Here is a 55,757-nt window from a genome sequence, read left to right as displayed (position 1 = left end):
CTCTCCGGCCTCAACCCGCGCCAACGCAGCCAACTTCTCCTCTAAACTACGTCGCTTGCCCATCAGCCCTCTCCTCTCAAGAGAACTGTAGCTTTTCCAGATGTCCCAGTTTAGGGGGGCAGTCCAGGCGACTAAGGCGACGGAAGGCCGACGGGATGTCGCCTGATAGGGCCTTGTTTGTATTAGGACTTTTATCCTTAACGCGACAAAGGCGACATGAACCGGCGCTGGGGGCGCATGTCACCTTAAGAGACCTGTTTTACGTTGTCTTAACCTTGTCCAAGACCCACGCGCCCCACCTGGAGGGCATCGGCTCAGGGAAGCATGAAATAGGATTATTGTCCATTGATTGGCCGGGCACAGGCGCGGGCGGCCGCGGCGTCCCATGCCCCCCGCCGGGTCGCGTCCCGGCGCGGAAACGGCTGGACCAGGCGCCGTCAGTCGTTCTGGCGGTCGTAGATGTAGGGGCCGCCCTTGTCCAGGGCGCGTCGGTAGGCCGGACGGGTCTGCACCGCCTTCAGGAAGCGGGCGAGATTGGGGAAGTGTTCCAGCCCGCCGCGGCGGAAGGCCGCTTCCACCGGGAAACTCATCATGATGTCGGCGGCAGTGAAATCATCACCGGCGAACCAGTCATGGCCGGCGAGGCTGGTTTCCATATAGGCGAGATGGTCGGCGATCTGTCCATCCACCCGCGGTGCCAGCGGGGCCGCGGCATCGCCCAGCCGGCCAAGATAGAGCTTCAGCACCAGGATCAGCATGGCCGAGCCTTCGGCGAAATGCAGCCAGTGCAGATAGCGCACATGGTCGTCGGTACCGACCGGCGGCACCAGCCGGCCATAGCCATGATGTTGCAGCATGTATTCGACGATGGCACCCGATTCCGCCAGCAGCAGGTCCCCGTCGCGGATCACGGGGGACTTGCCCAGCGGATGGATCTTCTTCAGTTCGGGCGGAGCCAACTGCGTCTGTGGGTCCCGTTCGTAGCGCACCACCGTATAGGGCAGGCCAAGTTCCTCCAGCAGCCAGAGGATGCGGTGAGACCGCGAATTGGCGAGGTGATGGACTTCGATGGGCATGATGGGAACGGCTCCCGGCGAATGGGCCTATCCCTGTTTGCTCGCACGAAGCGGCAGGAAATACCAGCCCCTCGGCCCGGCGATTCCCGGGGGACGCCAATGTGCTAGGCGCTGAGCGCTTCCAGGATGCGACAATCGGCGGCGGTGCCGTGGCCGCATTCCGTGGTCAGGGCGCGCAGGCTGTCGCGCAGCCGTTCCAGGTCGGCCAGCTTGCGCTCGACCTCGGCCAGATGGCGGGCCGCCAGCGCATCGGCGGCGTGGCAGGGCTGGGTCGGATGATCGGCCAGATCCAGCAATGTGCGCACTGCCTCCAGGCTAAAACCCAGTTCCCGGGCCCGGCGGATGAAGACCAGCCGGCGCTGGTGCGCTGCGGTGTAGAGCCGGTAATTGCCGGAGGAGCGCTCCGCCGGCGGCAGCAGCCCTTCGCGTTCGTACCAGCGGATGGTTTCCACCTTGGTGCCGGCGCTCCTGGCCAGGTCGCCAATGGTGCAGCGTGCGGACATCGACCGCCTCCCGAACAGTGTCAGCGCTCCGGAAAGAAAGTGGAGCGCCCGATGGCCGGGGTCAATCCGCCTCCTGCCCCCGCTCGGGCAGGGCCTGGGCGCTGCGGTGGCCGCTGACCTCGTCGCCGGCATCGCGGGACAGGCGCAGGAACACCGGGACCGACAGCAGCGAAATCACCCCGACGGTGAGGAAGGCCGGCCAGAAATCGGCGGCGGTCAGCGTGTCCCGTTCCGCGGCCAGCCGGGCCAGATGCAAGGCCATGGCACCCACGACCACCCCCAGGCTGAGCGACATCTGCTGGGCCGTGGCCGAGAAGCTGGTGGCGGCGCTCATCAGCGCCCGCGGCATGTCGGCGAAGGCCAGCGTATTGACGGCGGTGAACTGCAGCGAGCGGAAGAAGCCGCTGACGAACAGCACGGCCAGGATGATGGCGTGCGGCGTGTCCGGCCGGAACAGGCCGAAGCCGATCAGGAACAGGCTGGCGATCAAGCCATTGACCACCAGCACCGGCCGGAAGCCGAAGCGGGCCAGCACCATCTGGGCCACCAGCTTCATCCCCATGGCCCCGGCGGCGCTGACGAAGGTCAGCAGACCGGAGCGGAGGGCCGACATGCCGAACCCCGCCTGCAGCATCAGGGGCAGCAGGAAGGGAATGGCACCGATGCCGATGCGGAACAGCGAACCGCCGATGATGGCAAGGCCGAAACTGCTGATGCGCATGGGCGCCCAGCCCAGCAGCGGATGCTCCACACGCCGGGCATGGCGGACATAGAGGGCCAGGGCCACCACGGCAAGGACCAGCAGCGCCGCCACGGCTGGAGGCGGCAGCACGTCGCGCCCCACCGTCTCCAGCCCGAACATGGCCCCGGACAGGCCGAGGGCCAGCCAGACGAACCCTGTGAGATCCAGCGGCGGCACGCTGTCCTCGCGGATCTCGGGGATGAAGCGGCCGGCCAGCAGCATGCCCAGCAGGCCGATGGGCACATTGACGAAGAAGATCCAGCGCCAGGAGACATGGGTGACGATGAAGCCGCCCACCGGTGGTCCCAGCACCGGCCCCAGCAGGGCCGGCACGGTGAACCAGGCCATGGCCCGCACCAGCTCGGCCTTGGGCGTGCTGCGCAGCAGGACCAGACGGCCCACGGGCGTCATCATGGCGCCGCCCATGCCCTGGAGGATGCGGGCGGCCACCAGCTCCGCCAGATTCTGCGACAGGCCGCAGCAGACCGACCCCAGGGTGAAGATCAGGATGGCGGTGCGGAACACCCGCCGTGCCCCGAAGCGGTCGGCCATCCAGCCGGACAGGGGGATGAACACGGCCAGACTGAGCAGATAGGCGGTGATGGCCATGCTGAGCCGCAGCGGGTCCTCCCCCAGGCTGCGGGCCATGGTCGGCAGCGCCGTGGCGATCACGGTGCTGTCGAGATTCTCCATGAACAGGGCGCAGGCGACGATCAGCGGAACGATGCGGCTGGTCGGTGCAGGCGAGGGTGAAGCGGGCGGTGCGGGGTCGGCAAGCATGATCCTGATATGCGCCGGTCGGTGCGGGCGGCAAAGATGGGTTGCCGCAGGGCGCGTCCGCGCCGGATGCAGGGCCAGGGCTGGCGGCAGAGGCGAAAGCCCCTATAGTGGCGGTTATGCGCCGTCTTCAGCCCCTGCCCATCGACCTGCCGGAACGGCCGGCCTGCGACCGCCGGTCGCTGGGGCCATGCCCGCTGTGCGGGCGCCCGATGCGCGCAGGTCCCAGCGTGGAGGACCATCATCTGGTGCCGAAGAGCCAGGGCGGTACGGTGACGGTGCCGCTGCACCGGGTCTGCCACCGCAAGATCCATGCGGAGCTGAACGAGCGGGAGCTGCGCGACCGCTATGCCACGGTGGAAGCGCTGCGCGCCCACCCGGCCATCGCCGATTTCATCCGCTGGGTCGCCAACAAGCCGCCGGAATTCACCACGGCCACCTTCCGCCGCCGCCGCCGGGCGTAGGGGCGGCGGGACGACAGGGGGGCGATGGGGCCCCCCGATCCGGGACTTGCATTTCCCGCGTCGTCCTCCGCGCAAGGCGGAGGATCCGGGCGGGGCGGGGCGTCGCGCCTGTGACCCTGGGTGCCCGCCTGCGCGGGCACGACGCGGTGGGGATGGGCGGTGGGGATGGGCGGTGGGGGCAAGGGAGCAGAGGGCGTGCGCACGGGCTGCGGTGCCCGGGCCTTGTGCCGGCCGGCCCTGCCGCTGCCTCCTGCCGCCGCCCCTGCCGCTGCCCCTTGCCGCCGCCCCCTGTCAGTGATGATCCTCCGGCACGGGGCGGTCGGAGAGATAGACCTGCCCGCCCTTTTCCTTGAAGGCGGCGGACATGGCCGCCATGCCGGCCTGGACCTCCGCCGCCTGCCGGGCGGCGTAGTCGCGCACCTCCTGCGTGATCTTCATCGAGCAGAATTTCGGCCCGCACATGGAGCAGAAATGGGCCAGCTTGGCACCGTCGGCCGGCAGGGTCTGGTCGTGGAAGCGCTCGGCCGTCTCCGGGTCGAGGGACAGGTTGAACTGGTCCTTCCAGCGGAACTCGAAGCGGGCGCGGGAGAGGGCATCGTCGCGTTCCCGCGCGGCCGGGTGGCCCTTGGCGAGATCGGCGGCATGGGCGGCGATCTTGTAGGTGACCACGCCGACCTTGACGTCGTCGCGGTCGGGCAGGCCCAGATGCTCCTTCGGCGTGACGTAGCAGAGCATGGCGGTGCCGTACCAGCCGATCATGGCGGCCCCGATGCCGCTGGTGATGTGGTCGTAGCCCGGCGCGATATCCGTCGTCAGCGGTCCCAGCGTGTAGAAGGGGGCCTCGCCGCATTCGCGCAGCTGCTTGTCCATGTTCTCCTTGATCAGGTGCATGGGCACATGGCCCGGCCCCTCGATGATGGTCTGGACATCGTGCCGCCAGGCGATCCTCGTCAGCTCGCCCAGGGTTTCCAGTTCACCGAACTGGGCGTCGTCGTTGGCGTCGGCGATGGAGCCGGGCCGCAGCCCGTCACCCAGCGAGAAGGCCACGTCATAGGCCTTCATGATCTCGCAGATCTCCTCGAAATGGGTGTAGAGGAAATTCTCGCGGTGATGGGCCAGGCACCATTTGGCCATGATCGAGCCGCCGCGGCTGACGATGCCGGTGACCCGGCGGGCCGTCAGCGGGATATAGGCCAGGCGCACGCCGGCATGGATGGTGAAATAGTCCACCCCCTGTTCGGCCTGCTCGATCAGCGTGTCGCGGAACAGGTCCCAGGTCAGCTCCTCGGCCTTGCCGCCCACCTTCTCCAGGGCCTGATAGATCGGCACGGTGCCGATGGGCACCGGGCTGTTGCGCAGGATCCATTCGCGGATCGTGTGGATGTTGCGGCCGGTGGACAGGTCCATCACCGTGTCGGCGCCCCAGCGGATGGCCCAGACCAGCTTGTCCACCTCGTCCGCCACGCTGGAGGTGACGGCGGAATTGCCGATATTGGCGTTGATCTTCACCAGGAAGTTCCGGCCGATGATCATCGGCTCGGACTCGGGATGGTTGATGTTGCTGGGGATGACAGCGCGGCCGCGGGCCACCTCGTCGCGCACGAATTCCGGTGTCACATGATCGGGGATGGCGGCCCCGAAGCTCTCGCCCGAGCGCCGGGCGGCCTCGCGCAGCCTCTCCCGGCCGAGAGTCTCGCGGATGGCGATGTATTCCATCTCCGGCGTGATGATGCCGGCCTTGGCATAATGCATCTGGCTGACATTGCGGCCCGGCCTGGCGCGCAGGGGCCGGCGGCCGGCCCGGTCGAACAGGGGCACCGGGCTGTCCTGGCCGGACTTCAATCCGTTGTCTTCCGGCCGCACGGCGCGGCCGTCATAGGTCTCCACATCGCCGCGGGACTCGATCCAGCGCCGGCGCAGGGCCGGCAGGCCGCCGCGGATGTCGATGCGGGCATCCGGATCGCTGTAGGGACCGGAGGTGTCGTAGACCCGCACCGGTGGCTCGTTGGCCGAGGGCGTCAGATCGATCTCGCGCATGGCCACGCGCAGGTCCGGGAACAGCCGGCCGGGCACATGGATCTTACGGCTGGCCGGCAGGGGGCCGGTGGTGACGCGGAAATCGCCCGCGGCGGCGGTGTCGGCGGGAAGGCTGTGATCTGGCATCGGGATCTCCTCGCGATCGGGGGAGATCCGGGCGCAACTGCGCGAGATGGGGGCGGTCTCCCCGGGCGGACCTGCCGAGTCGCCAGGAGGCGGTCGCCAGAAGGCCGGGGCGCCTGTTCCGTTCCCTACGCCGGTATGACCCGGATCAGGTTCGAAGGGTCCCCGCGCCGGGGATCACCCCCGCCAGCGGCATCTCAGCCCCTTGCCGGGGCCCCCCTTGGAACGGGGGCAGAGTGGAGAGGGGCGCCGGCCCTGTCAACGGGCCTGTCCGCGTCAACGGGCCTGTCAGCCGCTTTGCGGCGGGCCGTCACATCGGGCGCAAAGGTGCCACCCCGACTCCACAAAGACCAAAAGCCGCCCTGCATATCCGCGGGGCGGCTCTCAATCCCGTCAAGCCCGACAAACGCTGCCGGACAACAGTGCCAGGGCTTAGTAGCCCTCGCGCTCCAGACGCTTACGCAGAAGCTTGCGGGCACGGCGGATGGCCTCGGCCTTCTCGCGGGCGCGCTTCTCGGAGGGCTTCTCGTAATTGCGGCGCAGCTTCATCTCGCGGAAGATGCCCTCGCGCTGCATCTTCTTCTTCAGCGCGCGCAGGGCCTGATCGACGTTGTTGTCACGAACCAGAACTTGCACGGGTCGTCACCACTCCAATCGTGCGCGCACCGGCAGGCCGGCATCACGCGGGTTAAGTTACGAATGAACGAAGGGCAGGCGCGACCCGTAAAGGTCGTGCGGCTGCCCGATCCAGTCGCAGCGTGTATAACAGGCGAGGGCGGGCTTGTGAAGGCCCCGCGGAACAGGCTACCGATGGAAACGCCGTCATGGGCGTCATGCACAGGGGCGGCATGTCCGGCTGTGGCATGCCCGAAGCGGCACAGAACCGGGGAGGGGAGGACGCATGGCCATTCTCAAGATCGCGCGCATGGGACATCCGGTGCTGCGGCGGCGGGCCGAGCCGGTGCAACTGCCGGTGCCGGCCGTGGTGCGCCAGCTGGCGCTGGACATGATCGAGACCATGATCGATGCCCCCGGAATCGGGCTGGCGGCGCCCCAGGTGCATGTGGGCTGGCGCATCATCGTCTTCCGCGTGCCGCCGGAGCGCAGCAGCGGGGCCGCCGGCGACGGGCCGCTGGAGCCGCAGGTGCTGATCAATCCGGAGATCGAGGCCCTGTCCGACGAGATGGTGTCGGGCTGGGAGGGCTGCCTGTCGATTCCCGGTCTGCGCGGATTCGTGCCCCGCTACCGGCAGATCCGCTATCGCGGCCATGGCCTGGACGGCCAGCCGGTGGAAGCGGAGGCCAGCGGCACCCTGGCCCGAGTCATCCAGCACGAGCTGGATCATCTGGACGGCATCCTCTATCCCGACCGCATGCCCGACCTGACGCGGCTGACCTTCACCGAGGAGCTGAAATATTTCGGAGCCGAGGCCGGGGGCAGGCCGGGCCCCGCCCGCTGAAGCCTTCAAAACCCCCGCCGCCAGGGCTGGCCGAACCAAGCGGCCCGGCCCATGTTTCCATCTGATCCCGATCCGCAGCCCGGAGCCCCCCATGGCCGCCATCCCCGATCCCAACGCACCCACGCCTGGCGCACCCACGCCCGGCGCCCCCGTGCCCGCTGCCGATCCGGACGAGACCGCGGTGCTGCAGCCGGTCAGCGGTCCGGCCGTGGAGACGGACACCATGCCGTCCGACTCCGAGGCCCCGACGGGGGCGCCGGACCTCCAGGCGGATCCACAGGCGGCCCCGGAGGATGAGCTGACGGCGCGGCGCGATGCCATCCTGCTGGGCATGCTGCCCGACGTTGCCTTCGACGGCTGGACCCGGGCCGCCATGCTGCGCGGCGCCCAGATGGCCGGCTATGCGCGCGAGGAGGCCCTGGCCGCCTTCCCCGACGGGCCGGTGCAGGTGGTCGCCCATTTCAGCGGCTGGGCCGACCGCACGATGCTGGCGCAGCTGGCCGGACACGATCTGGCCGCCCTGCGCGTGCAGGACCGCATCACCCTGGCCGTGCGCACCCGGCTGGAGATCCTGACGCCCTACCGCGAGGCGGTGCGGCGGTCGGTGTCCTTCCTGACGCTGCCGCAGGCGGCCGGACTGGCGCCGCGCCTGCTCTATCGCACGGTCGATGCCATGTGGGTGGCGGCGGGCGACACCAGCACCGACTATAATTTCTACACCAAGCGCCTGCTGCTGTCGGGGGTGCTGACCTCCACCACCCTGGTCTGGCTCGATGACCGCAGCGAGGATAATGGCGACAGCTGGGCCTTCCTCGACCGGCGGATCCGCGATGTGCTGCGGGTGGGCAAGGGCATCGGCCGGATGAAGGAGATGGGCGGTCTGGCCGGACTGCTGCCGTCGCCGGCACGCTTCATGCGCCATTTCCGGCCCGGCCGGGAGTGAGGCCGGGGCGGACGGTCCCGCCCCGTCGCGGAAACACGAACGGCCGCCCCGGAGGGCGGCCGTTTTCGTGTGCGTACCGTATTCACTCGACCGGTCATTCACTGGACTGGCCCGCTGCCGGACCGATCCGGTCGTGTCCGGCGGAGCCGCTCCCCTTGCGTCGTTGCAGGAGGTGGCAAGGCGCCGGCCCGTCGGTGCGGGCCGGGGACGGCGGCGAATGCCGCCCCCGGCCGGCGGGAGATCAGCTGGCGCGCTTCAGCTTGCGGAAGCTCGCCCACATGTCGCTGGGGTTCTTGTCGAGGTCGAAGGCGCGGGTGCTCTTGGGGTCCCGGCCCTGACGGCGGCACTCCAGGTGGAAGATGTTGGTGTTCGCGGGGTCGAGACCCAGCTCGGCACAGGCGGAAGTGAACGCTTTCTCAAGGTCTGCCGGAAACATCTTTTCTCACCAGGTTTGTTTTTACCGGTTGTCACGGCCCAACCGGTTGGACACGCCATCCTGTTGGGCACTGCACCATTGCACTGCATCATGGCGGGATTGTGAACACCATGATTCGAAACGCGGGTGCTCGGATGTGAAGAACACAATTGACGTGTCTTTGTTGCAACTGCGAAGGACGTTCCGCCTGCCGTGACGCCGGGCCACCCCGGCCTGGATCACCGGGCGCGGGCACCGGAGTCGCCAGGGCGCGGCCCCGGAACCGGGGGCGGCGGCAGGGAGGGGGCACCTCGCCTACATCCCGCGTGCCAAGGTGTAGGGCCATTCGCCGGGTTTCACACCACCTATCCGAGAGATGCGTCCGCGTACCTTGCCGACCCTGGGAAATCGGGTCATGCTTTTTTCATGCTGCAGGGCAGCGGTTTGGCAGGGTCGCAACGATGCACGGGATCGAACTCGGCGACATCGATGCGCGGGCACCGGGATTGTCACGTCCCGTCAGCACCGCCGGATCGGGCGTCGGAATTTCATTCCGGGGCCGGGACGAAATGCGCATGTTCGTTTTAAGCTGGCATGCAGAATACTGTGACAAGTTGCCGGAGACTGGTCGGGCCGCCCCGGCGTCGCCATATTCCGTTAAGAGATTGTGGCGAGCATGGTCTTCACAGCACGGCGGAGGACATGCGGTGACAGGTCAGGCCAACTTCCGTTCCCCCCGACCCCGGCAGGACGGTCCGTCCCGCTGCGGGGGTGACGAATGCAGGGACGACCAACATGAGGGCAGCAGGCGCCACCGCCGTGCCATGCCGCTGCCCCTGGCTGTCCGGGAACCCGCCCGCCGCGGATCTGTCCGGGGCGGACCGGTTCCACCAAGGCTGCCGCTCGCGGGGGAGATGACCGCAGGCGCCGCAGAATTCCTTAGCCGCACCGGGACCCTGGAGCCCGGCAGCGGGTTCCTTTTCCAGGGATGCCTCCGTCGGGCCGCGGCCCGCTCTGTCCCCCGCCGCGACCTGCCGCCACTTGGAAAATGCCGGGCCGACCGCAAGCACCGGTCGCCGCCGGGTCCGCCTCAAGGAGATCGCTGATGAGTCCGGTCACCGACCTGTTCGCCAGCTACGCCCAGTCCTATGAAAGCCGCCGCGACACCGAGATGTCATTGTTGGAATATCTCGAAGGCTGCCGCGACGACCCGTCCATGTACGCCACCGCCGCCGAGCGCCTGCTGGAGGCCATCGGCGAGCCGGAGGTGGTGGATACCGCCCGCGATCCGCGCCTGTCGCGGATCTTCATGAACCGCACCATCAAGGTCTATCCCGCCTTCGCCGAGTTCTTCGGCATGGAGGAGACCATCGAGCGCATCGTCGGCTTCTTCCGCCATGCGGCGCAGGGGCTGGAGGAGCGCAAGCAGATCCTGTACCTGCTGGGCCCCGTGGGCGGCGGCAAGTCGTCCCTGGCCGAACGGCTGAAGGCGCTGATGGAGGACCGCCCCATCTATGTGCTGAAGGCCGGCGAGCAGGTCAGCCCTGTGTTCGAAAGCCCGCTGGGCCTGTTCGACCCGGAGAAGATGGGCGCCGTCATCGAGGACCGCTACGGCGTGCCGCGCCGCCGGCTGACCGGCCTGCTGAGCCCCTGGGCGCTGAAGCGGCTCGACGAGTTCGACGGTGACATCCGCAAGTTCAAGGTGGTGAAGCTGCGGCCGTCGCGCCTGCGCCAGGTGGCGGTGTCGAAGACCGAGCCCGGCGACGAGAACAACCAGGACATTTCGTCCCTGGTGGGCAAGGTCGATATCCGCAAGCTGGAACTGTACAGCCAGAACGATCCCGACGCCTACAGCTACTCCGGCGGCCTGAACCGGGCGAACCAGGGCATCCTGGAATTCGTCGAGATGTTCAAGGCGCCGATCAAGATGCTGCACCCGCTGCTGACGGCCACCCAGGAAGGCAACTATATCGGCACCGAGAATATCGGTGCCCTGCCGTTCCAGGGTGTCATCATGGCCCACAGCAACGAGGCGGAGTGGCAGAGCTTCAAGAACAACAAGAACAACGAAGCCTTCATCGACCGTATCTGCGTCATCAAGGTTCCGTACTGCCTGCGGGTCACCGAGGAGCAGAAGATCTATGAGAAGCTGATCCGCGGATCCGAACTGGCGGAGGCGCCCTGCGCCCCGGCCACGCTGGAGATGCTGGCCCGCTTCGCCGTGCTGTCGCGCCTGCGCGAGCATGGCAATTCCAACCTGTTCAGCAAGATGCGGGTCTATGACGGCGAAAGCCTGAAGGAGACCGACCCCAAGGCCAAGACGCTGCAGGAGTACAAGGACGCGGCCGGCGTGGACGAGGGCATGAACGGCATCTCCACCCGCTTCGCCTTCAAGGTGCTGGCCAGCACCTTCAACTATGACAACACCGAGGTCGGCGCCGATCCGGTGCATCTGATGTACATCCTGGAGCAGTCGATCAAGCGCGAGCAGTTCCCGGACGAGACGGAAAAGAAGTATCTGGAATTCATCAAGGCGGAGCTGGCGCCCCGCTATGCCGAGTTCATCGGCAACGAAATCCAGAAAGCCTATCTGGAATCCTACCATGATTACGGTCAGAACCTGTTCGACCGCTATGTGGATTATGCCGACGCCTGGATCGAGGATCAGGATTTCAAGGACCCGGATACGGGCCAGCTGCTGAACCGCGAGCTGCTGAACCAGGAGCTGACCAAGATCGAGAAGCCGGCGGGGATCGCCAATCCCAAGGACTTCCGCAATGAGGTGGTCAAGTTCTCCCTGCGCATGCGGGCGCAGAATGGCGGGCGCAACCCGTCCTGGACCAGCTACGAGAAGCTGCGCGACGTCATCGAGCGGCGGATGTTCAGCCAGGTCGAGGAATTGCTGCCGGTGATCAGCTTCGGCAGCAAGAAGGACAGCGACACCGAGAAGAAGCACAACGATTTCGTCAACCGCATGACCGAGCGCGGCTATACCGAGCGGCAGGTCCGGCGGCTGGTGGAGTGGTACATGCGGGTCAAGCAGGCCGGCTGATCTCCGGCGGTCCGGGGGGCGCCGCGCGGCGTCCCCCGGACCCAGGGGTGGCACGGAACGCCTACGGACGGCACGGAAAGGATGTGAAAGCTTGTTCACCATCATCGACCGACGCCTGAATCCCAAGGGAAAGAGCCTGGCCAACCGCCAGCGCTTCCTGCGCCGTGCCAAGGAGCAGGTGATGCGGGCCGTGCGCGATGCCAGCGGCCGGCGCAAGCTCAAGGACATCGATGTCGGCGGCGACATCGTGATTTCGCCGGACGGCATCCGTGAACCCACCTTCCACCGCTCCGCCTCCGGCGGGCTGCGCGACATCGTCGTGCCCGGCAACAAGGAGTTCATGACCGGCGACCGCATCGGCCGTCCGCCCCGGGGCGGCGGCGGCGGCGGCAACGAAGGCTCCGAAGATGGCGGCGGCGAGGATGAGTTCCGTTTCGCCCTGACGCGCGAGGAGTTCATCGACCTGTTCCTGGAGGACCTGGAACTGCCGGATCTGGCCAAGCGCAAGCTGAAGGTGACGGAATCCGTATCCTTCCAGCGCGCCGGCTATTCGGTCAGCGGCTCGCCCACCAACCTCAACCTCGTGCGCACCATGCGCAACAGTCTGGCCCGGCGCATCGCCCTGAACCGGCCCACCGGTGACGAGGTCAAGGCGCTGCGGGAGGAGATCGACCGGCTGGAGCGGGACAACAGCGATGCCGAGCGGCTGCGTGCGGCGCGGGCGGAGCTGGAGGTGCTGCTGCGCCGGACCCAGCGCATCCCCTATATCGATCCGGTCGATGTCCGCTATAACCGGTTCCAGGCCGTGCCCAAGCCCTCGGCCCAGGCGGTGATGTTCTGTCTGATGGACGTGTCGGGGTCCATGACCGAGCACATGAAGGATCTGGCCAAGCGCTTCTACATGCTGCTCTACCTGTTCCTGACCCGGCGCTACAAGCATGTGGACGTGGTCTTCATCCGCCACACCCACCGGGCGCAGGAGGTGGACGAGGAGACCTTCTTCTACAGCGCCGAAACCGGCGGCACCGTCGTCTCCACGGCGCTGGAGGAGATGCAGCGCGTGGTGATGGAGCGCTATCCCGTCGAGGAGTGGAACATCTACGCCGCCCAGGCCAGCGACGGCGACAACGCCCTGTCGGACAATGCCAAGACCTCGGCCCTGCTGTCCCAGGTGATCCTGCCCATGTGCCAGTACTACGCCTATATCGAGGTGGGGCAGGATGGTGTGCCCAGCGGCATCGGCTATGGCGGCGGCAGCCGCGAGACCGATCTGTGGCGGACCTACAAGACCATCCAGGGGCCGAGCCAGCCGCTGGCCATGAAGCGGGTCACCCACCGCCGCGACATCTATCCGGTGTTCCGTGAACTGTTCTCCCGCGAGGCGGCGCAGGACGCCATGGCCGAAGGGGTCGACGCATGACGCTGATGCTGACGTCCGACAGTGCGCCGCTCTATACCGGCGCCGACTGGGACTATGACAAGGTCCGCCGCACCTATGACGCCATCGAGCGCATCGCCGTGGGCGAGATGGGGCTGGACATCTATACCAACCAGATCGAGGTCATCACCTCCGAACAGATGCTGGACGCCTATTCCAGCATCGGCATGCCGCTTCTGTACAAGCACTGGTCGTTCGGCAAGCATTTCGCCCGCGACGAGGGGCTGTACCGCAAAGGCCTGCGCGGGCTGGCCTATGAGATCGTCATCAATTCCAACCCCTGCATCAGCTACATCATGGAAGAGAACACCATGACGATGCAGGCGCTGGTCATCGCCCACGCGGCCTTCGGCCACAACCATTTCTTCAAGAACAACTATCTGTTCAAGCAGTGGACCGATGCCGACGGCATCCTGGATTACCTGTCCTTCGCCAAGGAATATGTGGCCAAGTGCGAGGAGCGCTATGGTTTCACCCTGGTGGAGCGGGTGCTGGACGCCGCCCATGCCCTGATGAATCACGGGGTCCACCGCTATCCCCGCCGGCGCTCGCTGGATCTGCGGCTGGAGGCCAAGCGCGAACTGGAGCGGCAGGAGCATGCCGAGCGCACCTTCAACGATCTCTGGCGCACGGTGCCGAGCAAGACCGGCGGGCCGCATCCCCTGTCCGACCGCGACCGGCGCCGGGCGCTGCTGGAGCTGCCGGAAGAGAACCTGCTGTATTTCCTGGAGAAGAAGGCGCCCCGCCTGCAGGGCTGGCAGCGGGAGCTGCTGCGCGTCGTCCGCCACGTCGCCCAGTACTTCTATCCGCAGCGCCAGACCAAGGTGATGAACGAAGGCTGCGCCAGCTATTGCCATTACCGCATCCTGCACACGCTGCATGAGCGCGGGCTGATCACCGATGGCGCCTGGCTGGAGGCGCTGCACAGCCACACCAGCGTGGTGTTCCAGCCGGACTTCGATGATCCGCGCTATGGCGGCCTCAACCCCTATGCGCTGGGTTTCGCCATGATGCAGGACATCGAGCGCATCGCCACCACCCCCACGGACGAGGACCGGGCCTGGTTCCCCGATCTGGCCGGGCGCGGCGACGGCATGGCGGCACTGAAGGAGGCCTGGGCCAATTACCGCGACGAGAGCTTCCTGTTGCAGTACCTGTCGCCGGCGCTGATCCGCAAGTTCCGCCTGTTCCATGTGCGCGACGATGCCCGCGAACCGGAGATGCGGGTGCAGGCCATCCATGACGAGCGCGGCTACCGCGAAGTGCGCCAGGCCCTGGCCCGCCAGTATGACATCGCCTGGAACGAGGCCGACATCCAGATCGTCGATGTGGACCTGACCGGTGACCGCCGGCTGTTGCTGGAGCACCGGGTGATGAACCAGGTGGTGCTGGAGGAGGAGGAGGCGCGGGCCGTGCTGCAGCATCTGGCCGACCTCTGGGGCTATGAGGTCGTGCTGGAAGAGGTGGAGGCGGCCAGCGGCGCCCGGCTGAAGAAGCACACGGTCGGGCCGCGGACGGTGCTGGGCGGACGGAGCGAGTAGCGGCCGGTTGCCGCTGGTCGCTCCCCCCTCGGCGACTATCCGCGCACCTGCTCCCGCTCGTGCGGGGCGTCCAGGTCCAGCACCGGGCCCAGCGGCACCACGCCCGTGGGGTTGATCATGGTGTGGCTCTGGTAGTAGTGGCCCTTGATGTGCTGGAAGTTCACGGTCTCGCGCACGCCCGGCCATTGGTACAGCTCGCGCAGATAGCCCGACAGGGCGGGATAATCGGCGATGCGGCGCAGGTTGCATTTGAAGTGGCCGTGATAGACGGCGTCGAAGCGCAGCAGGGTGGTGAACAGCCGCCAGTCCGCCTCCGTCACCTGGTCGCCCAGCAGATAGCGCTGGCCCGACAGCCGCTGCTCCAGCCCGTTCAGGCTGTCGAACAGGGCAGTCACCGCCTCTTCGTAAGCCGGCTGGGTGGTGGCGAAGCCGGCCTTGTAGACGCCGTTGTTGATGGTGTCGTAGATGCGGGCGTTGATGGCGTCGATCTCCGCCCGCCGCGGTTCGGGGTAGTAGTCGCCCGGCGCGGCGCCCACGCCATCGAAGGCGCTGTTGAACATGCGGATGATCTCGGCGGATTCGTTGCTGACGATCTCGCCGGTCTGCTTGTCCCACAGCACCGGCACGGTGACACGGCCGCTATAGGACGGGTCGGCGGCGGTGTAGATCTGGTGCAGCACCTGGGCCTGATGCAGCGGGTCGGGAATGACGCCGGGGCCGTCATTGAAGGTCCAGCCCTGCTCCGCCATCAGCCAATGCACGACGGAGAGGCCGATCATCCCCTCCAGCCCCTTGAGGCGGCGGAAGATCAGGGTGCGATGGGCCCAGGGGCAGGCCAGCGAGACATAGAGGTGGTAACGGCCCGGCTCGGCCTTGAAGCCGCCATGCCCCGAGGGGCCGGGGGCACCATCCGCCGTGACCCAGTTGCGGAAAGCGCTGTCCTTGCGCACGAAGCGGCCGCCGGTGGCGGCGGTGTCGTACCACTGGTCATGCCAGCGCCCGTCGATCAGCAGTCCCATGACACATGCCCTTTCCTGTGCGGCCCATCGCAGGGGCAACAGAGGATGTAGGGCATTGCTGCGCCGGGCAACAGTGCTCCATTGGCGGATGCACTGTTGCAGCTTATGGAACTATTCCCAGTGTCAGTCGCGGTTCTGTACCCGCGCCTCCGACTGCCAGAAGGACCAGGTCAGGCCGGCACCGACGCCCACGGTCCAGCGGTCGCGGAACAGCGGGCTGTCCTCGTTGCTGCTGCCACCGAAATAGCCGATCTGGGTGCCGGCGAAGACCCGCACCCGCTCGGTCAGCGGATAGGCGGCGCCGATATTGACGCGGGTGCCGACATAGCCCTCGTCGGCCTTGTAGGCGGGACGGTCGGGCGTGGCGTAGGCCGGGGCCACATCGTAGAAATATTCGTTCATCCCATCATAGCCCCAGGTCGGGCCGATGGAGAGATAGAGAGTGGTGCCGCTGTCCGCCACATTGGCATAGTTGAAGATGATCTTGGGATTTACCGCGATGCCCTCATAGCCGAAGCTGACGAACTCGGCCGAGATCACGGCGCGGACTTCCAGCGACAGGTCGATCTGCAGCGGGTCGCGCTTGTCGCGCAGATGGTAGGTCACCGCCGGCCCGGCTTCCAGCAGCAGGTCCAGGTTGGGCATGCCGCGGCGGGCGTCGTTGTCGTTGCTGTCGCTGTCGAAGGAGCCGCTGAGGCCGATATCGAAGTCCAGCCGGTCGGACAGGCTCTTCTCCGCCCGGATCAGGCCGCCGTCGCCGATCTTCAGGATGTCCCCGCGGTAGATGACATAGGGCAGCGGCAAGGCGCGGAACTGGCCCTGGCTGGCGGCGGGATAATCGGGCAGATAGGCCGCCCCGACGAACAGCCCCGCCTCCCACAGCGGCTTGCTTCCCCCGTCGGGCTGCTGGGCCAGCACCATGCTGGACTGAGCCTGGGCGGCTGCGGGCACAAGCAAGACCCCGATCAGGGCGGCGGCGAGGGCGCGGGACATCGTCGATACGGATCCGGTTCAGTGCGTCAGGTCCGCAAGCTCTAACGGATCGGGCCGGGTCGTGCCAGTCCGATCGAAAGGGTGGGGCGATTGCGCGGTCCAACCATCTTGTGCGGGGCCGGAATGGGCGCGGCGGACAGGTGGGGACGCCGCGCCCGGCCGGCTTACTTCCTGCCCTTGTTGAGAAAAGCCTGGAAGGCGGCCACGGCTTCCGGCGAGCGCAGGCACTGGCTGAAGATCTCGCCCTCGCGCTGGATGGTGGCGATCAGGTCGGCCTGCGATGGCTTCATCAGGGCCTTGGTCTGGCGCATGGCGCCGGCCGGCTTGGCGGCGATGGTCCTGGCCTTCGCCTCCACCGTGGCGGCGAAGCCGTCGGCCGGCACGATGCCGGTGAGGATGCCGGCGGCCATGGCCTCCTCCGCGCCGATGGCTTCACCCAGCATTAGCAGACGGGCGGCGCGGGCATGGCCCATGGTGCGCGGGAACAGCAGGCTGCTGCCGGCCTCCGGCACCAGGCCGAGGTCGATGAAGGGCACATGGAAGCGGGCGTCCGGCGTGGCATAGACCAGATCGCAATGCAGCAGCATGGTGGTGCCGATGCCCACCGCCATGCCCTCCACCGCCGCCAGCAGCGGCAGCCTGGCCTCGGCCAGGGCATAGAGGAACTGGAAGACCGGGCTGTCCTCCCCCACCGGCGGGGTGGAGAGGAAGTCCATGATGTCATTGCCGCCGGTGAAGAAGCCGCCGGCCCCGCGGAACAGCACGGCACGGATGCCGTCATCCTCAGCCGAGCGCATGGCGGCGGTCATGCTGCTGTACATGGCCGGGGTCAGCGCGTTGCGCTTTTCCGGGCGGTTCATGGTGATGGTGCGGACGCCATCCTGGTCCTGGATCAGCACCGGCTCGCTGCTCATGGTCTCTCTCCCCTGTTGCACCGCCGCTGAGGGCGGCTGTTGTTGGTGTCCCTGTAAAGAACGGGCGGCCCGGAACCGGGCCGCCCGTCACCGGATCGAGGGAGCGGTCTGTCCCGGCCGCCCCCTGACCCGCATCAGCGCACGCCGGCGCGGCGCAGGCTGTCCGGCGAGAAGTCGGCCGCCGTCAGATTGGTGTCGAAATCGTAGGCCGGCTCCTGATTGTCGAAGCCCTGGGCGGTATAGCGGCCGGATTGCAGGTCGTAGATGCATTCCAGCGTCGTCCACAGGGCCGGGACGTCATAATAGTTGATCGGGTGCGCCTCGGCCACACGCCACATCTGGCCGCGGCCGTCATAATGGTCGGCCGCCAGGATCTGCCAGCTGTCCTCGTCGATGTAGAAGGTGCGCTTGGCGTAGACGTGGCTGGTACCCGGCTTCAGCGTGCCTTCGACCACATAGACGCGGTGCAGCTCATAGCGGGCCAGATCCTGGTTGATGTGGCGCGGCTTGATGATGTCGTCGTACTTCACGTCGCTGCTGTGCAGCGTGTAGGAATTGTACGGGACGTACATCTCCTTGCGGCCGACCAGCTTCCAGTCGTAGCGGTCGGGCGCGCCGTTGAAGATGTCCAACTGGTCGCTGGTGCGCAGCCCGTCGGACGCCGTGCCGGGATTGTCATAGGCCACATTGGGCGCGCGGCGGACACGGCGCTGGCCGGGATTGTAAGTCCAGGCGTTGCGCGGCTCGGCGATCTGGTTCAGGGAATCGTGGACCAGCAGGATTTCACCGGCCAGTCGGGCCGGCGCCACCACCTCCTGCACGAAGTAGGTGGAGATGTTGCCTTCCGGCCCCTGGGGCTGGTTGTAGAGGAACTTCCCCTTCTCCTCGATCATGATCATGGTGTAGCTGCCATCGGCCTGGGGATTGGCCTGACCGTAGCGGCGGGTCGAGTTGATGCCGCGCCAGCGCAGCAGATGGTTCCACACCGCCTTGATGCCGCTGTCGGCGACGGGGAAGGGGATGCCGTGCTTGGCGTTCTGGACGCCATTGCCGTCCGGGGTCAGCTGCGCCGTCTTGGCGTTGGCGATGCTGGCGTCATAGACCGACTGCGGGGCCGAGGCGCTGCGGTGCGACGGGTAGACCACCATCTTGTAGGTGGGATACTGGGTCAGCAGGGCCTTATGGCCCTCCGTCAGCTTGTCGGCGTACTTGCCCATGTTCTCCTTGGTGATGGTGAACAGCGGCTTGTCGCCGGCGAAGGGGTCGGGGTGGTGCATGCCCTTCTTGTAGCCGGCCGGCGGCGTGGTGATGCCCCCGGTCCAGGCCGGGATCGAGCCGTCGGCATTGCCCGCCTTGATGGCGCCGAAGGGGGTCAGGGTCTTGCCCAGCTCGTCCGCGGTATGGGTGGGGGCCGATTGGGCGGCCGCGGCCTGGACGAAGGCGGTGCCGGCCAGGGCAATGCTCAGGACGCCGCCCAGCACGGCGGCTTTGGTACGCAACATTCCGGGTCCTCCCATGATCGCGGTTCACTGACACGACCGCGCAAGACCCGCATTTTTCAACAGGGCGGAGTTGATGTCACCCCTCTTTCTGCATCAGCGCCGAGTGTGCGCCCCTGAAGAAAATGCCAAGAGGGGGATTCGCCGGGAACGGGGTCAGTCCGGGCAGAACCCTTCGACCGGTGCGCGGAGGTAGAGCGCATCTTCCTTGCCGGGCAACGGCGCGCGCCGCAGACGGGCCGACCCCAGATCGACGAAGTAGGGTCCCTGGAAACCGGCCTCGGTCAGGATCCGCCGACAGCCGTCCCGTTCACCGTTCTCGACCAGTATGGCGTCAATCCGGTCGAACAGACCCTCCATGCCAGCCAGGGCGGCGGGTTCGTGCCCTTCGATGTCCATTTTCACCAGCACCGGCAGTCCATCCGGTATCGGGAGGCCCAGCGACGGCAGACTCTGGTCCAGGCGGCGGCAGGGCACGGCGATGGTGGCGGCTTGCTGCCCGTCGGGGTCGGCCACAGGGTCGACAACCCGGTTGATCGAACTGGAGCCGTCATTGGTCATCTGGATGGTTCCAGCATGGTCGGACGCGGCCTCGTTCAGCAGATGGACATTGCGGCGCCGATTGCGCTCCACATTGAAGCAGAGCTTGCGGAACGCGGTGGGATTGGGTTCCAGCGCCACCACGGTCACGCCGGGCAATTCGGAGGCGATCAGGGTATAGGCGCCGATGTTGGCACCCACGTCGATGAACAGCCCACCTTGCCGCAGAAGATGCTGGACGAAGGACATGTTGTTGTAATCGTAGCAACCCAGGCTGTTGACCAGGGCAATGACGCCGCCCGGGACATCGTCACGGATGAGTGAACGGGACAGGCGCCGGTCAGCCGGAGCGAAACGCAACAGGGGTTTGCGGGCCTGCCAAAGCAGATGGCGGCCAAGGGCCGCGAGACGGTTGAGATGGCGCGCCTGCTGGATACGTTGCAAAGAGTTGATGAACTGCATGGCACGCCCCCATCTTCAGGCTTCGCCGCTCCTACCGTCCCTTGCCAAGGATCCCTGCCGGAGCCCGGGCGAGGTCGGCATGCCGCACGCGGCCCGGGTATCGGCGGTAATGGCTGACTGGCGACGCGCGGTGACGACTGGAATCGGACCGTTCCATTTTAGATTGCTATTGCAGTTGGCGAAACAATCTTCTGGTGGGTATGGGGATGCGGCCGGGAGGCGGGCTCCCGCAACCCGGCCGCCCGTTTCACGGTTTCGGCTGGCGCTGATGGCCCTGGCCCTGCTCATGCGGGTTCAAGGGCGTGTCGGCCAGATCGTTGGGCTGGTCATGGGCGCCGCCGGCCTTGGGCGGCTTGCCATGCGCTTCGGCCTTCAGCTGGTTCTTGACCGGATGGTCCTTCTTCGACACGGGGCTTCTCCCTGGTGGTGACGTTCCACTGGAACGATCCTGGGGCAACCGGTCCCGGGGGGCGAGGTTCCCGGAATGAGGGGAGCCGCGCGACGAAGCTGCCCGGCCCCTGTTGAGGAGACAGCGTTCACCAGCAGGGCGATGCGACATGACCGACAGGCAGAAATCCCAGGACAAGCCGCAGCACCCGACCGGCAAGCCCGGCGGCACATCCGACAGCCAATCCAAGGACGAGGTGATGGGGGATTCCCAGCTGACCGAGCAATCGGAAAAGGCGCACAGCGAGGGCGGCACGATCGACCGTTCGAAGACGCCGGGCGTGGATTACGACGTCTGACCGGCCGATGACCGGCGGCGGCGCGGCGGAGGGTGCAGAGGGCGGTGCCGCCGACAGGGCGGACCGCCTGGATGCGCTGATAATCGGCGGCGGCCCGGCAGGGTTGACCGCCGCCATCTATCTGGCCCGCTACAGGCGGCGCTTCGTGCTGGTGGATGCCGGCAATGCCCGTTGTGCCTGGATCCCGACCAGCCACAACCATCCCGGCTTCCCCGGCGGCATCGATGGGGCCGACCTGCTGCAGCGCATGCGGACGCAGGCGGAAACTTACGGCGCCCCCCTGCGCCATGGCCGCATCACGCAGCTCGACCGCGACGGGGCGGACTTCAGTGTCAGCGCCGAGGATGGCAGCCGCTGGACGGCATCGATGGTGCTGCTGGCCACGGGTGTGGTCGATCGGGAACCGGGCCTGCCCGACCACTATGACAGCGTGCGCAAGGGACTGGTGCGCTATTGCCCCATCTGCGACGGCTACGAGGTCAGCGGTGCCCGTGTCGGTGTCATCGGCCAGGGAGAGCATGGGGTGCGGGAAGCCGAGTTCATCCGCTTCTATGCCGATGATCTGACCCTGCTGACCCTGGGGCAGCCGCTGACCGAGGATCAGCACCGGCGGCTGGACCGGGCCGGCATCCGGGCCGTGGAACAGCCGGTGAAGCGGGTGGCCGTGGCCGGCGGCCGGCTGGAGGCCTTCCATCTGGCCGGTGGCGGCTGTGTCGCCTTCGACACCGTCTATTCCGCCCTGGGCATGGACCCGCGCACCGAGCTGGTCCGCCGTCTGGGCGCCGATCTGGCCGAGGATGGCCGGCTGCGGGTGGACGGTCACCAGACCACCAGCATCCCCGGCCTGTATGCGGCAGGGGATGTGGTGCCGGGCCTGAACCAGATCACCATCGCCCAGGCCCAGGGCGCCATCGCCGCGACGGCCATCCACAACCGGCTGCGGGGCTGTTGACCCCGCGGCCGGGCGGAAGGCACGGATCGGACCGCGCCGATCCGGAGGCGCAGGTCAGAACGGGGTGATGGCCACCTTCAGCACGCCGTCGCGCTGGTGCGCGAACAGCTCATACGCGGCTTCGATGTCGTCCAGCTTGTACCGGTGGGTGACCAGGGGCTTGAGATCGACCCGGCCCGAGGCGATGACATTCATCAGCCGGCGCATGCGCTCCTTGCCGCCGGGGCAGAGGGTGGTGATGATCTTGTGGTCGCCGAGGCCGGCCAGGAACGGTCCCAGCGGCAGCCTGAGGTCGTCGGAATAGACGCCGAGGGAGGACAGGGTCCCGCCCGGCCGCAGCACCCGCAGCGCCGCCTCGAAGGTGGCCTGCCGTCCCAGCGCCTCGATGGCGACATCGACCCCGCGCCCGTCGGTCAGGCGCATGATCTCGTCCACCGGGTCGAGCTTGTTGATGTTGATGACATGGTCGGCGCCCATCTGGCGCGACACCTCCAGCCGGGCGTCCAGCCCGTCCACGGCGATGATGCTGGTGGCGCCCTTCAGCTTGGCTCCCGCCGTGGCGCAGAGGCCGATGGGTCCCTGGGCGAAGACCACGACCGTGTCGCCGATGCGGATATTGCCGCTTTCGGCCCCGCCGAAGCCGGTGGACATGATGTCGGGGCACATCAGGACCTGCTCGTCGGTCAGGAAATCCGGCACCGGGGCCAGATTGGCCTGGGCATCGGGCACCAGCACATATTCGGCTTGGGTGCCGTCGATGGTGTTGCCGAAGCGCCAGCCGCCCAGGGGCTTGAAGCCGTGTTTGCAGTCGGGGCCGCACTGGCTGTGATAGCCGTCGAGATCGGCGTTGCTCTGGCCCGAGGGGCAGATGGCGCCAGCGATGACGCGCTGGCCCTCATGGTAGCCGCGCACGGCCGACCCCAGCTTCTCGATCACGCCCACCGGCTCGTGGCCGATGGTCAGGCCCCTGTCCACGGGGTATTCGCCCTTGAGGATATGGACATCGGTGCCGCAGATGGTGGTGGTGGTGATGCGGATCAGCGCATCGGTAGGGCCGACGTCGGGGATGGGCTTCTCATCCAGCACGATGCGGCCGGGTTCGACGAAGATGGCGGCCTTCATCCGGGCGGGCATGGCACGTTCCTCCTGCTGTTGGCGTCCGGGCTTTGTGCGCCGGATCGGGCGGGGTGGACCCCCGCACAGTGGCTGCGACGATGTGCCCGCCGCATGGTTCCCGCCTTGACCCAGGTCAAGCGTGGGACGTGACGACGGCCGGATCGGCCATCGGGGGTAATCGGGCAGCCCAGGCTTGTGGCCGGGGGGCCGGCCCGATCGGATCCGGTCTGCCGCCCCAGGAAATCCGGCCTGTCCTTGACGGAAGTTATCACAATAAGCGCGGGCGGCCGGATCAGCGCGCGCGGCCGGCGGGACCAATGGCATGCGGGGCGCTCCGGGCCAGCGCTTCCATCGGTGTGCGCCACCGCGATCCGCGTGGCCGGCGGTCCCTTTGGTGGGCACGACACGCCCCCACGAACGGCGCCACCAGACGGCATGCATTCATGCGGCTTATCCATACCCTCCGAGCTACGAATTTTACAGACCCCCGGCCTCTGGGCAGAATGTCCCTGTCATCCGACGATGGATCCATAGATATCTGCGCCATTGGGCAAGTAGGTCTTTCATAAAGGTGTGACTTTAATTTTAAAATACGCGCCTCTGCGAAAGGTTTTCTTGAAAAACTGGCGCAATAACTTTGAAATCAGGAGGATTTATATGCCCATTAAGCTTCTGGCCGCATCGCGGCGGCGGCCTGGCCTGACGCGCGCCGATTATCAGCGCTATCTCGAGTTCGTCCACGGCACGATTGCCCGTCGTGAACGCCTTAAGATCGCGTCATATGTACAGAACCATGTCATTGACGGTGCCTTCGGCGTGTTGGACGACGACACCCACCAGCAGTTGGCCGAACGCGACGCCGTTGTGGAACTGTCCTTTGACAGTTTCCGCGACATGCTGTCCACCCTTGAGCCGGCCGAACCGTCGGCGGCATCGGTCGACGGCAAGTTCTTCGCCGATGAACGCAATAACATCATCGTCATGGTCGAGGAGGAGGAGATCCCCGTTCCCACCCCTATGGCCACCTATAATCCGGGTCTTGGCCTCGTCGAGGGTGTGGGCGCGCTCAAGGTGCTACAATACATCATGCGCGATGAGAGCGTCTATCCGGAGGACTATCTGAAGTATTGGCGTGAAGCGCACGAGGAGGCACTGGAAAAAGTTCCCTACGCCCGTGAGCAGCTGCGCCGCTGCGTGCTGAACAAGCGTTGCCGCGCCAACGACAACGACGCTGCCGCACGCAAGCATTTCAAAATGGTGAATCCGCCTGTCTATGACGCGGTCGCATTCCATTGGTACGATACGATCGAACAGGCTGGTGCGTTCCGCCAGTACAATGAAGCTCTGAAGAGCTACTCGAAGAAGAAATTTGCCAACTGGTCAAAGTCGTTCTTCCTGTACACCAAGGAAATCGTCGTCGTGCGTGACACGCCGAAGGCCTGACCAGGCCAACTGCCAGAATAAAGGAGCGCAGCCATGACTGTGAACTCGACCGAATATACGGTGCAGAAAAACTATGGCGACTGGTACGCCTCGACAGCGATCAAAGCCGGCCAGCCGCCGCTGACGCCCGAGGAGGAAGCCCGGCCGTTCGCAAAATACTATTACGACGAGATTCCGCAGCCCGACCCGGCGCACATGGCCATGATGGACAAGCCCTGCGATCCGGCGAAGGCCCTCTACCCCGAACAGATGAATGATCTGCTCAATCCGGGGGATCTGGACACGGAAATCGGCTGGTGCAACCTGGCCAACGGTGCGGGCTTCATCGCCAACAAGATTGTCTACCCGGACGTTACCGCAGAAATGATCGACTGGTGGTTTGCCTGGCACCCGGTCGAAGATCTGCGCTACCGCATCTGGTACCCGCCCCAGCACGCTGGCATCATGCTCAGCCCGGAAGGCCGCGCGCGGTTGATGGACGAGACGATCCCCTGGTCTGAACGGAACTGGGGGGTGACGCATCACGTTACCGAGAACTGCAACTGCGGGATGGACAACGTCACCATCAGCTTCAAGTCGCCGAAGGATTTCGGCTTCGACATGAGCCGTTGGAAGCGTCCCAATGTGGCCACTTTTGCTGGTGGGCAGGGCTGGGCCGTCTCCGTCGACAAGACGGACGAGAGCATCACCGCCCCGGCGATGATGTGCCACATCTTCCGTGAGACCGAGGCCGGCCTGGAGCATCGTACCCGCTTCTGGATGGGCTATCGCCTCTCCAACGGCAAGCCGGAACTGACACTGCCGCCGGGTGTCGCCGTGCCGCCGGTGGCCGTTCAGGGGCTGGCGCGGCACAATGTGTGCGAGTTCACGCGCTTCAAGACATTCCTCCCGCGTATTTACAAGGAGTTCGGCGGCCGCATGGTCGTGTGAGCGCCGGGAGCTTGCCTGCCAGTGCTGGTGTGCACATCACAGGATGCAGGGCGCACCAGCACTGGGAGTTCGATGGACGGAAAACATCCATTGCCTAAAACGCATCAGATTTTTGATGTGATAATCAAATCCGGGAAAATCATCATGTCGAACGAATTCGAATCCACAAAACCGGAAGAAATTGTTCGGTTTGTCGGGCGTCACTTCATTTATACCTATGAGAATGGATGGCAATACGAGATCTACATCAAGAACTCCACGACGATCGACTATCGCATTCATAGCGGCATCGTCGGTGGAAGGTGGGTGCGTGATCAGAAGACCCACATCGTCCGCCTGTCCGACGATGTCTGCAAGCTGTCCTGGGATGAGCCGACAGGAACCGCAGTGAGCGTTGCCGTCAATTTTGCCGAACGCCGCATTCACGGCGTCATCTTCTTCCCGCGCTGGATTGCTGAAAACCCGAAGAAGACCGTGTGCTTCCAGAACGACCATCTGGACCTTATGCGGAAATACCGCGATGAGGGGCCGACCTATCCGAAAATGGTGGTCGACGAGTTTGCCCATATCTCGTTTTTGGAAGATTGCGGTCCTGATCGGGAGGACGTGATTGCCTGCGCCGCAGGCGAATTGCCCGACGGATATGCCGCTCGCCGGAACTAGGCGGCCAAGGCAGCAACAGTTCCGGCCGATGCGGGCGTGCATCAGTTCCGACGGAGGCTTCGCCTCTGCCGGCCCGCGGCTCCAGGTCTTTCACTGCGCTATGCACCGACGTCGATGCGACAACAATAAGCGCGCGTCCACGTCGGTGCACGAGAACGACAGGGCAGCGTCGGTCTGCTTGGCCTGGTTCCGTGCTCGATTGTGTCCGCCGCGCCGCGGCGCGCACAGGGGCGTGTTTTAACCGGACCTTTTACCTGGGGACCGGCCTTGAGCCGGCCAGGTCCCGACGGCCCCTCTATGACGCGCGCTGCAGCTCCGCGCGGCATCGGTTTCACGCCATCGCCGCCGCCGCCATTGTCCGGAAAAGCGAGAGTTCGAGGCAAGTGTGCTGGCGGCACCTAGGTCTTTATCAATAAAGAAGCCGATAACACGGTCATTAACACAGTAATTCTCGCGAAGAATGGTTGTGTGTAAATAAAATATCAGGCCATGACGGAATGTCAATGGCGTAATGAGGAGGTCCCAATGAAGTATCCATATATGAGGAGTCATTTTATCGGCGCATGTGCCGCGATCTCGATCGGCCTGCATTGCGCGCCCGGTGCTGCGACGGAAGGGGGCGGGTCATCCTACGCCGCAGGATCGTCGATGCATCTCTCCGGTGCCATGCCGCCCGATCCGGGGTTCTATGGGGTCGTGATTCCGAGTTACTTTTCAGCAACGCGGATGAATGACGGCGACGGCGATAAGGTCAAATTTCCTGGCGGTTTCAAGGTTGAAGCCGCATCGCTGGTCCACAGGTCGTTCTATGTCTGGGACACCAAAATTCTGGGTGCGAATCTGGCGTCACAGGCCGTTACGGCCCTTGTCAAATTGGACTCGGACATTGCTCACCATAAGGATAAGGACGCCGGATTGGCGGACATCACCATATCTCCTGCGATACTTGGCTGGCATTTCGGTCAGAATCTGACCATGGTGCTGGGTTATGATGTGGTCGTGCCGGTTGGCAAATATGATAGCAGCCGCAGCTTGAATGTTGGCCGAAATTACTGGTCACATAACATTGTGACCGGGTTGGCCTACATTGATAGGGATGGGTTAACTTTCCAGATATCTCCGCGCCTCCTTATAAACCAGAAAAACAATGATACGGATTATAAGTCCGGCACGGAGTTCGAGATGGACTTTATTGCCGGCTGGAGCTTTGGACCGCTCAATCTGGGCGTGGCGGGGTACTATTACAAGCAGTTGACTGATGATGAGGTGGGAGGATCCAAGATACGCGCCAATCCTCTCGCCGGAATCTTCGAGAATGGAAACCGTGGAGAGGCTTTCGCCATCGGTCCCAAGGCGAGTTACTTCTTCGGACCGGCAACCGGGACCATATCGTGGCAGCCGGATCTGTATTCCAAGAACAGGACGCAAGGAAATACGGTCTGGGCGCATCTGGCCTACAAGCTTTAAGAATTTTTGGCGCCGGACGATCGAATATTTTCTAAATAGAAGGAGTATGTCGCTATGACCGCATACCCTCACCAGCCAACCCGTCATGGCTTGCGGAATTTTCTGGTCAGAGAAACCTATGTCATGGGGGCTGTGACAGGAATATTGTGTGTCTTCTTTGCTTGGTTGTTTTTCTCCGGCCAAGCAGACGTACCGGTCTGGGGCGGTGAAGGCATCATGATGGACCAGGTGCCTGGGACCATCCTGCCCGTGCTGGCAATCTGCCTGATCACGCCGGCGGCCATACGGGTCCGCCGGCGTAAGGGCGAGATCCCTGATCTCAACTGGGAGGACGTGACAGGGATCGTGCGCTTGGTGCCGCGGAATCTGCTGGTGCGCACCGTGGTTCTCTGCGCCGTATGGTTCATCGTCTTTGTTGGCGGATCGTATCTCGCGTTGTGGGCCGGCGGGTGGATATCCGTACCCTTTCACGCCTTGCTGGGGGTGAAGGCGGCCTATGGCGTGCTGTTGGGAGCCAGCCTCTGCCCCTTCGTTCTGCTTCCCAGCATCGGCAGATAACGCGGAATGCCGGTGAGCGGACCCGCCGCCTCGTCTGTCGGGGCCGCTCCACCGCTATCCAAATTGCGCACCTGGAAAAGAGGGCGGTGGGGGGCGGATCCTGACCGTCGCAAGAACCGCCGCGTGCGCCGCCGTTCACTGCGCAAGGAGCGGCCCGGAGAATGGGCCGCTCCTTGCGTCGCGACAGCCTCCAGGCCTGCTATTTCCCAAACTGGATCTTCGTCACATCGATGATGACATCCTTCACCCATTTCAGCGCCTCGTCCTTATCGCGCGACAAGTGCCAGGTGAGGGTCTGTGTGATCGTGGGCATCGTGAACGCCGTTTCCACGATTTTAATGGGAAAGCATCTGGAAAATAATAGAGCCAAGCTCTTTGGTATGCAGCCGATCCGATCGGTTCCAACCAGGAAGCCAGGAATAGAACTGTGCAGCGCCGTGCGGATCGCGGCGGTCCTTATGATGCCACGCTGATGAAAGAACTGTTCATCGACGGATTTCTGAGTCGTTCCATACGGTGTCATGATCACGTGGTCATGTCGGGAGAAATCGTCAATTGTAATGGGCGCTTGTAAGTCTGTGTTGCCGGACCAGGCAATGCAGACAAATGGCTCTGTGGAAATTACGTGTCGATGGCAGTCCGACACATCTGGGAAATCCGTCGGAATAATTAAGAAATCTATATCCCCACGAACAAGGTCCGCGAGGACGGGTTGGGTAAAAAATGGGACCAATGAAACAGTAATGCCCGGTGCGGAGCGGCTAATATACTCTATTGAAGGGGTTATGATGCTCAGATTCGCATAATCAGATGCTGCAATCCTGAAATTCCGCTTCGACAGAGCTGGATCAAAACTGCTTGCGGAGCTGACCATATTGTCCACTCTGGCCAATATGTCGCGAACTTGCGGCAACAACTCATTTGCAATGGGCGTCGGGACCATCTTTTTGCCCGACAGAACAAGAAGTTCGTCATCGAATACATCTCTTAGGCGAGTCAGGGCATAGCTCGTTGCCGGCTGGCTCAAATGCAAACGCTCTGCCGCCGCCGTAACGCTCTGCGTTGTCAGGAGCGCATCCAGAGCCACCAGAAGGTTAAGGTCAAGCTTCTTGAACCGCACTATATTCTCTCCCTTGAGATAATATTTTTATTTCGAACTGAAATCGCCGAAGGATTTACGGGCAAGCGCACTATGAAGACATGATCTAATTTATCATACTTTTGTATATGTATATAAGAAATTCGAGGCCTGAGTTCGTATCGATATGGGGCGTTGCTGAAAGTCGCCCAGTATCGCTTTGTCGCCTGCTTTCCGTGCCCCTTTGGATCGCCGATGCGGAGATGTGCGGGCAGCGGCCGGACCAGGGCGGGGTGTCCGGACCGTGTATTGCCCGGGTCCCCGCGTGCCGCGCCGCATCCGTCGTGTCTGATCCGCGGCCGAGTCAGCCGCCATCGGCGTCCTCACCGTCCGGTTGGGGGCCGCCCACCGGGGCGCCGTGGGGCCGGGGCGGGGATTCGGTGTCCAGCAGGCGGCGGCAGAGGGCGGCGCGGGTTTCGTCCGGCAAGTCCAGCAGGGCGTTGGACAGCACGCGCACCCGCCGCCGCAGCGTGTGGATCTGGTCCAGCAGGGAGAGCACCACCGGCATCGACTCCGGCGCGATGCCCAGATCGCGCTCCAACTCGGCGATGAGGCGGGCACGGGCGGTATCGACCTCGGAAAAGTGCAATCCGTCCTCGTCGCGCAGCGGGCGCAGCCAGCGCTGTTCGACCCAGACACCGATCTCCCCCGGCGAGACACCACAGAGGATCGCCACTTCCGTTTGCCGTCTCATGGTTTCATCCCCGCCTTGCTGCGAACGTCATAGGTCCGGCCGGCCCAGCCTTCAACGAAACGGGCCAGATCGGCATCCTCCCCCTCCGGCAGCAGGACCTTCAGCCGCACATACTGGTCGCCGGCGGGGTCGGTCCCGCGGCCCGGCACACCCCTGCCGCGCAGGCGCAGCACGGTACCGGTGTTGGAGCCGCGGGGAATGGTCAGCATCACCTCGCCCGATATGGTGGGGACCGGAACCTTGCCGCCCAGCACCGCCTCGGTCAGCGAGACCGGCAAGTCCAGATGGATGTCGCTGTCCTTGCGGGTGAACCAGGCATGGGGCTGGACATGCACCTCCACATAGGCGTCGCCGGCCGGCCCACCGCCGAGTCCGGGCTGCCCCTGGCCTTTCAGGCGCAGGGTCTGCCGGTCCTGCGTGCCCGGCGGGATGGTGACCTCGAGCGCACGGCCGTCGGGCAGGGTCAGGCGACGGCGGGCGCCGTTGACGGCATCCAGGAAGTCGATGCGCAGACTGTAGGAGACGTCGGCCCCGCGCCGATGCCTGTGGCCGCCGGCCCCCCGTGGACCCGCGCCCAGGCCGCCGAACAGGTCGGCGAACAGATCCTCGTCGAAGACCGGCTGTTCGCTGCCATAGGCGGTGCCGCCCGGCCCCTCGGCAAAATCGCGGTAAAAGCCGCGGGGCGCCTGTTCCTGGCCGCTGGCGTCGATCTCCCCGCGGTCGAAGCGCGTCTTCTTCTCCGGATCGGACAGCAGATCGTAGGCGGCCGAGATCTGCTTGAAGCGCTCAGCCGCCGCCGCATCGCCGGGATTGAGGTCGGGATGCCAGCGCTTGGCCAGCTTGCGGTACGCGGTTTTGATGGCGGCGGCGTCCGCCGTGCGGGCCACCCCCAGGACATCATAGGGATCGGTGCTTTTCACGTCCCCGGAGTCATTCACACGCATGGAACCCCCGTTTCCGACCCGGCGCAGGCCGGGTCCCGATACACCTCCGGTCCCGACCGGCATCCGGCCGGACGGCCGGCGCTGGCGAACCCGTGTCGCCAGGGGTCGGGTCGGGAGGACAGAAACATGGGCGGCGCCGTCGCGGTTGCCGCCGTGACGGGGGGCCGGGACCGTGGCGCCGATGCCGGCGGATGGGGCCGGTCCGGTCACGGGGCAGGGCAACAGGCCGTCCCTTTGCAGATGGCGTTCCATCCCCGCCGCGTCAATAAGCCGGACCTCGCCCCCGGCGGCGCAGGTGTGCCGTGCTTTTGCCACCATTGCCGTGAATCAAGGGGAGGTATGTGCAAAGGACGTGACCTGTTCGATCCCGACCCGGCGACCCTTGCCCCCGGTCCGGGGCTTTGGCAGATAAGGCCCTCCCGTCTTTCAAGGATGATCCTCCGAAATGCTGCGGCGTGCCCTTCCCCTGGTCGCAATCCTGACACTGGCCGCTTGTGCCTCCAAGGCGCCCGAGGCACCTCCGCCCCCGCCGCCGGCCGCGCCGGCCGAGCCCACCACCATCACCCTGGAGGACAGCGACAAGGCCGCCATCCAGGGCGCGCTGCGCGAGATGGGGACAAAGCCCATCGATGTGCCCGTAGGGTGGGCCAATCCGGCCACCAGCCGCCGTGGCGCCGTGAAGGTGCTGCGCGATGGCTATGATGCCCAGAACCGCCCCTGCCGCGAGTTCCATTCCATTGTGGTGCAGGACCCGCTGTTCCAGCACTCCACCGGTTTCCTCTGCCGCCAGCCGGACGGGGCCTGGGAGGTGGTGCAGGTCCGCGAATATCCGATCCATAAAGTGCCGAAGGCCTGAGCCTCCGGCCGCCAACCGGACAGACCGCCATGCGCCGTGCCCTTCTCGCCGCCACCATCCTTGCCGCCGGAGCCCTGGCCGTCTGGTGGCTGATCCCCGGTGGAGCGGGGCCGGCGACGCCGGTCGCCGAGGCGCCGGTCGTGCCCGCCCCGCCGCCCCCGCTGCCACCCATCGGCATGGTCGAGGTGGGAGGCGGTGCCGGAACGGTGCTGCCGGTGGCGGCGCCGGACAGCCGCACCCTGTCCGACGACGGGGTGAAGGCGGTGACGGCGTTTGCCGAATCGACCGGGACCGAGGCGCTGCTGGTCTGGCATCTGGGCGCCTTGCAGGTGGAGTATTACGGCCCCGGCACCCGCCCCTTCGACCGGCTCGACGGGCAGGGGCTGGGCCAGGGGCTGATGGTGCTGCTGGCCGGCCACGCCCTGCAGGACGGCACCCTGACCGATATCGAGCGGCCGCTGTCGACCTGGCTGCCGGAATGGGCCGCCGATCCGCGCGGCCGCATCACCATCCGCCATCTGCTGGAAGGCACCTCCGGCCTGGACATGCCGCCGGGGCCGCCGGGGAGCGATGTCGCCGCCTGGACCCTGTCGGCGCCGTTGGCGGCCGAACCCGGCACCCGCTTCCAGCCTTCGGCCATGGAGACCCAGCTGCTGGGGCTGGCACTGACCCGGGCCGCGGGCAAGCCGCTGGCCCGCTATATGGCCGACGCCTTCTGGCAGCCGTTGGGTGCGCGGGCGGCGGAGATCCAGGCCGATGCCCAGGGGGTGCCGCAGCTGACCTGCTGCGTGCGGGCCACGGCCCGCGACTGGCTGCGCCTGGGGCTGCTGGTGCTGGATGGCGGCACGGTGGACAACGCCGCCCTGGTGCCGACGCGCTGGCTGGACGAGATGCTGCGGCCGACCCTGTTCTCCCGCAATGAGGGCTGGCGCATGCGCTTTGCCTGGCCCTTTGACCGCAACGGGCCGGTCAAGGCCAAGGAACCCTTCACCGAAGGCGACATGGCCTTCCTGGCCGGCGAGGGTGGTCAGCGGCTCTACGTGTCGAAGGGACGGGAGCTGGTGATCCTGCGTCTGGGCGCGCCTGTGGCCGACTGGGACGAGTCACGTCTGCCCAATCTGGTGGCGAAGTCGCTGGCACCGCCCCCGCCGGCCAAGCGGGCCCTGATCTCCCGCCAGGCCGGGGCGGAGCTTCCGCCCATCACCAAGCCCCCGCCGGTGCCGGCGGTGGAAACGGTCCCGCTGGCACCGGCGGACGAGCGGACCGGCGAGACCGGCATCGCCCCGGCCCCGGCCCCGGACAGCGGGAACCGCTGATCCGGTCCGGAGCCGCCGGGAGCCGGATCCTATTTCGACTTGAAGGCCTTCAGCTGCTTGTTGAAGTCGGAGGCCAGCTTCTCCATGCGCTCCGATGCCTCGTTGTAGCGGCGGGTCCAGTCACCGCCGGTGCGGCCCTTGCCCTCATACTCCAGGCACTGCAGGTACTCCTGCGTTTCCGCCACGAAGGATTTGATGGCCTGCTGGGCCGCGACCATGTCGGCCTCTGCCGCCGTCTTGCCGTCCGGCACCGCCGGCGGGTCCTTTAGCGTGCACTCCGCCTGAGCGGTGCCGGCGAACGCGATGATGGACAAGGCAATGGCCAGCGTGGTCAGCGTCTTCATCGGATCTCATTCCCCTTCGATAAGGTCCCTTCGGCACATCCCCGGCGGCTTATCCCCACGATGACCCGTCATGGCGACGGGCTTCTTTTTCCTCCGACCCGGAGCGGGCACCCCTGCAAGTTGAGTGGGGCCTACTCCAGCCGAGGTTCATTCGGCCCATTATAAAAGCGAAATGTCGCTACAAAAAAGCTACGAGTAACGATATACCTATGCGAAAGTATGGGTGAGAGCAAGCCGGGTCGCAGCATACGGGGTCATCCAGATTGATAGAATTTTAGTCATCGTCTGATGAGGCCGCGTCGATCTTGCCTGCAAATCAGTCATAATAAGAATGGTTTACGATCTTTGAGCCCAGGATGAGACGTCGGCGCGTATGAAATGCGGATCTGCGCGCGCATGGACAGGAGAGGTTGACAGAGATGACTTATGCCAATCCGCGAAGCGGTCTCCGCCCGCAGGCCAGCAGCGGCGGCGGCTTCAGGATTTTCGGCCGTTGGCCGATCAGCCGCACCATCGCCGTGGCGATTTCGATCTTCATCCTGTTGGGCTTCGGTCTGATCATCGGCATCAGCGCGTCAGCGATGCGCGGCAGCATGCTGGACCTGTCCTCCAGCTCTCAGGCCCAGATGACGGAGATGCTGGCGGCCCAGATGCCGGCCGCTGTGAAATCCGGCTTCCAGGACGCGGTGGCGGAGAAGTACCAGCAGCTGACCAAGGCCGAAGGCACGTCCCTGGCCAATGTCCGCGTCGTCAACGCCGACGGCGAATCCGTGGACGAGTTCAAGTCCACAACCGTTCCTGCCTATGATTTCGGCAAGAACAAGATCCCCGACACGGTGACCAAGAAGACGGTGATCGACAAGGGCAGCCACCTGATCGTGCAGGCGCCCATCATCAACGCCACCGGCGGCCAGGTTGGCACCCTGACCGTGGCCTGGAGCCGGTCGGCCCTGCAGGGCACCATCTCCGACACCGTCATGGGCAACACGCTGGTGGCCCTGGTGGTGCTGGCCGTGCTGATCGGTATCCTGGTGTTCCTGCTGCACAAGATCGTCGGTGCGCCGCTGAACACCATGCAGACCGCCATGAGCAAGCTGGCCGGCGGCGACCTGCGGGTGGAGATCACCGGCACCGACCGCGGTGACGAGATCGGCGCCATGGCCAAGTCGGTCCAGGTGTTCAAGGACAACGCCCTGGAGGTTGACCGCCTGAAGAAGCAGCAGGAGGAGGCCGAGCGTCTGGCGTCCGAGGAGAAGAAGCGGGCCATGCACCAGCTGGCCGCCGACTTCGAAGCCTCGGTCAAGGGCGTGGTGGCCGAACTGTCCGGTGCCGCAACCGGCGTGCAGTCCACCGCCGAGAACCTGTCGGCCAGCGCCGAGGAAAGCCGGGCCCAGACCAGCGCCGTGGCCGCGGCCACCCAGCAGGCCAGCGCCAACGTGCAGTCGGTGGCCAGCGCCACCGAGCAGCTGGCCGGATCGCTGGCCGAGATCAGCACCCAGGTCGGCACCTCGGCCCGCATCGCCCGCGAGGCGGCCAAGACCGCGGAGAAGACCAACGACACCGTGCAGTCCCTGGCCCAGCGGGCGCAGAGCATCGGCGACGTGGTCAAGCTGATCAGCGACATCGCCAGCCAGACCAATCTGCTGGCGCTGAACGCCACCATCGAGGCGGCCCGCGCCGGCGAGGCCGGCAAGGGCTTCGCCGTCGTTGCCTCGGAAGTGAAGTCCCTGGCCAATCAGACGGCCAAGGCCACCGAGGAGATCTCCAGCCAGATCAGCACCATGCAGGACGCCACCAAGGAGGCGGTCGACGCCATTCTGGTGATCAGCCGCACCATCGCCGAGATCAACGGCATCTCCGAGATGGTGGCCGGTGCGGTCGAGGAGCAGGACAACGCCACCAAGGAGATCGCCCGCAACGTGCAGCAGGCCTCGGTGGGCACCATGGAGGTGACCCGCAACATCGAAAGCCTGGAGCAGGTGGCGCACGAGACCGGCGCGTCGGCCAACAGCATGCTGGGCGCCGCGCGCAACCTGTCCCGCCAGGCCGATGCGCTGGGCATGCAGGTGGAGCGGTTCCTGGAGCAGGTGCGCACCGCCTGATCCCGGAGTTCCCCTTTCCTCATGCAAAACCCCCGCACCGAGAGGTGCGGGGGTTTTGTTTTGGTCAGCCGGCGCCGTGACCTTCGGCGCCCGCCCCGCGCCGGCATGACGCGGGGCGGCGTGGACGGGACGATGCTCAGGCCTTGACCTCGGTGCCGCCATTGGCACGGGACCAGCCTTCCGGGTCGCGCAGGAACTTCTCCACCTCGTCCAGGGTGCGCGCGTCAAGACCGCCATCCTCGCGGGCCACGCGCAGCACGTCCCACCAGGTGGCCAGGGCGTGCAGCGTCACACCCAGGGAGTCCATGGTCTCCTTGCTCTTGGGGAAGATGCCGTAGTGGAAGACCACGAAGGCATGCTCAACCACGGCACCGGCCTGGCGCAGGGCGTTGATGAAGTTGACCTTGGAGCCGGCATCGGTGGTCAGATCCTCCACCAGCAGCACACGCTGGCCCTCGGTCAGGTGCCCCTCGATCTGGGCGTTGCGGCCGAAGCCCTTGGGCTTCTTGCGCACATAGAGCATGGGCAGGTCCAGCGCCTCCGACAGCCAGGCGGCGTAGGAGATGCCGGCCGTCTCACCGCCGGCCACGGCGTCGAACGCCTCGAACCCGGCATCGCGGAACAGCAGGTCGCGGGCCGCCTGGATCAGGAAACGGCGGGCGCGGGGGAAGCTGATGAGCTTGCGGCAGTCGATATAGGTCGGGCTGGCGCGGCCGGAGGTCAGGATGAAGGGCTTGTCGGCATTGAAGTGGACGGCCTTGGTCTCCAGCAGGATGCGGGCGGTCTGGGTGGCGGCGGTCTGGGCGTCGATCATGGCTGTCCCGGTGCGTCGGAAGGGGCTCGGTTGCCGGAAGGCAGGGGCCGGCCGTCTTGGGGGAGGGAAGGCGCCGGGCCCGGGGCGGGGCGGCGGCCCAGGATGTTGGCTTTACTCCGCCAGCAGGCGCCAGTCCAGCCGCTCGCCCGAGCGGAAGGGCAGAACTGCGTTGCGGCCGTCCACGTCCAGCACGTCCGGCACCACGCAGCCGCCGCGCTCCAGGATGATGCTGTCCGCGTTCGGCGGCAGGCCGTAGAAGGCCGGGCCGTTGAGGCTGGCGAAGGCTTCCAGCCGGTCCAGCGCCCCCTCCTCGTCGAAGACCTGCGCATAAAGCTCGATGGCCGTGGCGGCGGTGAAGATGCCGGCGCAGCCGCAGGCGCTTTCCTTGGCGCCGATGGGATGCGGAGCGCTGTCGGTGCCCAGGAAGAACCAGGGTTCGCCCGAGGTCGCGGCCCGGCGCAGGGCCAGCCGGTGGCTTTCCCGCTTGGCGATGGGCAGGCAATAGAGATGGGGCCGGATGCCGCCGGCGAAGAGGCTGGAGCGGTTGATCATCAGATGGTGGACGGTGATGGTGGCCGCCAGCCGGCCCGAGGGGCCGTGGCGCCGCACCAGATCCACGCCCTCAGCCGTGGTGATGTGCTCCAGCACGATCTTCAGCCGCGGGAACCGGGCCAGCAGCGGCGTCAGCACCGTTTCCAGGAACACGGCCTCGCGGTCGAAGATATCGACGTCGGCGTGCGTGACCTCGCCATGCACCAGCAGCGGCATGCCGATGGCCTGCATCCGTTCCAGCACCGGCACCACATGGGCGATGCTGGTGACGCCATGGGCCGAGTTCGTGGTGGCATGGGCCGGATAGAGCTTCACCGCTGTCAGCACGCCGCTGCGGAACCCGCGTTCCAGATCGTCCGCATCGGTGCCGTCGGTCAGATAGGCCGTCATCAGCGGCTGGAACCGGCTGCCGGCCGGCAGGGCCGCCAGAATCTCGTCGCGATAGGCTTCGGCCTGGGTCGTGGTGACCGCCGGCGGCACCAGATTCGGCATGATGATGGCCCGCCCCATCTGGCGCGCGGTCAAGGGCAGCACGGCCCGCAGCATGGCCCCGCTGCGGATATGCAGGTGCCAGTCGTCGGGGCGGCGGATGGTCAGGCGCTGGGGGGCATCGGTCATGGGGCTGGTCTCCGGCTTCGGCCCCCCCTGTCTAGGCGGAATGCAGGCCGGGCTCAACTCCCGGCGATGGGGACGCAGCGGGTGGGCTGGGTCTGGCGCTTTGGCCCGGCAGCGGCTATGAACCGGGAGCCGGGCCGCATGGGGTCCGGAGCCTTTTCGCACGAGCACCGGTCATGGCCCTGATCTCCCCCCGCACCCCGCCCGGCACCATGGAACTGCTGCCGCGGCGCCAGATCGCCTTCCAGCGCATGGTCGACACCATCCGCCGGGGCTATGAGCGCTTCGGCTTCCTGCCGGTGGAAACGCCGGTGTTCGAGGTGGCCGACGTGCTGCTGTCGAAGTCGGGCGGCGAGACGGAGAAGCAGGTCTATTTCGTGCAGTCCACCGGCGCCATCGAGCAGGGCCACAAGCCCGACCTGGCGCTGCGCTTCGACCTGACCGTGCCCACGGCCCGCTATGTGGCCGAGCATGAGCGCGAGTTGGCCTTCCCCTTCCGCCGCTACCAGATCCAGCGCGTCTATCGCGGCGAGCGGGCGCAGAAGGGCCGTTACCGCGAGTTCTACCAGTGCGATATCGACGTGATCGGCAAGGACAGCCTGCCGGTCATCTATGACGCCGAGATGCCGGCGGTGATCTACCACGTCTTCACCGAACTGGCGGTGGGGCCGTTCCGCATCAATTTCAACAACCGCAAGATCCTGCTGGGCATGTTCGAGGCCCTGGGCATCGCCGATCCGGAGGTGCGCATCCTGGTGCTGCGGCAGGTGGACAAGCTGGACAAGCTGAGCCGCGAGCAGGTGCTGGAGCTGCTGACCGGGGAGGGCATCGGCCTGACGGCCGAGGTGGCCGCCCGGGTGCTGGACATGATCGGCTTTGCCGGCCCGGCGGCGGAGACGCTGGCCCATCTGAACCGGCTGGGGCTGGACAACGGGACCTTCCGCACCGGCGTGGCCGAGCTGACCGAGGTGGTGGCGGCCCTGCAGGCCTTCGGCGTGCCGGAGACGCACTGGCGGGTCAATCTGGCCATCGCCCGCGGCCTGGATTACTACACCGGCACCGTCTACGAGACCTTCCTGACCGACCATCCCGGCCTGGGCTCGGTCTGTTCGGGCGGGCGTTACGAGAATCTGGCCGGGCTCTACACCAAGTCGAAACTGCCGGGCGTCGGCATCTCCATCGGCCTGACCCGGCTGTTCTACGCGCTGGAACAGGCCGGCATCGTCAGCGACGGCCCCAGCACGGTGCAGGTGCTGGTGACCCAGTTCGACCCGGACCTCGTCCCGGATTATCTGGCCATCGGGGCCGAACTGCGCGCCGCCGGCATCAACACCGAGATCCAGCTGGAAGCGGCCAAGCCCAAGAAGCAGTTCGCCTATGCCGACAAGGCCGGCATCCGCTACGCCGTCATCATGGGACCGGACGAGAAGGCGCGCGGCGAGGTCACGGTCAAGGACCTGACCGGCGGCGCCCAGCATGCCGTGACGCGCGCGGCGCTGGTCGACTGGTTCAAGCAACAGGGGTGAGGCACCGCCGTGCGGCGGTGCGGTCGGGCCACACCCGGCCCCGACCGGGGGCGTAGTCCGGGCACCACCATTGCGGCTACCCCCTTTGCCCTGCGATAGTGCGGGGACCGGCACGCGGCAGGTGCCTCCGGGAAAGTCGATGTTAACATTAGACGGCTATGCCTCGTCCAGGCGCAGGGCGCCCGCGGACAGAGAGGTACGGCGGAGCATGGGGCGGCCACGGTGGATCAAGGGCATGGCCTGGGGCCTGACCCTGGCGCTCGTTGCCGGCGGCGGCGGTGCCGCCTGGTACGAGATGAAGACCAGCCGGGTGCAGGCGGAGGTGCTAACCCGTCTGGCACGGGACATGACCTATGCGGTCAAGCCCGGACCGAACCCGTTCATCGTCTTTCCCGGCAATGGCCCCTATGACCAGCGTCTGGGCTACAACCGCATTCCCCAGTTCATCGAACGGCTGACGGCGACGGGATACCGGGTCTCGGCCCAGGCCCGGCCCAGCCCGGCCTTCCGCGACTATGTGGTGTTCGGCGGCTTCCCGCCCTATCGCGAGAAGACCAGCGGCGGCCTGACCCTGCATGACCGCAGCGGCGCCGCCCTGTTCGACACCCGCTATCCCCAGCGCACCTACCACGATTTCGCCGCGGTCCCGACGCTGGTGGCGAATACGCTGCTGTTCATCGAAAACCGCGAACTGCTGGATGCCACCTATCCCACCCGCAATCCGGCGGTGGAGTGGGACCGCTTCGCCCTGGCCGTGGCCAATATCCCGCTGAAATTCCTGGATCCGGACAATCCGCGGGCGGGCGGTTCCACCCTGGCGACGCAGATCGAGAAGTACCGGCATTCGCCGGAGGGTCGCACCAGCGACGGTGTCGAGAAGTTGCGGCAGATGATGTCGGCCAGCGTCCGCGCCTATCTCGGCGGTCCGGACACCAGCGTGGCCCGCCATCAGATCCTGGTCGACTATCTGAACTCCACGCCGCTGTCGGCCCGGCCCGGCATCGGCGAGGTCAACGGCATCGGCGATGGGCTGTGGGCCTGGTTCGGTACCGACTTCCACACGGCCAACCGCATCCTGCGCGGACAGCCGCGCACCGAGGAGGATCTGCAACTCCAGGCCGTGGCCTACAAGCAGGTGCTGAGCCTGCTGCTGGCCCAGCGCCGGCCCAGCTATTACCTGGCCCAGAACCGCAAGGATCTGGATGCCTTGGCCAACCAGCATCTGCGGGTGCTGGAGCAGGCCGGCGTCATCAGTCCGGCGCTTGCCGACGCGGCGCAGAACTTCCCGTTGCGGTTCCGGAACGAGCCGCCGGTCCTGCCCGAGCCGAGCTTCATTGAGGCCAAGGCCACCAACGCCATCCGCAGCCGGCTGCTGTCGCTGCTTGGCGTGTCCAGCCTGTACGAGCTGGACCGGCTGGATCTGACGGCCGACAGCACGCTGGACCAGCCGACCCAGGAGCGGGTGACCGCCATGCTGCGGCGGCTGGCCGATCCGGTGCAGGCGCGTGAGCTGGGTCTGGTCGGCGATCGGCTGCTGAACGACGCCGACCCGGCCAAGGTGGTCTATTCGGTGACACTGTACGAGCGCACGCCCACGGCCAATCTGGTCCGGGTGCAGGTGGACACGCTGGACCAGCCTTTGGACCTGAACGAGGGCGCCAAGCTGGATCTGGGGTCCACGGCCAAGCTGCGCACCCTGGCCACCTATCTTGAGATCATCGCCAAGCTGCATGGGCGCCTGCAGGGGCGGCAGCCGTTCGAGCTGTCTGCCATCGCCGCCGACGCCGACGACCGGCTGACGGAATGGGCAGCGCGCACCATGGCGCAACAGCCGGGCATCGACCGTGCCACGCTGCTGGAACTGGCGATGCAGCGGCAATATTCGGCCAATCCCGGCGAGCGCTTCTTCACCGGCGGCGGCATGCACAGTTTCGGCAACTTCGACGACAAGGACGACGGCAAGGTGATGCCGCTGGCGGAGGGCTTCCGCCACTCCGTCAATCTGGTCTTCATCCGGCTGATGCGGGACGTGGTCAACCACTTCATCGCCGAAGGGCCGTCCCGCAAGGACGATGTGCTGGACGATCCCCGGCATCCCGCCCGCAAGACCTATCTGGCCCAGTTCGCCGACAAGGAGGGGCAGGAGTTCCTCAACCGGTTCTGGGGCATCTACAAGGCCATGACGCCGGATCAGGCGCTGGACATGCTGGCCCAGCGCGTGCGCAAGACGCCGGACAAGCTGAGCACGGCCTTCCGTTCGGCCCGGCCCCAGGCCACGGTGACGGAGCTGGGGCAGTTCCTGGCCAGGCATCTGCCAGGCGGGGTGCCCGAGGCGGGCGTGCTGAAGGCCCTGTACGATAAATACGCGCCCGACGCCTGGTCCCTGAACGACCGCGGCTATATCGCCGGTGTGCATCCGCTGGAGCTGTGGCTGGTGGCCTATCTGCAGGACAGCCCCAAGCCCAAGCACAAGGAGATGATGAAAGAAAGCTCCTCCTCCCGGCAGGAGAGCTATGAGTGGCTGTTTACCACCCGACACAAGCGGGCGCAGGACAGCCGCATCGGTATCGTGCTGGAGACCGAAGCGTTCGAGCGCATCCATACGGAATGGAAGCGGCTGGGCTATCCCTTCGACAGCCTGATCCCCAGCTACGCCACCTCCATCGGCAGCTCGGCCGACCGGCCCGGCGCGCTGGCGGACCTGATGGGCATCATCGTCAATGACGGGGTGCGGCTGCCCACAGCGCGCATCACGCGGCTGCACTTCGCCCAGGGCACCCCCTATGAAACCGAGTTCGCGCTGCGCGACGGCGGTGAACCGGGGATGGCGGAACAGGTCATGGACCCGGAGGTGGCCCGCACCCTTCGCCGCCATCTGATGGACATCGTCGAGAACGGCACGGCCCGCCGGGTAAAGGGCGCCTTCACCCTGGCCGACGGCACCCGACTGCCCATCGGCGGCAAGACCGGCACCGGCGACCAGCGCTTCGAGCGCTACGGGCCGGGCGGCGTGGTGCTGGAAAGCCGGGTGGTCAACCGCACCGCCACCTTCGTCTTCTACATCGGTGACCGCTTCTTCGGCGTCATCACCGCCCATGTCCATGGGCCGGAGGCGGCCAAGTACCGCTTCACCTCGGCCCTGCCGTCACAGCTTTTGAAGATCATGGCCCCGGCCTTGCAGCCGCTGATCGATCCGGGGGCGGTGACGGTGCAGCAGCAGCCCGAGCCCCACCCGGCGCCGCTGGTGCGGCCGGCGGCCTTTACCCCCGCGGCCAGCCCTGCCGCCGCGTCCGGCGCAGGGGCGGCAGTCCCGGCGCTGCGGGCGACGACGGTGCCGCCGCCTGTCCGGTGAAGCGGTCCGGCCGCAGTCTGGCGGGCGGTGGTCATGGCAGCCCTTCCCGGCGCCCCCTTTCTCCGGCGCGGCATCCTGCCGCATAGTGGGCAGGCACGCCCCGCCATGGCTGGACCTGATCCCGTCCGGCCCCGGCCGTGACGATGGAGGAGCGCCGATGAATCCGCTTGCCCGCCACAATCCCTGGCTGGTCGTGGCCTGTGGGGCCTTCATCGTCACCCTGGCCATGGGGGTGCGGCAGTCCTTCGGCCTGTTCCTGCAGCCGGTGGGCCAGGATCTCGGCATCGGGCGCGATGCGTTCGGCTTCGCCATCGCTGTGCAGAACCTGCTGTGGGGGCTGGCCCAGCCCTTCGTCGGCGCCCTGGCTGACCGCTACGGGGCCGGGCGCATCACCGCAGCCGGGGCGCTGCTCTATGCCGGCGGGCTGGCTTTGGCCTCTGCGGCGGCCAGCACCCTGGATGTGCAGATCTCCCTGGGCCTGATGGTGGGCGTCGCCCTGTCGGCCACCACCTTCGTCACGGTGCTGGGGGCCGTGGGACGGGTGGTGCCGCCGGCCCGCCGCAGCCTGGCTTTCGGTCTGACCACGGCAGGCGGATCGTTGGGCCAGTTCCTGGTGGTGCCGGGGGCGCAGGGTCTGATCCTGGAACTGGGCTGGCGCTCGGCCCTGCAGGTGCTGGCCGCCGCCGTGGCGGTCATGCTGGTCCTGGGCCTCGGCATCGCCGGGCGTCCTGCGGTGCAGCCCGGCACCGAACCGGAGCAGGGTCTGGGGGCCGCCCTGCGCGAGGCGGCGGGCCATGGCGGATACCGGCTGCTCAATGCCGGGTTCTTCGTCTGCGGTTTCCACCTGGCCTTCATCGGCACGCATCTGCCGGCCTTCCTGACCGACCGCGGGCTCGATCCCCGCATCGGCGCCGTCTGCCTGGCGCTGATCGGCCTGTTCAACATCGCAGGGTCGTACCTGTTCGGCGTCTTCGGCGGGCGCTGGCGCAAGAAGTACCTGCTGAGCGGCATCTATACCGCCCGGGCGCTGACCATCGCCCTGTTCCTGGCCTTTCCGCTGTCGCCCATGACGGCCATGCTGTTCGCCGCCGTCATGGGCTTTCTGTGGCTGGGCACGGTGCCGCTGACCTCGGGTCTGCTGGGCCAGATCTTCGGCGTGCGCTACCTGTCCACGCTCTATGGCATCGTCTTCCTGTCGCACCAGATCGGCAGCTTCTTCGGTGCCTGGATGGCCGGAGTGATCTTCGACCGGACCGGCAGCTACGACTTGATCTGGTGGACCTCCATCGGTCTGGGCCTGTTCGCCGGGCTGGTGCATCTGCCGATCCGCGATGCCACCCTGATCCGCAGTCCCCTGGCCCGGACGGCCGCGGCATGAGGCAAAACCCCGCCTTGCTGGTCTGCGCCTTGGGGATCGCCGCGGCCGCCGCCCTGGTCGGGGCGGGGCTGTGGGCCTGGCAGCGCTGGGGGCTGGCCGTGTGGCTCGATGCCGCCATGGCCTTCTGCCTGTAGGGAGGGCGGGGGGCGGTTCAGGCGGGCAGCAGGGCCAGACGCAGCAGGCCGGCCCCGGCGGCCAGTGCCGCCGTCAGCAGCACGGCCACCACATAGAGCGACCGGGCCGGACGCAGATCGCCGGGCAGGGCACGGGCGCGGCCCCGGCCCAGCCAGGGTTCGGACACCACCAGTTCCCCCTCCCGCCGCGGGCCGGACAGGGACAGGTTCAGCCCGCCGGCCAGGGCGGCCAGGGGCCAGGCCGTGTCGCCCCGGGGATGGCCCGGTGCGGCGGTGACGGCGGTGCGCAGGGCCAGCCAGGCATGGCCTTTCGGCACGAAGGGCGCGGCCAGCGCCAGCAGCAGCGCCGACAGCACGGCCGGCGGCGTGCCCAGCAGCTGCACGGCGCGGCGGGCGGCCCGGCCGAAGCGGGCATGGCGGGGCGTGTCATGGCCGATGACCGTGGCGCAGCCGGCCACGGCGGCCCAGACCAGCACACCCGGCAAGCCCAGCAGCAGATACCAGAAGGCGGGGGCCACGAGGCTGCGGCTGAAGCTGGCTGCCGCCCCCTCCAGCGCCGCGCGCACCACGCCATGCAGGTCCAGGCTCCAGCCCTGGCGGTCGGTCAGCGGCAGCACGGCCGCCCGCCCGGCCTCCAGCCCGCCGCTGTCCAGCGCCTCCTGCACCCGGCCCATGCCGGTCCAGGGCATGCGCACCGTCAGGCAACGCGTCAGCAGCAGCAGTTCCAGCAGCCCGCCGGCCGGCAGGTCACGGGCCAGGATGGTCAGCGCCAGCCCGCCCGCCCCGGCGCCCAGGATCAGGGCCAGCAGCACCAGCGTGCCGCGGGCCTGCCGGACCCCATCGCTGCGGTCGATGCGGTTCAGCCGGCGGTCCAGCTCCACCGTCAGCCGGGCCGCCAGCGCCGTGGGGCCGGGCAGCAGGCGGTCGAGCCAGCGCAGGTCGCCGATGGCGGCGTCCAGCACCAGCGCCACGATCAGCAGCAGGGCGATCTCCGCCCCGCCGGGCAGGGGCAACAGCATGGAAACTCCATCCCGGGGCTACTCCCCAGGGTGTAGCCGGGCGGCCGCCGGATGGGAAGCGGCCCGCGCTGCGGCATGATACGGCCGCCGGGGAGCGCTCCGCCCGAGCCTCAGGCCCGAGCCTCAGGGCCTGAGCCTCAGAGCAGGGGCGCCAGACGCTGATCGGCCGCAGTCGGGGGGCCGGAGGCGTGGGGATCGGCGGAACGGGGGTGGGTGGTGGGCGAAACCAGGGCCGTCGGCCCGTCGTCGCTGCCGGCACCCAGACGGGGCAGGGCGCCGGGCACGGTCCAGTCCAGCGTGTCGAAGCCGCCGCAATGGCGGCAGACCGCGCTCCAGCCCAGAGCGGTGCTGCCGCAGCTGCGGCAGACCCAGGCCGGATCGGGGGCCGCCGTGGCCAGACGGGCCAGGGCATCGCGGTAGGCCGGGCCGTCGCCCTGTTCGGCCTGGGCCAGATCGGCCAGCAGCCGGTGGACGCGGGCCGTGGGGGCCAGGGCCCGCGCCTTTTCCAGATGCATGCGCGACACCCCCCAGAGCCGGGCCTTCAGTGCCGCTTCCCCCAGGGCCAGATGGGCTTCGGCACAGTCCGGCCCCAGGCGCAGCAGCTCTTCCTGGCGCTTCACCAGCGCCAGCGGATCGTCGAGACCGGCCACCGCCCCCCAGGCCCGGGCGAGGTCGGGGTGGGGGCCGGCGCGCCAGGCCTGTTCCAGCACCTTGCCGGCGGCCTTCACATTGCCGGTGCGGGCGCGCAGCATGGCCAGCTGCACCGCGGCCGCAACGCTGGCGGGGTTGAGGTCGTGGGCCTTCTGCGCCCCCTGCAGCGCCTCCTCCAGCCGGCCCTCGGCGGCGTCCTGCCGGCTTTCCTCCACCAGCAGCACGGCGCGGCGGTGGCGGGCCAGATCGGCCGGGATGGCCTTGGCCCGCTGCGCCCGGTCCAGGGCCGCCTCGGCCTCGATCCAGTGGCCGGAGGCGGCTTCCAGCTCCACCAGGGCGACGGCGGGCCATTCGGCCTTGGGCTGGAGCTGCTGGGCCCGGCGGGCATGCTCCAGCGCCTCCACCCGGTCGCCGCGCTTCAGCGCCTGGGTCAGCAGGCCGCGCAGGCCCAGGAACTCGGTCTCCCTGCGCTTCAGCATGGCCTGGAAATATTTGCGGGCCGCCTGATCGTCGCCCTGGAGCTGGGCGGCCTGGGCCGACAGCAGCAGCGTCAGCGGCGGCTCGTTCAGCAGCCCCTCGGCCTGGCGGGCGTAGCGCCGGGCCGCTTCGGCATCCCCGGCGGCCACCGCCACCATGCCCTGGGTCAGGGCGCGATAGCCCTTGTCGCGGCGGTTGGCCCGCCGCCGCCGGCCGAAGGCGCCGGGACCGCTGCGCAGCGCCAGCCACAGCCGGTAGCCCAGGGCCGCGAGCATGGCGATGCCGAGAAGCAGGGCGGCCAGCACGGCCACCCGCATCTCGATCAGCCAGCCCTGCCAGTCGATGGTGACGGTGCCCGGCCGCTGCACCAGCCACACGGCCAGCGCCACCAGAAGACCGACCTTGAGGAAGAACCAGAGGCTCCGGGTCATGGCTGCGCTCCTGTCCCGGGCCGCGCCGGTCCGGAACCGGATTGGGCGCCTGATTGTGCGCCGGACAGACGGGCCAGCGCCAGTTCAGCCAGATGGCGGGCGGCCTGATCGGCGGCCACGCGGGCGCGGGCGTCACGCAGCCAGGGGGCGGCCTTGTCGGCCGCGGGTCCGCCCAGCGCCTCCAGCTCGGCCACAGCCTTGGCCAGATCGCCCTTGTCCATCGCGGCCTCGGCCCGGGCGACGATGGCGTCCACCCCGTCGCCGGCCACCTCGCCGGAGGAGCGGCGCACCGTCACCAGCGCGGAGATGCGGCCCAGAGTCTGCTGGGTCCAGTCGGCATCGCCGCGCAGCCGGTCGGCCTGGATGATCTCCGGCGCCAGGGCCTTGAAGCGGGTGTGCAGGGCCAGCGCCGGCGGCAGGCCGGTTTCGGCCGTGGGGGCCAGCGGAGCCAGCATGCCGTCGAGATCGGCAGCCAGTTCGGGGCCGGCAGTCCCGGCCAGCCCCCGCACGGCCGCCAGCTCCCGGACATAAGCGCGCCCGGCCTCCAGCGCCGCCTGCAGCTGCCCGGCGGCGACCACCAGCGCCTCCCCGGTGCTGGCGCTGCGCTGTCCGGCCTGGACCGTGCCGTTGAGCTGGTCGAGGCGGGCCGTGAGCTCGGTGACGGTCTGGTCCAGCGCCTGCTGGCGCTGGGTCAGGGCGGCCACGCTCTGGGCCCAGCCCTCCACCGCCGTCAGCCGGCCGGCCAGCTGTTCCAGCTGCTGGGCCAGGGCCGAATCGGGGCTGGCGCTGGGGCCGGCCTCCAGCGTGGCCAGACGCTGGCTGAGGCCGGCCATGTCGGCCCGCAGCGAGGCCAGTTCCCCCGCATCCACGGCCGGGGCCGCCGTCTGCGGTCCGGGCACGGTCAGGCTGTTGGCCAGGGCCGTGACCCGGCGTTCGAGATCCGCGACCTTGGCCGGCAGGTCGGTGAGGGCCGCGGGCAGGGCGGGCGCGGCCTGGCCGGGTGACGGGGGCTCGGCCATGGCGGCGCGCAGCACCACCAGCTGCCGTTCCAGATCCTCGGCACGGCCGGCCAGCGCGGCGAAGCGGGGATCGTCCGGAGCCGCCGCAGGGGCCGGCAGGCCGGGAAGGGCGGGCAGTACGCCCGCCCGCATCAGCCCGTAGCCGCCGACACCCAGGGCCGCCAGCGAGACCAGCAGGGCCAGACCGGCCAGGGCGGACCCGCCGCGGCGGGGCGGCGGGGCGGTGTCCCGCGCCGGCCGGCTGTTCCCGCCGGGCGGGGGCAGGGGGCGCGGGCCGCTGTCGGCGGGAGCCGCCGGACCGCCGCGGCCGCCGGCATCGGGGCCTGTGCCATTGGGGCCGGTGGAACCGGTGCTGTCGGGGCCGGTGAGGTCGGGGGCGGGGGGCGGCTGGATGATCTCGGCTTCCACATCGGTGATGGAGGGCGGCTCCGGCGCCAGGGCCGGCGCCAGCTCCGCCGCGGTCAGCGACAGACCGCGGGCCTCGGCCGCGGCCAGGATGGCGGCGCGCTGCTGTTCGGGGATGACGCCGCGCTCCTTCCAGCCGAACACCGTGGTCAGGGGCAGGTGCAGCGCCTCCGCCAGCACGCGGACGCCGCCGAAGCGGGCGATCACGGCGTCGGCCGGCCGGGGCGCCGGGCTGTCGTCGCCGGGCGCCGGAGCGGTGCTGTCGTCCTGGGCCGCCATGGATTCTCTCTCCTCCCCCTCGGGCGTCTTCGATCAGGTCCCGGCTGCCGGGGGCAGCAGGGCCAGCAGGGCCGTCTGATCCGGCCGCTGCGCCGTCCGCACGGACCGCCAGGGCAGGGCTGTCGCCGCGTCGGCCACGGCCGGGCTGAGACAGCAGGCGGTGACGGTGCGGCAGCTGTCCCCGAGGCCGGCAGCCTGGGCAAGGCTAACAAACAGCCTTGCGCTGCGGGGAGAGAAAAACAGCGCAGCCACGACACCGCCCCGGCGCAGGGCGGTGTCCGCCTCTGCCGGCAGGGCCGGGACGGCTTCGGCCGCATAGCCGATGACGCGGCGGACCGGCAGGCCGGCGGGCGCCAGCAGCAGGCCGAGATCGGCCGCCTGCTCCCGCCCGCCCAGATGCAGCACGGCGCCGGCGGCGGGGTCGAGGGTGCCGGCCAGCAGGGCGGCCAGACCGCGCGCATCGCCGTCGGCGGTGTGGATGGTCCGGAAGCCGGCCGTCGCCGCCTCCCGCGCCGTGCGCCCGCCCACGGCGAAGAGGGGCAGGTCGCGCCGGCCCGTGCGCCCGGCCAGGGCGCGCACGCCGTTGACGCTGGTCACGGCCAGCGCCTGCACCCCGGCCAGATCCAGCGCCGGTCCCGGCAGGGGCCGGATCTCCAGCAGCGGCGCCAGGACGGGGTGATGGCCGAGGGAACGCAGGGCGGCAGCGGTTTCCGCCGCCTCGGCCCGCGGGCGGGTGACCAGGACCGCCGTCACACCACCGGCCCGCCGGCCGCCCCGCCCTGCAGCGGATCGGCGCGGAAGAAGTCCGCGGGCAGGCGGGATTTCAGCTCCTGCCCGGCATCGGCGCCCAGGGCGGCGGCCTCCGCCCGGCTGCCGGCGCGCGTGGTGGTGAACCATTGCGAGCCGTCGGGGCGGATGACTAGGGCCGACAGCGACAGCCGGTCGTCGGGATCGATCCGGGCCAGGGCGGCGATGGGGGTGCGGCAGGACCCGTCCAGCGCCGCCAGCACGCCGCGCTCGGCCGTCACCCGGTCCCAGGTGACGGCACAGTTCAGGGCGCGGATATAGGCGTTGGTGCGGTCGTCCCCGGCCCGCGTCTCGATGCCGATGGCGCCCTGGGCCACGGCCGGCAGCATGTCCTTGGGGTCGATGGCGGCGGTGATGCGGTCGGCCAGACCCAGACGCTTCAGCCCGGCCATGGCCAGCAGCGTGGCATCCACCAGACCCTCGTCCATCTTGGTCAGGCGCGTCTGCACATTGCCGCGCAGCGGGACGATGCGCAGATCCGGACGGCGGGCCAGGATCTGGGCCTGGCGGCGCAGGCTGGCGGTGCCGACGACGCTGCCGGACGGCAGGGCGTCGATGCCGCAGCCCTGGCGGCAGAACCAGGCGTCGCGCGGGTCCTCCCGCGGCAGCATGGCCGTCAGCTGCAGCCCGTCGGGCAGCCAGGTCGGCACGTCCTTCATGCTGTGGACGGCCAGATCGACCCGGCCCTCCAGCATGGCGTCCTCGATCTCCTTGGTGAAGAGACCCTTGCCGCCCGCTTCCATCAGCGTGCGGTCGAGGATGCGGTCGCCGGTGGTCTTGATGACCACGATCTCGATGGCGCCCGCTTCCGCCAGGTCCGGGAAGGCGGCGGCCAGACGGTCGCGGGTCTCATGGGCCTGTGCCAGCGCCAGGGGGCTGCCACGGGTGCCGATGCGGAGGAGTGCGCTGCTCATGCCCGCCTCAATAATCCCGAATGGCTCCGCAGGGAAGTGCGCCTTGCACACTGGCGCGCATCTCCCTAGCTTCCCGGCATCATGATTGTGCTTGGAATCGAGACCAGCTGCGACGAGACGGCGGCGGCCCTGGTGGAGGCCGACGGCGATTCGCCGTCCGGCCGCATCCTGTCGAACGTGGTGCTGAGCCAGCTGGACGACCACGCCCCCTATGGCGGCGTGGTGCCGGAGATCGCCGCCCGCGCCCATCTTCACCATCTGGACCGGCTGGTGCGTCAGGCCCTGGCCGAGGCGGGGCTGGGGCTGGACCGGGTGGACGGCGTGGCCGCCACCGCCGGGCCGGGGCTGATCGGCGGCGTCATGGTCGGGGTGATGACGGCCAAGGCCATCTGCGCCGTGCGCGGCCTGCCCTTCGCCGCCGTCAACCATCTGGAGGGCCACGCGCTGACGGCCCGGCTGACCCATGGGGTGCCGTTCCCGTTCCTGCTGCTGCTGGTCAGCGGCGGCCATTGCCAGCTGCTGGCGGTGGAGGGGGTGGGGCGCTACCGGCGTCTGGGCACCACCATCGACGACGCCGTGGGCGAGGCCTTCGACAAGTCGGCCAAGCTGCTGGGGCTGGGCTATCCCGGCGGGCCGCTGATGGAGAAGGCGGCGCGCAGCGCCGCCGACCCCGACCGCTTCGATCTGCCGGTGCCGATGAAGGGCCGGCCGGGCTTCGATTTCAGCTTCTCCGGCCTGAAGACGGCGGTGCGCCGCCATGCCGAGGCGCTGGGCAGCCCCACGGACCGGGATGTGGCCGATCTGGCCGCCAGTTTCCACCGGGCCGTGGGTGACAGTCTGGTCGACCGCTGCGACCGGGCCATCAAGGCCTTCCGCGCCGACCATCCCCAGGGCCGTACCCTGGTGGTGGCCGGCGGCGTGGCCGCCAACCAGATGCTGCGCGGCCGGCTGCAGGCGCTGTGCGCCAAGCGCGGCTTCGACTTCGTGGCCCCGCCCCATGCCCTGTGCACCGACAATGGCGCCATGATCGCCTGGGCCGGGCTGGAGCGGCTGCGCCTGGGCCTGCGCGACGGGCTGGATTTCGCGCCCCGCCCGCGCTGGCCCCTGGACCCCCAGGCCAAGGCCGCGCCCTTCGCCGGGGCCAAGGCCTGATCCCCGCGCGTCCGGCACCTTGGCTGTGCACCGCCGGGTGCGGGGCGGCGGGCCGGGAAACAGACCAGAGCGGGATTGTGTGAGGATCCGGGCGGAAATCGGGCGGGATTGCCCGATTCTGCCCTTGCCGTTCCTTTGTTCCGCCATCCCGGAACAAGGCCGTTCTCTTGCCGTTGTCTTGGCGAAACGGGAACGGACGGCGCAGGCCCCCGGCCGATGCTGTGCCGTTCCTTCACCCACGATCCCTGCCGCCCCCTCCGCGGCGGGGGCGCCGAGGACGGAGAGATTTCATGCGCAGCAGCAAAGCCCTTCTGGCCGCCGCCTGTCTGGCGGCCCTGCCGGGTCTGGCCCAGGCGCAGACGGCTGGATCGCCGGCGGTGTCCGGCGACGAGATCGCGGCCGCTATCGAGAAGATGAGCCCCGCGGGCCGCGAGGCCTATGCCGTCTATGACAAGCTGGGGGCGCCGAAGGCCTTCGCCATGGCCGAGGACGGCGCCATCGGTTACAGCGCCGGCCGCGGCGACCCGGCCCAGATGCGGGCCGAGGCCCTGGCCCGCTGCACGGCGCAGGCCACCAGCCCCTGCCGGATCATCGCCGAGAACGGGGAGACGCTGGTCGGCGACCGCCGGGCCGATGAGGCCCTGGACACGCTGAAGCGGCGCTACAGCGACTCCAGCGATCTGCGCGGCGAGGTCATCGCCGACTATGAGAAGGCCGAAGGGGCCAAGGCCCTGGCCCTGTCGCCGGACGGCGCCTATGGCTGGACGGTGCAGGCCACGCTGGACGAGGCCCGGACCGAGGCGCTGCGCCAGTGCCAGGCCTGGGGCAGCGACTGCGCCCTTCAGGACAGCGCCACGGCCAGTGCGGAGTAGGGACCGCACGCGGAAAGGACAGCAGTCCTGACCGCCGTGCCCGGCCGGGGCGAAGACGGGGCCATCGGCGCGAGCCGGTGGCCCTGTCCGCAGCGGGAGCGCTGTTGCATCCGGGCCGGGCGGCGCGTTAAGCCTTGCCGCACTCAAGATGTCCGGTAGGGGGAACAGCCATGCGGCGGATCGGCGTGATCGGGGCGGGCGCCTGGGGAACGGCGCTGGCCATGGCGGCGGCACGGGCTGGCGGCGCGGTGGTGGTGCAGGCGCGCGAGCCCGAGGTGGTGGCCAGCATCAACGCCAGCCATGAGAACAGCCTGTTCCTGCCCGGCGTGCCGCTGGACCCGGCCATCCGCGCCACCGCCGATCTGGCCGAGGCCGCCGCCGCCGAGGCGCTGCTGCTGGTGACCCCGGCCCAGCATCTGCGCGCCGCCTGCCGGTCGCTGGCGCCGCATCTGGCCCCGCAGGTGCCGGTGGTCATCTGTGCCAAGGGCATCGAGCTGGACACGGGCTGCCTGATGAGCGAGGCCGCCGCGGCGGAGCTGGGCGACCATCCCGTGGCCGTGCTGTCCGGCCCCACCTTCGCCGCCGAGGTGGCCCGGGGGCTGCCCACGGCGGTGACGCTGGCCATCCGCGACCAGATTCTGGGCCGGCGCCTGCTGGAGGCCATCGGCGGCCGGACCTTCCGCCCCTACCTGTCCGACGATCTGGTGGGGGCGCAGGTGGGCGGCGCCGTCAAGAATGTGCTGGCCATCGCCTGCGGCATCGTCGAGGGGCGCCGGCTGGGCGACAATGCCCGCGCCGCCCTGATCACCCGCGGCCTGGCCGAGATCACCCGGCTGGCCCTGCGCCTGGGTGCGCGCGCCGAAACGCTGATGGGCCTGTCCGGCCTGGGCGACCTGACGCTGACCTGTTCCAGCCTGCAATCGCGCAACATGAGCCTGGGCGCCGCCCTGGGCCAGGGCCGGACCCTGACCGAGGTGCTGGGCGAACGCCGCAGCGTGGCCGAAGGCGTCTATACCGCCCGCGCCGTCACCGATCTGGCGGCCCGGCTGGGCGTGGACATGCCCCTGTGCCAGGCCGTGGACGCCATCCTCAACCGCGGGGCCGACCTGGATGCCGTCATCGAAGCCCTGCTGACGCGGCCGTTCAAGGTCGAGGCGGTCTGAGCGCCGCCCGGCGGCTTCAAGGTGACAGGCGCCGGCCCGGCCAAAGGCGACGGAAACGCAACGCAAACGCGACGCCAAGGCGACCATAAAGCGACAAAGGTGACGTTAAGGCGACGTCGCCGGGCATGCCGGTTAACATGGAAGTTGTTGATTTCATTGGCTTAATCCGCCTTAAGGTGACAAAGGCGACGCAACAGGCCTGAACTGCACCCCGCCTGTGAGACAGTCACCGATGTGACCGCCGCCCCCCCTTTGCTTCCGCATCTTCACCATGGACAAGAGCCGCGCACCGACCGGTGCGTGCCGGCAGTGTAGGGCAGAATAGGAATTTTGTCCAATGCGGCCAGCCGGCTGGCGATCCGTGGGCTGCCGTGGTCAGACCTGCCACCAGCGGCCCTGGCGGGGGATGCTGAAGCTGCCACGGTCGGTGGCCAGACCCAGTTCCCAGGCCTCGGCCCCGGACAGGATGGTGCTGTTGGCCCGCAACTGGCGCACGCGCAGTTCCGGCAGGCCGGTGCGGACGGCGGTGATGGCGTTCATAGCTGGAGACGCAGGCGAAGGCATCGGCCACCTGGCTGTGGGCGGTGTCATTGCCACCGGCGAAGGTCCAGGTCACGCCATGGAACAGGAAGCTGCTCCAGGGGTCGGCATGGCGGGTGTCGCCCAGCAGATAGGGCAGGATGGCCACGCTGTCGACGCAGCCGATATTGTAGGTGGTGAAGCGCAGGGGCAGGGCGCGCAGCTGGTTATAGGCCGACAACCCGGCGATGATGCTGCCGCCGCCGCTGCCGATGGCGAGATGGATATGCTCCACACCCTCGCCCATCAGGCTCTGGCATGCCCCCAGCAGCGCGGCCGCCGTGTCCACGGTCAGCGGCCGGATGAAGCTGACCCAGGCCTCGGCCTGCGGCTCCGCGCGTATGGTCGGGGACGGGAGGGGGCGGGCCTGGGCGCTGGGGGTCACGGGAAGACGGGTCCTCGGCTGGAGCGACCCCATCACTTCGCAATCGAAATGGTTAAGTGCTGGTGTAGGGCTGGAAAAAAGGCGGGGGTGCCGGCCGGCACCCCCCTTGCGTCCCCCGTCCGCCTGTCCGGACGGTCACGGCTTGTCGCTGCCGGACCCGCTGCTGCCAGCCCCGCCGCTGCCGACGCCACTGCTGCCGACGCCACTGCTGCCGGTCCCGCCGCCGATATCGGAGCGGCTGGAGGCGGCGCCGCCGATCTGGGTGCTGCGGCCGGCGGCCCCGGCATTGCTGCCGGAGGCGGTGTCGCCCGGCCGCACCTGATCGCTGTTGCCGCTGCCGCTGGCGAAGGTGACGGCGCCGGTGCCGCCGGTGCTGGTGTCGGGCCGGGTGCTGGTGGACTGGAAGCCGCTGCCCCGGTCGCCGCTTGCCCGGTCGCTGCTGTTCAGGGCGCCGCTGGTGGCGGTGCTGCCGCCGCCCGCCAGGGTCCCGGCCATGGTGCCGGCCATGCTGCCGGTACTGGCGAACCCGCCGCCGATGCTGCCATAGCTGCCGGCGGACCCGGACAGGCCGCCCTGGCGCTGGTCCTGGACCCGCAGATTGTTCTGCACATGGCGGATGCCGGAGACGTCGTCGGCGATATCTTCGGCCCGGCGCTTGTCGTGGCGGCTTCTGACCGTGCCGGTCAGCGTGGCCTCGCCATTGCTGACGGCGACCTCGATATCGCTGGCATCGAGATAGGGGTCGGCGGTCAGCCGGTCGTTGATGTCCTCCTGGATGCGGCTGTCGGAGCGCTGATAGTTGCGCGGCCCGCGGCCGACATGATGCTGGGCGCCGCTGTCCCCCTGGCGGGCGTCGCGTTCGCGCCGCTGTTCTGCGGGTTCGCTGCCGAACCAGCTGGCGATCTCGTCGCCGGCGCGGGAGAAGAAGCCGCGGTCGTCATCGCCGCGGCCCGGGCCGCCGCGGTCGTAGCTGCCGCCGGAGGCGGTGCGGTAAGCCGAGGAACTGTAGCCCTGGCCGTAATCCTGGCCCATGGCGCCGCCATAGCCATAACCGCTTTCACGGTTGCCGCCGCGGGCGCCAGAGCTGCCCTCGTCATAGCGGCCGCCGAAGCCGCCGATATCATAGTCGCGCCGGCCGCGGTCATCGTCGAAGTTGCCCCCATGGCCGCGGCGGCCGCCGGTGTCCTGTCCGGGGTGCCCGCGGTAGCCGCTCCAGCCCGGATCGCGGTCGCCGGTGAAGCGGCGCATATCGTCCTGCATGCCCCCGGCATAATCGGTCCGGCCATAGTCGCGGCCGCCGCGCCTGCCATAGCCCTGGTCGCGGCGGCCATGATCCCGCCACCCCTGATCCTGGCGGCCCTCATTCTGCCGCTCCTCGTCGCGGAAGCGGGCCGGGGGATAGGCGTCCCCGCCATAGTCGCGGCTGCCGTAAAAATCCAGGCTGCCGTAATCACCGCCGCCGAACTCGCGCCGGAACTCGCCGCCATAGCCGCCGCGGCGGTAGCGGTCCTCGTCCGTCCGGCCCCGCTCCGTGCGGTCCCGGTCCATGCGGCTCCGGTCGGTCTGGCGGTCGTCATGACCGCGGTAGCGGTCGTCGTAATCGGCCATGGATGTGCGCTCCTCGAGCCTCGGTTGGATCTCTTGGCCGGTCCTGCCGGCGCAGGGACAACAGCCGGAGCGCCCCGGCATTGCATGGGCACCACGCCGGCATCACCGGCGGCCGGGTTTCCGCCTTTATGCTTTCGCGGCAACGCGATAGTGTCGGCGGCCAGAGAAGATGCCGCCCAAGCCCGGGCCAGACCCTGGGCAAAACCCGAGCCAAAACCGAGGAGGACTGGAGCAATGGCCTTCGTGCTGGAATGCCTGGACAAGCCCGGCGCCCTTGACATCCGCCTGGCCAACCGGCCGGCGCACCTGGCCTATCTGGAGGCCCGGCTGGACACCCTCATCGTCGCCGGCCCGCTGCT

The 55,757-nt window shown here is 67.9% G+C and carries 50 protein-coding genes, 1 pseudogene and 1 riboswitch (1 of these 52 only partly in view); of the genes and pseudogenes, 24 read left to right on the top strand and 27 right to left on the bottom strand.

The genetic code is table 11. The features are described from left to right. Positions 1-437: 437 nt before the first annotated feature. The 3 genes from DK368_RS14900 to DK368_RS14890 all read right to left on the bottom strand — a co-directional run bounded on the left by DK368_RS14900 (position 438) and on the right by DK368_RS14890 (position 3,101). Positions 438-1,076 carry a glutathione S-transferase family protein gene (locus DK368_RS14900; protein WP_114394754.1) on the bottom strand — a complete coding sequence of 213 codons (639 nt, stop codon included), beginning with the start codon at positions 1,074-1,076 and terminating at the stop codon, positions 438-440. A gap of 104 nt (positions 1,077-1,180) precedes the next feature. Further along, positions 1,181-1,579 (bottom strand): MerR family transcriptional regulator, encoded by a 399-nt coding sequence (locus DK368_RS14895; RefSeq protein ID WP_114394753.1) that lies wholly within the window; start codon positions 1,577-1,579, stop codon positions 1,181-1,183. Positions 1,580-1,640: 61 nt separating this feature from the next. Then, positions 1,641-3,101 (bottom strand): DHA2 family efflux MFS transporter permease subunit, encoded by a 1,461-nt coding sequence (locus DK368_RS14890; RefSeq protein WP_114394752.1) that lies wholly within the window; start codon positions 3,099-3,101, stop codon positions 1,641-1,643. A gap of 116 nt (positions 3,102-3,217) precedes the next feature. Between DK368_RS14890 and DK368_RS14885 the strand changes: the two genes are divergently transcribed. Continuing rightward, complete coding sequence (locus DK368_RS14885; RefSeq protein WP_114394751.1) at positions 3,218-3,562, top strand: HNH endonuclease signature motif containing protein; 345 nt, start codon at positions 3,218-3,220, stop codon at positions 3,560-3,562. A 291-nt stretch (positions 3,563-3,853) separates the two neighbouring features. Here DK368_RS14885 and thiC read toward each other — a convergent pair whose 3' ends face one another. Beyond that, the gene (gene thiC, locus DK368_RS14880; protein WP_114394750.1) at positions 3,854-5,725 is read right to left on the bottom strand and encodes a phosphomethylpyrimidine synthase ThiC; all 1,872 of its coding nucleotides are present in this window, start codon (positions 5,723-5,725) and stop codon (positions 3,854-3,856) included. Positions 5,726-5,829: 104 nt separating this feature from the next. Continuing rightward, positions 5,830-5,953: riboswitch (TPP riboswitch) on the bottom strand. A gap of 201 nt (positions 5,954-6,154) precedes the next feature. Further along, positions 6,155-6,358 (bottom strand): 30S ribosomal protein S21, encoded by a 204-nt coding sequence (gene rpsU / locus DK368_RS14875; RefSeq protein WP_012567245.1) that lies wholly within the window; start codon positions 6,356-6,358, stop codon positions 6,155-6,157. 265 nt (positions 6,359-6,623) lie between these two features. On the opposite strand from rpsU, the gene def reads away from it, so the two are divergent. Both def and DK368_RS14865 read left to right on the top strand, forming a co-directional pair. Continuing rightward, positions 6,624-7,181: a peptide deformylase gene (gene def / locus DK368_RS14870; protein ID WP_114394749.1), complete on the top strand. Its 558-nt coding sequence runs from the start codon at positions 6,624-6,626 to the stop codon at positions 7,179-7,181. A gap of 91 nt (positions 7,182-7,272) precedes the next feature. Continuing rightward, the gene (locus DK368_RS14865) at positions 7,273-8,124 is read left to right on the top strand and encodes a COQ9 family protein (RefSeq protein ID WP_240002516.1); all 852 of its coding nucleotides are present in this window, start codon (positions 7,273-7,275) and stop codon (positions 8,122-8,124) included. Between the two features lie 241 nt (positions 8,125-8,365). Here DK368_RS14865 and DK368_RS14860 read toward each other — a convergent pair whose 3' ends face one another. After that, positions 8,366-8,560, bottom strand: a complete 195-nt coding sequence (locus DK368_RS14860; protein WP_114394748.1) for a hypothetical protein — start codon at positions 8,558-8,560, stop codon at positions 8,366-8,368. A 1,084-nt stretch (positions 8,561-9,644) separates the two neighbouring features. On the opposite strand from DK368_RS14860, the gene DK368_RS14855 reads away from it, so the two are divergent. The 3 genes from DK368_RS14855 (at position 9,645) to DK368_RS14845 (ending at position 14,570) form a co-directional block, all read left to right on the top strand. After that, positions 9,645-11,591: a PrkA family serine protein kinase gene (locus DK368_RS14855; RefSeq protein ID WP_114394747.1), complete on the top strand. Its 1,947-nt coding sequence runs from the start codon at positions 9,645-9,647 to the stop codon at positions 11,589-11,591. Positions 11,592-11,682: 91 nt separating this feature from the next. Further along, positions 11,683-13,011 carry a YeaH/YhbH family protein gene (locus DK368_RS14850; RefSeq protein ID WP_114394746.1) on the top strand — a complete coding sequence of 443 codons (1,329 nt, stop codon included), beginning with the start codon at positions 11,683-11,685 and terminating at the stop codon, positions 13,009-13,011. Continuing rightward, on the top strand, positions 13,008-14,570 hold the full coding sequence (locus DK368_RS14845; protein ID WP_240002515.1) for a SpoVR family protein: 1,563 nt from the start codon (positions 13,008-13,010) through the stop codon (positions 14,568-14,570). The genes DK368_RS14850 and DK368_RS14845 overlap by 4 nt, the downstream gene beginning before the upstream one ends. 35 nt (positions 14,571-14,605) lie before the next feature. On the opposite strand, the gene DK368_RS14840 is transcribed toward DK368_RS14845, so the two are convergent. The 6 genes from DK368_RS14840 to DK368_RS21455 form a co-directional block, all read right to left on the bottom strand. Continuing rightward, positions 14,606-15,589, bottom strand: a complete 984-nt coding sequence (locus DK368_RS14840; RefSeq protein WP_114394745.1) for a glutathione S-transferase family protein — start codon at positions 15,587-15,589, stop codon at positions 14,606-14,608. Positions 15,590-15,712: 123 nt separating this feature from the next. After that, positions 15,713-16,582 (bottom strand): MipA/OmpV family protein, encoded by an 870-nt coding sequence (locus tag DK368_RS14835; protein WP_114394744.1) that lies wholly within the window; start codon positions 16,580-16,582, stop codon positions 15,713-15,715. Between the two features lie 164 nt (positions 16,583-16,746). Continuing rightward, positions 16,747-17,496 carry an enoyl-CoA hydratase gene (locus tag DK368_RS14830; protein ID WP_114394743.1) on the bottom strand — a complete coding sequence of 250 codons (750 nt, stop codon included), beginning with the start codon at positions 17,494-17,496 and terminating at the stop codon, positions 16,747-16,749. A 134-nt stretch (positions 17,497-17,630) separates the two neighbouring features. Further along, entirely contained in the window at positions 17,631-18,998 is a 1,368-nt protein-coding gene (locus DK368_RS14825; RefSeq protein ID WP_114394742.1) for a DUF1329 domain-containing protein, read from the bottom strand. Positions 18,999-19,151: 153 nt separating this feature from the next. Beyond that, positions 19,152-19,997, bottom strand: a complete 846-nt coding sequence (locus DK368_RS14820; RefSeq protein WP_114394741.1) for an FkbM family methyltransferase — start codon at positions 19,995-19,997, stop codon at positions 19,152-19,154. A 247-nt stretch (positions 19,998-20,244) separates the two neighbouring features. After that, positions 20,245-20,406, bottom strand: coding sequence for a hypothetical protein (locus tag DK368_RS21455; RefSeq protein ID WP_155524592.1), 162 nt, complete (start codon positions 20,404-20,406; stop codon positions 20,245-20,247). A 148-nt stretch (positions 20,407-20,554) separates the two neighbouring features. Here DK368_RS21455 and DK368_RS14815 point away from each other — a divergent pair, with 148 nt between their 5' ends. Both DK368_RS14815 and DK368_RS14810 read left to right on the top strand, forming a co-directional pair. After that, the gene (locus DK368_RS14815; protein ID WP_114394740.1) at positions 20,555-20,743 is read left to right on the top strand and encodes a hypothetical protein; all 189 of its coding nucleotides are present in this window, start codon (positions 20,555-20,557) and stop codon (positions 20,741-20,743) included. Between the two features lie 7 nt (positions 20,744-20,750). After that, positions 20,751-21,695: an NAD(P)/FAD-dependent oxidoreductase gene (locus tag DK368_RS14810; RefSeq protein ID WP_114394739.1), complete on the top strand. Its 945-nt coding sequence runs from the start codon at positions 20,751-20,753 to the stop codon at positions 21,693-21,695. Between the two features lie 54 nt (positions 21,696-21,749). Here DK368_RS14810 and DK368_RS14805 read toward each other — a convergent pair whose 3' ends face one another. Further along, the gene (locus tag DK368_RS14805) at positions 21,750-22,829 is read right to left on the bottom strand and encodes an NAD(P)-dependent alcohol dehydrogenase (RefSeq protein WP_114394738.1); all 1,080 of its coding nucleotides are present in this window, start codon (positions 22,827-22,829) and stop codon (positions 21,750-21,752) included. A 639-nt stretch (positions 22,830-23,468) separates the two neighbouring features. On the opposite strand from DK368_RS14805, the gene DK368_RS14800 reads away from it, so the two are divergent. The 5 genes from DK368_RS14800 to DK368_RS14780 all read left to right on the top strand — a co-directional run bounded on the left by DK368_RS14800 (position 23,469) and on the right by DK368_RS14780 (position 27,872). After that, positions 23,469-24,254 (top strand): EthD domain-containing protein, encoded by a 786-nt coding sequence (locus DK368_RS14800; protein WP_114394737.1) that lies wholly within the window; start codon positions 23,469-23,471, stop codon positions 24,252-24,254. 33 nt (positions 24,255-24,287) lie between these two features. After that, positions 24,288-25,184 (top strand): DAPG hydrolase family protein, encoded by an 897-nt coding sequence (locus DK368_RS14795; RefSeq protein WP_114394736.1) that lies wholly within the window; start codon positions 24,288-24,290, stop codon positions 25,182-25,184. A 144-nt stretch (positions 25,185-25,328) separates the two neighbouring features. Beyond that, complete coding sequence (locus tag DK368_RS14790) at positions 25,329-25,847, top strand: phenolic acid decarboxylase (RefSeq protein ID WP_114394735.1); 519 nt, start codon at positions 25,329-25,331, stop codon at positions 25,845-25,847. A 525-nt stretch (positions 25,848-26,372) separates the two neighbouring features. Beyond that, complete coding sequence (locus DK368_RS14785; RefSeq protein WP_162306044.1) at positions 26,373-27,314, top strand: SphA family protein; 942 nt, start codon at positions 26,373-26,375, stop codon at positions 27,312-27,314. Positions 27,315-27,368: 54 nt separating this feature from the next. Then, positions 27,369-27,872, top strand: coding sequence for a hypothetical protein (locus DK368_RS14780; RefSeq protein ID WP_155524591.1), 504 nt, complete (start codon positions 27,369-27,371; stop codon positions 27,870-27,872). A gap of 199 nt (positions 27,873-28,071) precedes the next feature. On the opposite strand, the gene DK368_RS14775 is transcribed toward DK368_RS14780, so the two are convergent. From DK368_RS14775 to DK368_RS14765, 3 genes are all read right to left on the bottom strand, one after another. Continuing rightward, positions 28,072-28,992, bottom strand: coding sequence for a LysR family transcriptional regulator (locus DK368_RS14775; protein ID WP_114394732.1), 921 nt, complete (start codon positions 28,990-28,992; stop codon positions 28,072-28,074). Between the two features lie 322 nt (positions 28,993-29,314). Then, on the bottom strand, positions 29,315-29,704 hold the full coding sequence (locus tag DK368_RS14770; RefSeq protein WP_114394731.1) for a chaperone modulator CbpM: 390 nt from the start codon (positions 29,702-29,704) through the stop codon (positions 29,315-29,317). Next, on the bottom strand, positions 29,701-30,648 hold the full coding sequence (locus tag DK368_RS14765) for a DnaJ C-terminal domain-containing protein (RefSeq protein WP_114394730.1): 948 nt from the start codon (positions 30,646-30,648) through the stop codon (positions 29,701-29,703). Before DK368_RS14765 ends, DK368_RS14770 begins: the two co-directional genes overlap by 4 nt. Before the next feature lie 445 nt (positions 30,649-31,093). Between DK368_RS14765 and DK368_RS14760 the strand changes: the two genes are divergently transcribed. After that, a complete protein-coding gene (locus tag DK368_RS14760; RefSeq protein ID WP_114394729.1) occupies positions 31,094-31,504 on the top strand; it encodes an RT0821/Lpp0805 family surface protein in 411 nt (136 codons plus the stop codon). Between the two features lie 29 nt (positions 31,505-31,533). Beyond that, entirely contained in the window at positions 31,534-32,820 is a 1,287-nt protein-coding gene (locus tag DK368_RS14755) for a serine hydrolase domain-containing protein (protein ID WP_114394728.1), read from the top strand. A 29-nt stretch (positions 32,821-32,849) separates the two neighbouring features. Here DK368_RS14755 and DK368_RS14750 read toward each other — a convergent pair whose 3' ends face one another. Continuing rightward, positions 32,850-33,164, bottom strand: a complete 315-nt coding sequence (locus DK368_RS14750) for a hypothetical protein (RefSeq protein ID WP_114394727.1) — start codon at positions 33,162-33,164, stop codon at positions 32,850-32,852. A 419-nt stretch (positions 33,165-33,583) separates the two neighbouring features. Between DK368_RS14750 and DK368_RS14745 the strand changes: the two genes are divergently transcribed. After that, a complete protein-coding gene (locus DK368_RS14745) occupies positions 33,584-35,266 on the top strand; it encodes a methyl-accepting chemotaxis protein (protein ID WP_114394726.1) in 1,683 nt (560 codons plus the stop codon). A 136-nt stretch (positions 35,267-35,402) separates the two neighbouring features. Here DK368_RS14745 and DK368_RS14740 read toward each other — a convergent pair whose 3' ends face one another. Further along, complete coding sequence (locus DK368_RS14740; protein ID WP_114394725.1) at positions 35,403-36,080, bottom strand: orotate phosphoribosyltransferase; 678 nt, start codon at positions 36,078-36,080, stop codon at positions 35,403-35,405. Positions 36,081-36,191: 111 nt separating this feature from the next. Beyond that, on the bottom strand, positions 36,192-37,250 hold the full coding sequence (gene pyrC / locus DK368_RS14735; protein WP_114394724.1) for a dihydroorotase: 1,059 nt from the start codon (positions 37,248-37,250) through the stop codon (positions 36,192-36,194). Between the two features lie 173 nt (positions 37,251-37,423). Here pyrC and hisS point away from each other — a divergent pair, with 173 nt between their 5' ends. The 4 genes from hisS to DK368_RS21450 all read left to right on the top strand — a co-directional run bounded on the left by hisS (position 37,424) and on the right by DK368_RS21450 (position 43,637). Continuing rightward, a complete protein-coding gene (gene hisS / locus DK368_RS14730; protein ID WP_114394723.1) occupies positions 37,424-38,773 on the top strand; it encodes a histidine--tRNA ligase in 1,350 nt (449 codons plus the stop codon). Positions 38,774-39,008: 235 nt separating this feature from the next. Continuing rightward, on the top strand, positions 39,009-42,125 hold the full coding sequence (locus DK368_RS14725; RefSeq protein WP_240002514.1) for a transglycosylase domain-containing protein: 3,117 nt from the start codon (positions 39,009-39,011) through the stop codon (positions 42,123-42,125). A 157-nt stretch (positions 42,126-42,282) separates the two neighbouring features. Beyond that, the gene (locus tag DK368_RS14720; RefSeq protein WP_114394721.1) at positions 42,283-43,503 is read left to right on the top strand and encodes an MFS transporter; all 1,221 of its coding nucleotides are present in this window, start codon (positions 42,283-42,285) and stop codon (positions 43,501-43,503) included. After that, the gene (locus tag DK368_RS21450; protein ID WP_155524590.1) at positions 43,500-43,637 is read left to right on the top strand and encodes a hypothetical protein; all 138 of its coding nucleotides are present in this window, start codon (positions 43,500-43,502) and stop codon (positions 43,635-43,637) included. The genes DK368_RS14720 and DK368_RS21450 overlap by 4 nt, the downstream gene beginning before the upstream one ends. A gap of 17 nt (positions 43,638-43,654) precedes the next feature. On the opposite strand, the gene DK368_RS14715 is transcribed toward DK368_RS21450, so the two are convergent. The 5 genes from DK368_RS14715 to hemC all read right to left on the bottom strand — a co-directional run bounded on the left by DK368_RS14715 (position 43,655) and on the right by hemC (position 49,639). Further along, positions 43,655-44,656, bottom strand: coding sequence for a cobalamin biosynthesis protein (locus tag DK368_RS14715; RefSeq protein WP_114394720.1), 1,002 nt, complete (start codon positions 44,654-44,656; stop codon positions 43,655-43,657). A gap of 137 nt (positions 44,657-44,793) precedes the next feature. After that, positions 44,794-46,215 carry a heme biosynthesis protein HemY gene (locus tag DK368_RS14710; RefSeq protein ID WP_114394719.1) on the bottom strand — a complete coding sequence of 474 codons (1,422 nt, stop codon included), beginning with the start codon at positions 46,213-46,215 and terminating at the stop codon, positions 44,794-44,796. Next, positions 46,212-47,918 carry a COG4223 family protein gene (locus DK368_RS14705; RefSeq protein ID WP_114394718.1) on the bottom strand — a complete coding sequence of 569 codons (1,707 nt, stop codon included), beginning with the start codon at positions 47,916-47,918 and terminating at the stop codon, positions 46,212-46,214. The genes DK368_RS14710 and DK368_RS14705 overlap by 4 nt, the downstream gene beginning before the upstream one ends. A gap of 33 nt (positions 47,919-47,951) precedes the next feature. Further along, positions 47,952-48,671, bottom strand: coding sequence for a uroporphyrinogen-III synthase (locus DK368_RS14700; RefSeq protein WP_114394717.1), 720 nt, complete (start codon positions 48,669-48,671; stop codon positions 47,952-47,954). Next, the gene (gene hemC / locus DK368_RS14695; protein WP_114394716.1) at positions 48,668-49,639 is read right to left on the bottom strand and encodes a hydroxymethylbilane synthase; all 972 of its coding nucleotides are present in this window, start codon (positions 49,637-49,639) and stop codon (positions 48,668-48,670) included. Before hemC ends, DK368_RS14700 begins: the two co-directional genes overlap by 4 nt. Positions 49,640-49,720: 81 nt before the next feature. On the opposite strand from hemC, the gene tsaD reads away from it, so the two are divergent. The 3 genes from tsaD (at position 49,721) to DK368_RS14680 (ending at position 52,826) form a co-directional block, all read left to right on the top strand. After that, positions 49,721-50,791: a tRNA (adenosine(37)-N6)-threonylcarbamoyltransferase complex transferase subunit TsaD gene (gene tsaD / locus DK368_RS14690; RefSeq protein ID WP_114394715.1), complete on the top strand. Its 1,071-nt coding sequence runs from the start codon at positions 49,721-49,723 to the stop codon at positions 50,789-50,791. 290 nt (positions 50,792-51,081) lie between these two features. After that, positions 51,082-51,663, top strand: a complete 582-nt coding sequence (locus tag DK368_RS14685) for a DUF4189 domain-containing protein (protein WP_114394714.1) — start codon at positions 51,082-51,084, stop codon at positions 51,661-51,663. A gap of 170 nt (positions 51,664-51,833) precedes the next feature. Beyond that, positions 51,834-52,826, top strand: a complete 993-nt coding sequence (locus DK368_RS14680) for an NAD(P)H-dependent glycerol-3-phosphate dehydrogenase (protein ID WP_114394713.1) — start codon at positions 51,834-51,836, stop codon at positions 52,824-52,826. 375 nt (positions 52,827-53,201) lie between these two features. On the opposite strand, the gene DK368_RS22085 is transcribed toward DK368_RS14680, so the two are convergent. The 3 genes and pseudogenes from DK368_RS22085 to DK368_RS22080 all read right to left on the bottom strand — a co-directional run bounded on the left by DK368_RS22085 (position 53,202) and on the right by DK368_RS22080 (position 55,398). Next, positions 53,202-53,390, bottom strand: coding sequence for a hypothetical protein (locus tag DK368_RS22085; protein ID WP_240002513.1), 189 nt, complete (start codon positions 53,388-53,390; stop codon positions 53,202-53,204). Between the two features lie 67 nt (positions 53,391-53,457). Continuing rightward, positions 53,458-53,652: pseudogene (locus tag DK368_RS22400) on the bottom strand (ATP-dependent Clp protease proteolytic subunit); the annotation flags it as partial. Positions 53,653-53,925: 273 nt separating this feature from the next. After that, positions 53,926-55,398, bottom strand: a complete 1,473-nt coding sequence (locus tag DK368_RS22080; protein ID WP_240002512.1) for a BON domain-containing protein — start codon at positions 55,396-55,398, stop codon at positions 53,926-53,928. 234 nt (positions 55,399-55,632) lie between these two features. Here DK368_RS22080 and DK368_RS14665 point away from each other — a divergent pair, with 234 nt between their 5' ends. Next, positions 55,633-55,757, top strand: the beginning of a protein-coding gene (locus DK368_RS14665; protein ID WP_114394711.1) for a YciI family protein. It continues 160 nt past the right edge of the window; only the first 125 of its 285 coding nucleotides appear in the window; the start codon lies at positions 55,633-55,635; the stop codon falls past the right edge of the window.

The organism is Oleisolibacter albus, assembly GCF_003336875.1.
Classification (GTDB): domain Bacteria; phylum Pseudomonadota; class Alphaproteobacteria; order Azospirillales; family Azospirillaceae; genus Niveispirillum; species Niveispirillum album.
The sequence above is the reverse complement of the archived record's forward strand: the minus strand, read 5'-3'. Positions and strand labels throughout refer to the sequence as shown.

Coding starts and splice junctions, on each gene's coding strand:
- DK368_RS14815 (WP_114394740.1), top strand. CDS start 20,555: ATGACCGACAGGCAGAAATCCCAGGACAAGCCGCAGCACCCGACCGGC.
- tsaD (WP_114394715.1), top strand. CDS start 49,721: ATGATTGTGCTTGGAATCGAGACCAGCTGCGACGAGACGGCGGCGGCC.
- thiC (WP_114394750.1), bottom strand. CDS start 5,725: ATGCCAGATCACAGCCTTCCCGCCGACACCGCCGCCGCGGGCGATTTC.
- DK368_RS14705 (WP_114394718.1), bottom strand. CDS start 47,918: ATGGCGGCCCAGGACGACAGCACCGCTCCGGCGCCCGGCGACGACAGC.
- DK368_RS14835 (WP_114394744.1), bottom strand. CDS start 16,582: ATGTCCCGCGCCCTCGCCGCCGCCCTGATCGGGGTCTTGCTTGTGCCC.
- DK368_RS14685 (WP_114394714.1), top strand. CDS start 51,082: ATGCGCAGCAGCAAAGCCCTTCTGGCCGCCGCCTGTCTGGCGGCCCTG.
- DK368_RS22080 (WP_240002512.1), bottom strand. CDS start 55,398: ATGGCCGATTACGACGACCGCTACCGCGGTCATGACGACCGCCAGACC.
- DK368_RS14855 (WP_114394747.1), top strand. CDS start 9,645: ATGAGTCCGGTCACCGACCTGTTCGCCAGCTACGCCCAGTCCTATGAA.
- DK368_RS14750 (WP_114394727.1), bottom strand. CDS start 33,164: ATGAAGACGCTGACCACGCTGGCCATTGCCTTGTCCATCATCGCGTTC.
- DK368_RS14745 (WP_114394726.1), top strand. CDS start 33,584: ATGACTTATGCCAATCCGCGAAGCGGTCTCCGCCCGCAGGCCAGCAGC.
- DK368_RS14805 (WP_114394738.1), bottom strand. CDS start 22,829: ATGCCCGCCCGGATGAAGGCCGCCATCTTCGTCGAACCCGGCCGCATC.
- DK368_RS14780 (WP_155524591.1), top strand. CDS start 27,369: ATGACCGCATACCCTCACCAGCCAACCCGTCATGGCTTGCGGAATTTT.
- DK368_RS14680 (WP_114394713.1), top strand. CDS start 51,834: ATGCGGCGGATCGGCGTGATCGGGGCGGGCGCCTGGGGAACGGCGCTG.
- DK368_RS14720 (WP_114394721.1), top strand. CDS start 42,283: ATGAATCCGCTTGCCCGCCACAATCCCTGGCTGGTCGTGGCCTGTGGG.
- DK368_RS14710 (WP_114394719.1), bottom strand. CDS start 46,215: ATGACCCGGAGCCTCTGGTTCTTCCTCAAGGTCGGTCTTCTGGTGGCG.
- DK368_RS14840 (WP_114394745.1), bottom strand. CDS start 15,589: ATGGGACTGCTGATCGACGGGCGCTGGCATGACCAGTGGTACGACACC.
- hemC (WP_114394716.1), bottom strand. CDS start 49,639: ATGAGCAGCGCACTCCTCCGCATCGGCACCCGTGGCAGCCCCCTGGCG.
- DK368_RS14795 (WP_114394736.1), top strand. CDS start 24,288: ATGACTGTGAACTCGACCGAATATACGGTGCAGAAAAACTATGGCGAC.
- DK368_RS14800 (WP_114394737.1), top strand. CDS start 23,469: ATGCCCATTAAGCTTCTGGCCGCATCGCGGCGGCGGCCTGGCCTGACG.
- DK368_RS14770 (WP_114394731.1), bottom strand. CDS start 29,704: ATGAGACGGCAAACGGAAGTGGCGATCCTCTGTGGTGTCTCGCCGGGG.
- DK368_RS21450 (WP_155524590.1), top strand. CDS start 43,500: ATGAGGCAAAACCCCGCCTTGCTGGTCTGCGCCTTGGGGATCGCCGCG.
- DK368_RS14760 (WP_114394729.1), top strand. CDS start 31,094: ATGCTGCGGCGTGCCCTTCCCCTGGTCGCAATCCTGACACTGGCCGCT.
- DK368_RS14715 (WP_114394720.1), bottom strand. CDS start 44,656: ATGCTGTTGCCCCTGCCCGGCGGGGCGGAGATCGCCCTGCTGCTGATC.
- pyrC (WP_114394724.1), bottom strand. CDS start 37,250: ATGACCGATGCCCCCCAGCGCCTGACCATCCGCCGCCCCGACGACTGG.
- DK368_RS14825 (WP_114394742.1), bottom strand. CDS start 18,998: ATGTTGCGTACCAAAGCCGCCGTGCTGGGCGGCGTCCTGAGCATTGCC.
- DK368_RS14820 (WP_114394741.1), bottom strand. CDS start 19,997: ATGCAGTTCATCAACTCTTTGCAACGTATCCAGCAGGCGCGCCATCTC.
- DK368_RS14755 (WP_114394728.1), top strand. CDS start 31,534: ATGCGCCGTGCCCTTCTCGCCGCCACCATCCTTGCCGCCGGAGCCCTG.
- DK368_RS14900 (WP_114394754.1), bottom strand. CDS start 1,076: ATGCCCATCGAAGTCCATCACCTCGCCAATTCGCGGTCTCACCGCATC.
- def (WP_114394749.1), top strand. CDS start 6,624: ATGGCCATTCTCAAGATCGCGCGCATGGGACATCCGGTGCTGCGGCGG.
- DK368_RS14885 (WP_114394751.1), top strand. CDS start 3,218: ATGCGCCGTCTTCAGCCCCTGCCCATCGACCTGCCGGAACGGCCGGCC.
- DK368_RS14890 (WP_114394752.1), bottom strand. CDS start 3,101: ATGCTTGCCGACCCCGCACCGCCCGCTTCACCCTCGCCTGCACCGACC.
- DK368_RS14790 (WP_114394735.1), top strand. CDS start 25,329: ATGTCGAACGAATTCGAATCCACAAAACCGGAAGAAATTGTTCGGTTT.
- DK368_RS14785 (WP_162306044.1), top strand. CDS start 26,373: ATGAAGTATCCATATATGAGGAGTCATTTTATCGGCGCATGTGCCGCG.
- DK368_RS14865 (WP_240002516.1), top strand. CDS start 7,273: ATGGCCGCCATCCCCGATCCCAACGCACCCACGCCTGGCGCACCCACG.
- DK368_RS14810 (WP_114394739.1), top strand. CDS start 20,751: ATGACCGGCGGCGGCGCGGCGGAGGGTGCAGAGGGCGGTGCCGCCGAC.
- DK368_RS14860 (WP_114394748.1), bottom strand. CDS start 8,560: ATGTTTCCGGCAGACCTTGAGAAAGCGTTCACTTCCGCCTGTGCCGAG.
- DK368_RS14765 (WP_114394730.1), bottom strand. CDS start 30,648: ATGCGTGTGAATGACTCCGGGGACGTGAAAAGCACCGATCCCTATGAT.
- DK368_RS14740 (WP_114394725.1), bottom strand. CDS start 36,080: ATGATCGACGCCCAGACCGCCGCCACCCAGACCGCCCGCATCCTGCTG.
- hisS (WP_114394723.1), top strand. CDS start 37,424: ATGGCCCTGATCTCCCCCCGCACCCCGCCCGGCACCATGGAACTGCTG.
- DK368_RS14895 (WP_114394753.1), bottom strand. CDS start 1,579: ATGTCCGCACGCTGCACCATTGGCGACCTGGCCAGGAGCGCCGGCACC.
- DK368_RS14725 (WP_240002514.1), top strand. CDS start 39,009: ATGGCCTGGGGCCTGACCCTGGCGCTCGTTGCCGGCGGCGGCGGTGCC.
- DK368_RS14830 (WP_114394743.1), bottom strand. CDS start 17,496: ATGAGCAGCGAGCCGGTGCTGATCCAGGACCAGGATGGCGTCCGCACC.
- DK368_RS22085 (WP_240002513.1), bottom strand. CDS start 53,390: ATGCCTTCGCCTGCGTCTCCAGCTATGAACGCCATCACCGCCGTCCGC.
- DK368_RS14845 (WP_240002515.1), top strand. CDS start 13,008: ATGACGCTGATGCTGACGTCCGACAGTGCGCCGCTCTATACCGGCGCC.